At 73.3% G+C, this 56,624-nt stretch carries 52 protein-coding genes (2 of these 52 cut by a window edge); 31 read left to right on the forward strand and 21 right to left on the reverse strand.

Annotated elements, in window-relative coordinates; all coding sequences use genetic code 11:
- From O7612_RS12110 to O7612_RS12125, 4 genes are all read left to right on the forward strand, one after another.
- Positions 1 to 1,609, forward strand: the final stretch of a protein-coding gene (locus O7612_RS12110; RefSeq protein ID WP_348774284.1) for a type I polyketide synthase. Its footprint begins 9,449 nt before the window's first position; only the last 1,609 of its 11,058 coding nucleotides appear in the window; its start codon lies beyond the left edge, outside the window; its stop codon occupies positions 1,607 to 1,609.
- Between the two features lie 106 nt (positions 1,610 to 1,715).
- Complete coding sequence (locus tag O7612_RS12115; protein ID WP_282273155.1) at positions 1,716 to 1,943, forward strand: DUF5988 family protein; 228 nt, start codon at positions 1,716 to 1,718, stop codon at positions 1,941 to 1,943.
- 329 nt (positions 1,944 to 2,272) lie between these two features.
- Complete coding sequence (locus tag O7612_RS12120; RefSeq protein ID WP_282273157.1) at positions 2,273 to 3,574, forward strand: cation:proton antiporter; 1,302 nt, start codon at positions 2,273 to 2,275, stop codon at positions 3,572 to 3,574.
- Between the two features lie 7 nt (positions 3,575 to 3,581).
- A complete protein-coding gene (locus O7612_RS12125; RefSeq protein WP_282273158.1) occupies positions 3,582 to 3,953 on the forward strand; it encodes a hypothetical protein in 372 nt (123 codons plus the stop codon).
- On the opposite strand, the gene O7612_RS12130 is transcribed toward O7612_RS12125, so the two are convergent.
- On the reverse strand, positions 3,934 to 5,145 hold the full coding sequence (locus tag O7612_RS12130; RefSeq protein ID WP_282273160.1) for an ROK family transcriptional regulator: 1,212 nt from the start codon (positions 5,143 to 5,145) through the stop codon (positions 3,934 to 3,936). The two genes, O7612_RS12125 and O7612_RS12130, sit on opposite strands and share 20 nt — an antisense overlap.
- A 337-nt stretch (positions 5,146 to 5,482) precedes the next feature.
- On the opposite strand from O7612_RS12130, the gene O7612_RS12135 reads away from it, so the two are divergent.
- The 6 genes from O7612_RS12135 to O7612_RS12160 all read left to right on the forward strand — a co-directional run bounded on the left by O7612_RS12135 (position 5,483) and on the right by O7612_RS12160 (position 12,593).
- A complete protein-coding gene (locus O7612_RS12135) occupies positions 5,483 to 7,159 on the forward strand; it encodes an ABC transporter substrate-binding protein (protein ID WP_282273162.1) in 1,677 nt (558 codons plus the stop codon).
- A 37-nt stretch (positions 7,160 to 7,196) separates the two neighbouring features.
- Positions 7,197 to 8,186, forward strand: a complete 990-nt coding sequence (locus O7612_RS12140; protein ID WP_282273164.1) for an ABC transporter permease — start codon at positions 7,197 to 7,199, stop codon at positions 8,184 to 8,186.
- 14 nt (positions 8,187 to 8,200) lie between these two features.
- Entirely contained in the window at positions 8,201 to 9,253 is a 1,053-nt protein-coding gene (locus tag O7612_RS12145) for an ABC transporter permease (RefSeq protein WP_282273166.1), read from the forward strand.
- Positions 9,250 to 10,173, forward strand: coding sequence for an ABC transporter ATP-binding protein (locus tag O7612_RS12150; RefSeq protein ID WP_282273167.1), 924 nt, complete (start codon positions 9,250 to 9,252; stop codon positions 10,171 to 10,173). The genes O7612_RS12145 and O7612_RS12150 overlap by 4 nt, the downstream gene beginning before the upstream one ends.
- On the forward strand, positions 10,170 to 11,081 hold the full coding sequence (locus tag O7612_RS12155) for an ATP-binding cassette domain-containing protein (protein ID WP_282273168.1): 912 nt from the start codon (positions 10,170 to 10,172) through the stop codon (positions 11,079 to 11,081). Before O7612_RS12150 ends, O7612_RS12155 begins: the two co-directional genes overlap by 4 nt.
- Before the next feature lie 180 nt (positions 11,082 to 11,261).
- Complete coding sequence (locus O7612_RS12160) at positions 11,262 to 12,593, forward strand: AGE family epimerase/isomerase (protein ID WP_282273170.1); 1,332 nt, start codon at positions 11,262 to 11,264, stop codon at positions 12,591 to 12,593.
- Between the two features lie 55 nt (positions 12,594 to 12,648).
- Here the strand turns inward: O7612_RS12160 and O7612_RS12165 are convergent, their stop codons facing one another.
- Positions 12,649 to 15,114: a glycoside hydrolase family 2 protein gene (locus tag O7612_RS12165; RefSeq protein WP_282273172.1), complete on the reverse strand. Its 2,466-nt coding sequence runs from the start codon at positions 15,112 to 15,114 to the stop codon at positions 12,649 to 12,651.
- Positions 15,115 to 15,179: 65 nt separating this feature from the next.
- The gene (locus O7612_RS12170; protein ID WP_282273174.1) at positions 15,180 to 16,499 is read right to left on the reverse strand and encodes an ROK family transcriptional regulator; all 1,320 of its coding nucleotides are present in this window, start codon (positions 16,497 to 16,499) and stop codon (positions 15,180 to 15,182) included.
- Between the two features lie 176 nt (positions 16,500 to 16,675).
- Here O7612_RS12170 and O7612_RS12175 point away from each other — a divergent pair, with 176 nt between their 5' ends.
- Positions 16,676 to 18,223, forward strand: a complete 1,548-nt coding sequence (locus tag O7612_RS12175) for a cellulase family glycosylhydrolase (protein WP_282273176.1) — start codon at positions 16,676 to 16,678, stop codon at positions 18,221 to 18,223.
- 92 nt (positions 18,224 to 18,315) lie between these two features.
- Positions 18,316 to 19,371, forward strand: a complete 1,056-nt coding sequence (locus tag O7612_RS12180; protein WP_282273178.1) for an arabinan endo-1,5-alpha-L-arabinosidase — start codon at positions 18,316 to 18,318, stop codon at positions 19,369 to 19,371.
- A 39-nt stretch (positions 19,372 to 19,410) separates the two neighbouring features.
- Here the strand turns inward: O7612_RS12180 and yicI are convergent, their stop codons facing one another.
- The 6 genes from yicI to O7612_RS12210 all read right to left on the reverse strand — a co-directional run bounded on the left by yicI (position 19,411) and on the right by O7612_RS12210 (position 26,932).
- Positions 19,411 to 21,651 carry an alpha-xylosidase gene (yicI, locus tag O7612_RS12185; RefSeq protein WP_282273180.1) on the reverse strand — a complete coding sequence of 747 codons (2,241 nt, stop codon included), beginning with the start codon at positions 21,649 to 21,651 and terminating at the stop codon, positions 19,411 to 19,413.
- Positions 21,648 to 22,514: a carbohydrate ABC transporter permease gene (locus O7612_RS12190; RefSeq protein ID WP_348774285.1), complete on the reverse strand. Its 867-nt coding sequence runs from the start codon at positions 22,512 to 22,514 to the stop codon at positions 21,648 to 21,650. The genes yicI and O7612_RS12190 overlap by 4 nt, the downstream gene beginning before the upstream one ends.
- A 10-nt stretch (positions 22,515 to 22,524) precedes the next feature.
- The gene (locus tag O7612_RS12195; RefSeq protein WP_282273184.1) at positions 22,525 to 23,502 is read right to left on the reverse strand and encodes a sugar ABC transporter permease; all 978 of its coding nucleotides are present in this window, start codon (positions 23,500 to 23,502) and stop codon (positions 22,525 to 22,527) included.
- Positions 23,503 to 23,568: 66 nt separating this feature from the next.
- Positions 23,569 to 24,870: an extracellular solute-binding protein gene (locus tag O7612_RS12200; RefSeq protein ID WP_282273185.1), complete on the reverse strand. Its 1,302-nt coding sequence runs from the start codon at positions 24,868 to 24,870 to the stop codon at positions 23,569 to 23,571.
- A gap of 86 nt (positions 24,871 to 24,956) precedes the next feature.
- Positions 24,957 to 25,985, reverse strand: a complete 1,029-nt coding sequence (locus O7612_RS12205) for a LacI family DNA-binding transcriptional regulator (RefSeq protein ID WP_282273888.1) — start codon at positions 25,983 to 25,985, stop codon at positions 24,957 to 24,959.
- A gap of 212 nt (positions 25,986 to 26,197) precedes the next feature.
- Positions 26,198 to 26,932, reverse strand: a complete 735-nt coding sequence (locus tag O7612_RS12210; RefSeq protein ID WP_282273186.1) for a DUF2470 domain-containing protein — start codon at positions 26,930 to 26,932, stop codon at positions 26,198 to 26,200.
- 69 nt (positions 26,933 to 27,001) lie between these two features.
- Here O7612_RS12210 and rpsD point away from each other — a divergent pair, with 69 nt between their 5' ends.
- A complete protein-coding gene (gene rpsD, locus O7612_RS12215; RefSeq protein ID WP_282273187.1) occupies positions 27,002 to 27,610 on the forward strand; it encodes a 30S ribosomal protein S4 in 609 nt (202 codons plus the stop codon).
- Here the strand turns inward: rpsD and O7612_RS12220 are convergent.
- A complete protein-coding gene (locus O7612_RS12220) occupies positions 27,598 to 29,448 on the reverse strand; it encodes an ABC transporter ATP-binding protein (protein ID WP_282273189.1) in 1,851 nt (616 codons plus the stop codon). The genes rpsD and O7612_RS12220 overlap by 13 nt on opposite strands.
- On the reverse strand, positions 29,445 to 31,136 hold the full coding sequence (locus O7612_RS12225) for an ABC transporter ATP-binding protein (RefSeq protein WP_282273191.1): 1,692 nt from the start codon (positions 31,134 to 31,136) through the stop codon (positions 29,445 to 29,447). The genes O7612_RS12220 and O7612_RS12225 overlap by 4 nt, the downstream gene beginning before the upstream one ends.
- A 99-nt stretch (positions 31,137 to 31,235) precedes the next feature.
- Here O7612_RS12225 and O7612_RS12230 point away from each other — a divergent pair, with 99 nt between their 5' ends.
- From O7612_RS12230 to O7612_RS12265, 8 genes are all read left to right on the forward strand, one after another.
- Positions 31,236 to 32,273, forward strand: coding sequence for an iron-siderophore ABC transporter substrate-binding protein (locus O7612_RS12230; protein WP_282273193.1), 1,038 nt, complete (start codon positions 31,236 to 31,238; stop codon positions 32,271 to 32,273).
- A complete protein-coding gene (locus O7612_RS12235; protein WP_282273195.1) occupies positions 32,273 to 33,313 on the forward strand; it encodes an iron ABC transporter permease in 1,041 nt (346 codons plus the stop codon). Before O7612_RS12230 ends, O7612_RS12235 begins: the two co-directional genes overlap by 1 nt.
- Positions 33,310 to 34,344 (forward strand): iron chelate uptake ABC transporter family permease subunit, encoded by a 1,035-nt coding sequence (locus O7612_RS12240; protein WP_282273197.1) that lies wholly within the window; start codon positions 33,310 to 33,312, stop codon positions 34,342 to 34,344. The genes O7612_RS12235 and O7612_RS12240 overlap by 4 nt, the downstream gene beginning before the upstream one ends.
- Positions 34,341 to 35,153: an ABC transporter ATP-binding protein gene (locus O7612_RS12245; protein WP_282273198.1), complete on the forward strand. Its 813-nt coding sequence runs from the start codon at positions 34,341 to 34,343 to the stop codon at positions 35,151 to 35,153. The genes O7612_RS12240 and O7612_RS12245 overlap by 4 nt, the downstream gene beginning before the upstream one ends.
- 84 nt (positions 35,154 to 35,237) lie before the next feature.
- Positions 35,238 to 36,740, forward strand: coding sequence for an MFS transporter (locus O7612_RS12250; protein WP_282273200.1), 1,503 nt, complete (start codon positions 35,238 to 35,240; stop codon positions 36,738 to 36,740).
- A 211-nt stretch (positions 36,741 to 36,951) separates the two neighbouring features.
- Positions 36,952 to 37,626: a hypothetical protein gene (locus tag O7612_RS12255; protein WP_282273202.1), complete on the forward strand. Its 675-nt coding sequence runs from the start codon at positions 36,952 to 36,954 to the stop codon at positions 37,624 to 37,626.
- 414 nt (positions 37,627 to 38,040) lie between these two features.
- Positions 38,041 to 38,934 (forward strand): fructosamine kinase family protein, encoded by an 894-nt coding sequence (locus O7612_RS12260; protein ID WP_282273204.1) that lies wholly within the window; start codon positions 38,041 to 38,043, stop codon positions 38,932 to 38,934.
- A gap of 563 nt (positions 38,935 to 39,497) precedes the next feature.
- Positions 39,498 to 39,785, forward strand: a complete 288-nt coding sequence (locus tag O7612_RS12265) for a hypothetical protein (RefSeq protein WP_282273206.1) — start codon at positions 39,498 to 39,500, stop codon at positions 39,783 to 39,785.
- A gap of 275 nt (positions 39,786 to 40,060) precedes the next feature.
- Here the strand turns inward: O7612_RS12265 and O7612_RS12270 are convergent, their stop codons facing one another.
- From O7612_RS12270 to O7612_RS12285, 4 genes are read right to left on the reverse strand one after another with little or no spacing between them, the layout of a single operon-like run.
- A complete protein-coding gene (locus tag O7612_RS12270; protein ID WP_282273208.1) occupies positions 40,061 to 40,561 on the reverse strand; it encodes a hypothetical protein in 501 nt (166 codons plus the stop codon).
- Positions 40,558 to 41,148 (reverse strand): CDP-alcohol phosphatidyltransferase family protein, encoded by a 591-nt coding sequence (locus tag O7612_RS12275; protein WP_282273209.1) that lies wholly within the window; start codon positions 41,146 to 41,148, stop codon positions 40,558 to 40,560. Before O7612_RS12275 ends, O7612_RS12270 begins: the two co-directional genes overlap by 4 nt.
- Positions 41,145 to 41,369: a hypothetical protein gene (locus O7612_RS12280; protein WP_282273211.1), complete on the reverse strand. Its 225-nt coding sequence runs from the start codon at positions 41,367 to 41,369 to the stop codon at positions 41,145 to 41,147. The genes O7612_RS12275 and O7612_RS12280 overlap by 4 nt, the downstream gene beginning before the upstream one ends.
- Positions 41,370 to 41,714: a winged helix-turn-helix domain-containing protein gene (locus O7612_RS12285; protein ID WP_282273213.1), complete on the reverse strand. Its 345-nt coding sequence runs from the start codon at positions 41,712 to 41,714 to the stop codon at positions 41,370 to 41,372.
- 116 nt (positions 41,715 to 41,830) lie between these two features.
- On the opposite strand from O7612_RS12285, the gene O7612_RS12290 reads away from it, so the two are divergent.
- Positions 41,831 to 42,166, forward strand: a complete 336-nt coding sequence (locus O7612_RS12290) for a DUF952 domain-containing protein (protein WP_282273215.1) — start codon at positions 41,831 to 41,833, stop codon at positions 42,164 to 42,166.
- Between the two features lie 93 nt (positions 42,167 to 42,259).
- Here the strand turns inward: O7612_RS12290 and O7612_RS12295 are convergent, their stop codons facing one another.
- On the reverse strand, positions 42,260 to 42,769 hold the full coding sequence (locus O7612_RS12295; protein ID WP_282273216.1) for an O-acetyl-ADP-ribose deacetylase: 510 nt from the start codon (positions 42,767 to 42,769) through the stop codon (positions 42,260 to 42,262).
- Between the two features lie 113 nt (positions 42,770 to 42,882).
- Between O7612_RS12295 and O7612_RS12300 the strand changes: the two genes are divergently transcribed.
- Positions 42,883 to 44,256 (forward strand): PQQ-binding-like beta-propeller repeat protein, encoded by a 1,374-nt coding sequence (locus O7612_RS12300; RefSeq protein WP_282273218.1) that lies wholly within the window; start codon positions 42,883 to 42,885, stop codon positions 44,254 to 44,256.
- Positions 44,257 to 44,405: 149 nt separating this feature from the next.
- Here O7612_RS12300 and O7612_RS12305 read toward each other — a convergent pair whose 3' ends face one another.
- Positions 44,406 to 44,927: a PepSY domain-containing protein gene (locus tag O7612_RS12305; protein ID WP_282273220.1), complete on the reverse strand. Its 522-nt coding sequence runs from the start codon at positions 44,925 to 44,927 to the stop codon at positions 44,406 to 44,408.
- A gap of 75 nt (positions 44,928 to 45,002) precedes the next feature.
- A complete protein-coding gene (locus tag O7612_RS12310; protein ID WP_282273222.1) occupies positions 45,003 to 46,304 on the reverse strand; it encodes a HAMP domain-containing sensor histidine kinase in 1,302 nt (433 codons plus the stop codon).
- A 128-nt stretch (positions 46,305 to 46,432) separates the two neighbouring features.
- Between O7612_RS12310 and O7612_RS12315 the strand changes: the two genes are divergently transcribed.
- Positions 46,433 to 46,900: a septum formation initiator gene (locus O7612_RS12315; RefSeq protein ID WP_282273224.1), complete on the forward strand. Its 468-nt coding sequence runs from the start codon at positions 46,433 to 46,435 to the stop codon at positions 46,898 to 46,900.
- A gap of 67 nt (positions 46,901 to 46,967) precedes the next feature.
- Here the strand turns inward: O7612_RS12315 and O7612_RS12320 are convergent, their stop codons facing one another.
- Positions 46,968 to 48,080: an ATP-binding protein gene (locus O7612_RS12320; RefSeq protein ID WP_282273226.1), complete on the reverse strand. Its 1,113-nt coding sequence runs from the start codon at positions 48,078 to 48,080 to the stop codon at positions 46,968 to 46,970.
- Positions 48,077 to 48,736 carry a response regulator transcription factor gene (locus tag O7612_RS12325; protein WP_282273228.1) on the reverse strand — a complete coding sequence of 220 codons (660 nt, stop codon included), beginning with the start codon at positions 48,734 to 48,736 and terminating at the stop codon, positions 48,077 to 48,079. The genes O7612_RS12320 and O7612_RS12325 overlap by 4 nt, the downstream gene beginning before the upstream one ends.
- A gap of 181 nt (positions 48,737 to 48,917) precedes the next feature.
- On the opposite strand from O7612_RS12325, the gene O7612_RS12330 reads away from it, so the two are divergent.
- The 7 genes from O7612_RS12330 (at position 48,918) to O7612_RS12360 (ending at position 56,273) form a co-directional block, all read left to right on the forward strand.
- Positions 48,918 to 49,811, forward strand: coding sequence for a trypsin-like serine protease (locus tag O7612_RS12330; RefSeq protein ID WP_282273231.1), 894 nt, complete (start codon positions 48,918 to 48,920; stop codon positions 49,809 to 49,811).
- 54 nt (positions 49,812 to 49,865) lie between these two features.
- Positions 49,866 to 51,281 carry an FGGY-family carbohydrate kinase gene (locus O7612_RS12335; protein ID WP_282273233.1) on the forward strand — a complete coding sequence of 472 codons (1,416 nt, stop codon included), beginning with the start codon at positions 49,866 to 49,868 and terminating at the stop codon, positions 51,279 to 51,281.
- A 124-nt stretch (positions 51,282 to 51,405) separates the two neighbouring features.
- Complete coding sequence (locus tag O7612_RS12340; RefSeq protein ID WP_282273237.1) at positions 51,406 to 52,986, forward strand: phenylacetate--CoA ligase family protein; 1,581 nt, start codon at positions 51,406 to 51,408, stop codon at positions 52,984 to 52,986.
- A 2-nt stretch (positions 52,987 to 52,988) separates the two neighbouring features.
- Positions 52,989 to 53,429, forward strand: a complete 441-nt coding sequence (locus O7612_RS12345) for a DUF4188 domain-containing protein (RefSeq protein WP_282273238.1) — start codon at positions 52,989 to 52,991, stop codon at positions 53,427 to 53,429.
- Entirely contained in the window at positions 53,426 to 54,514 is a 1,089-nt protein-coding gene (locus O7612_RS12350; protein WP_282273240.1) for a GNAT family N-acetyltransferase, read from the forward strand. The genes O7612_RS12345 and O7612_RS12350 overlap by 4 nt, the downstream gene beginning before the upstream one ends.
- On the forward strand, positions 54,515 to 55,504 hold the full coding sequence (locus tag O7612_RS12355; protein ID WP_282273242.1) for a nitroreductase: 990 nt from the start codon (positions 54,515 to 54,517) through the stop codon (positions 55,502 to 55,504).
- Between the two features lie 118 nt (positions 55,505 to 55,622).
- Complete coding sequence (locus O7612_RS12360) at positions 55,623 to 56,273, forward strand: hypothetical protein (protein WP_282273244.1); 651 nt, start codon at positions 55,623 to 55,625, stop codon at positions 56,271 to 56,273.
- A 32-nt stretch (positions 56,274 to 56,305) separates the two neighbouring features.
- Here the strand turns inward: O7612_RS12360 and O7612_RS12365 are convergent, their stop codons facing one another.
- Positions 56,306 to 56,624 carry the final stretch of a class I SAM-dependent methyltransferase gene (locus O7612_RS12365; protein ID WP_282273246.1) on the reverse strand. The gene runs 380 nt beyond the window's last position, so the window shows 319 of its 699 coding nt (coding positions 381–699); its start codon lies beyond the right edge, outside the window; the stop codon is at positions 56,306 to 56,308.

The following is a 56,624-nucleotide window of genomic DNA, read 5'->3' on the forward strand; positions in this document are numbered from 1 at the left end:
GGGGGTGCTCGACGATGCCACGATCGCCAATCTCACGCCGGAGCGGTTGGAGACGGTCTTCGCCGCCAAGGCCCGCAGCGCGTACCTGCTGCACGAGCTGACCCGCGACCGGCAGCTCGACGCGTTCGTCCTCTTCTCCTCGGCCGCCGGTGTGTTCGGGTCGGCGGGTCAGGCCAACTACGCGGCGGCGAACGCCTACCTCGACGCCCTGGCCCGGCAACGGCGGGCACAGGGACTACCCGCGCAGTCACTCGCCTGGGGACTGTGGGAGACCAGGAGCGCCATGACCGCGGCGGTCGGCACCGTGCGGTCGGGCGTCGTCCCGCTCACCGAGCGGCACGCGCTCGCCCTGTTCGACGCGGCCCTCGACACCGGTGAACCCGTCCTGCTGCCGGTTCGCCTGCACCTCGACAGCGTGCCGCCGACTCCGCTGATCGAGAAGCTGAAGCCGACCCGTCGCAGTACCGTGGACGCCCGCCCGGCACCGCGTACCGAGGATGATTTTGTCGCCCTGGTCCGCACGGAGGCGGCCGCCGTCCTCGGTCACCGCTCTGGTGCCGACGTCGACCCGGACGGTCAGTTCACCGAACTCGGTTTCGACTCGCTGGCGGCCATCCGGCTGCGGAACCAACTCGGCGCGGCGACCGGCGTACGGCTGACCGCGACCGCGGTGTTCGACCATCCGACGGCCCGGGCGTTGGCAGCTCACCTGTACGCGACCGCCGGTGGCGCAGCGTCCCCAGGCGGGAGCGTGCCTCCGGTCGACCGCGAGGAAACGCTGGGCGCGCTGTTCCGGGACGCGGTCGCGGCCGGACGCCGGGACGACGGTTTCGCGTTGCTGTCGGCGGTCGCGCGGCTGCGTCCGGGGTTCCGTTCGCCCACGGAGCTGACCGAGATCGCGGCCCCGCTACGACTGGCCGAGGGACCGGCACGGCCTCGCCTGGTCTGTGTCCCGTCGCCGATGGGCCTGGGCGGAGCGCACCAGTACGCGCGGCTCGCCACGGCGTTGCGTGGCGTCCGCGAGGTGCACGCCCTTCCGATCCCGGGATTCCGGTCGTCCGAGGCACTGCCGGAGTCGCCCGGTGCGGTCGTCGAGTGGCTGGCCGCCAGCCTCGGCCAGGCCGTCGGTGACGAACCGTACGCGCTGGTCGGTTACTCGTCCGGTGGCCTGTTCGCGCACGGCCTGGCGGGGCTGCTCGAAGAGCGGGGCCGTCCCGCCGCCGGGCTGGTCCTGCTGGACACCTACCTACCGGACAGCGTCGCGATGGAAGGCTTCGCGACACCGATGCTGGCGGGACTGTTCGCCCGGGAGGAGTCCTTCGGGCCCTTCACCAGCGCCCGGCTCTCCGCGATGGGCCGCTACGTACGGCTGATCGCGGAGTGCGAGGTGCCGTCGGTCACCACACCCACCCTGTTCGTCCGTCCGACCGACCTGTTCCGGGCTGACGGCGCGGACCCCGACGTGGAACCGGAGTCGTCCTGGCGTGCGACATGGCCCTCGGCCACCGCCACGGCCGAGGTTGCCGGCAACCACTTCACGATGCTCGAGTCGGGGGCGGTCGACACCGCGCGGGTGATCGACGACTGGCTGGTGTCCAGGATTGGATAGGGGCCGCCCGCACCGGTTTAAGGGTGTGCCAGCGGATCGGTCGAGCCTACGTTCGACAGGTAGGCATCGCCCCGCCTCCGACCATTTTCCTGCGTGGAGGTCAGCCATGGACAGCCCTACCGCCAGCACCACGGGCACTGTCGACATCGTTCTCGAGGGTGGCCCCGCATCGCTGCCTGTCGAGGTTCGCCGTCAGCGGGTCGACAGCCTCACCGACACCGTCAAGATCTGCCATTACGGCGGTTACGAGCACTTCGGGAGAGTCGACGGGGAATCGCCGGTGGACGGTCCGGTCCTGTTCCGGTGGATCGGGCGTACCCGGGTCGCGGAATAGCGACGGACCCTCAGGTCCGGCCCACGGAATCCCCGGTTCGCCTTTTCGGCCCGGCCACCCGAGCGGAACCCGTCGCCGGACCGTCGGGCACTGCCGCCGGACCGCAGGGCACCGTCCCGCGTCCCGGCGCTCGGGTGCGGGTGGCCGACCGCGCCCTCACCGCGTCCGACGCCGCCTGTCGTGCGTCACCCGTGCAGCACCACCGCGCCGAGCCTCGAACCGACGACGCAGCAGGACGAACCGAGGAGAAGCGATGCTCCGACGCATGATCCGGGCCTGGGGCGGGGCCGTCGGCCCTGCCGTCCCCCCGTCGAAGGGCTGAGGCGTCCATGGATTCCCCGGCGAACCACGCCGAACTGCTGACCGCGACGGTGCTGCTCGACATCGCGCTGGTCCTGGCGGTCGGCACCCTGGTCGGGCGATGGGTGGGGCGGCTGCGTCAGCCGGCGGTCATCGGGGAGGTCCTCGCGGGGGTAGCCCTCGGGCCGAGCCTGCTCGGACTGCTGCCCGGCAACCCGACGGCGTGGCTCTTCCCGGCAGAGGCGCGGCCGTTCCTGTCCACCGTCGCGCAGATCGGCCTGGCGCTGTTCATGTTCCTGATCGGCTGGGAGTTCGACCCGGCCCGGCTGCGGAGCCACCGGGGTACCGCCGTGGCCGTGTCGATCGGCTCGATCGTGGTGTCGTTCGGCCTGGGGGTCGCGCTGGCGACGCTGTTGTACCAGCGACACGACACGGTGGGGGTCGACCGGGTCGGCTTCCCGGAGTTCGCGCTCTTCCTCGGCGTCGCCATGTCGATCACCGCCTTCCCGGTCCTGGCGCGCATCCTGGCCGAGCGGGGCCTCACCGGCACCCAGGTGGGCAGTATCGCCCTGGTCAGCGCGGCGATCGACGACGTGCTCGCCTGGTGCCTACTGGCGGTGGTGACAGCGATCGTCACCGCGAGCGGGCCGGTGGACCTGGTCCGCATGCTGCTGCTGTTGGTCGTCTTCCTGACGGTGCTACGGGTCGTGGTACGCCCGTTCCTGGTCTTCATGACCCGACGCTGGGCCGCGACGTACCTGCTGGTCACCGTGGTGGCGTTGGTGTTCCTGGCGTCATTCGCCACCACCTGGATCGGGTTGCACGCCATCTTCGGCGCGTTCTGTGTCGGCCTCGCGATGCCCCGCGAGCCGGCGGCGGAACTCCGTGAGCGGGTGTGCCGGCCCTTGGAGCACGTGAGCATGGTGCTGCTCCCGGTGTTCTTCATCGTCACCGGCCTCGGTGTCGACATCGGTGGACTGACCGCGGCGAACCTCCTGGAGCTGGCCGCGATCGTCCTGGTCGCCTGCGTGGGGAAGCTGACCGGCGCGATCGTGCCGGCCGTGTCGCTCGGCATGTCCTGGCGCGACGCCGGGATCCTGGGCATTCTGGTCAACACGCGGGGTCTGACCGAACTCGTGGTGCTGAGCGTCGGCCTGCAGCTCGGCGTGCTCGACGGGCAGATGTTCACGATGCTGGTGCTCATGGCCCTGATCACCACTGCGCTGGCCGGTCCGCTGATCCGTTCGGGCCGGACGCCGGCCACCCGACCCGGCGGGCCGGACGCCGCCGCCGTCGAGATGACCGACGCGCGTCACGGCGGTACCGGATAATCCACCCATGACCTCTACCGGTTCGTCACGGCTGTCGTTGTGGTCCACCGACTCGTTGTTGTCGATCGGGTCGCGGGGTTCGGTGCTGTCCATCGGCAGCGTCGGTTCGATCGCCTCGGTCGGCAGCGTCGGCTCCGCCGGGTCGATCCTGTCCATCGGCTCCGCGCTCTCGGTCGGTTCGACCCTGTCCTGGCGGTCCGCCTGGTCGTTGCTGGCGGACCGCTCCTCCGGCGTGGCGATGGGTTCCCGCCAGCGGGCCCGTCCGCTGGTCGGTCCGTCCGCGGCGGTGGCCGCCGTGGCGCTGACCGCCGGTGTCGGCTACCTCCTGGCGCGCAGGCGTCGATCGGACGCGGGGCGGGTCAGGCGGGCGTCGCGGTGACGTGCTCCACGGTGACGGTGCGCAGGACGTGGAGGGCACCACCGACGGCGGCGGCGGTGTCCACGTTGGCGGACAGCAGCACCCGGGGCCGGCTGAGCGCCCGGCTGAGCGCGTGCCGGGTCAGCTCCGTCTCGATGAACCGCTGGTAGAGCGGGCCGGCGTCGACGAGGGCGGGTCCGGCCAGCACGACGGTGTCGAGGTCGAAGAGATTCACCATGGTCACCGCGGCGCGGCCGATCCAGTGGGCGGAGCGTTGGAGGATCGCCGTCGCGTCCGGGTCGCCCGCCTGCCACGCGTGCACGACGCGCCCGAAGTCGGCGAGGGTGTCCTCCTCGTGGGCCGTGACGCCGAGGCGCCCGGCGAGTTCGGGTCGGGCGAGCACCTGCGCGACGACCGTACGCGGACCCGCCTCCGCCTCGGCGCAGCCATGGTTGCCGCAGACGCAGGCGGCGCTGGCGCCCATCAGCCCCACGTGCCCTATCTCGACGGCGTTCGAGGCGCGACCGCGGTAGGCGTTGCCGTCCGCCACGACGCTGCCGCCCAGGCCGGAGCCGAGGTAGATGAGCCCGAACGTGTCGGTCGGCACGGTGCCGGACCACTGCTCGCCGGTGGCCGCCGCCGTCGCGTCGTTCTCCAGCAGGACGGGTAGGCCGAGCCGACCCGACAGGCTCGACGTCAGGGGGTACTGGAGCCAGTCGGGCGTGGGATGGGCCATGAGGAGCATGCCGCGTTCGCGGTCCTGGGGTCCGTGGGTGACCAGACCGACGCCGAGCACCCGATCGCGCGGCACGCCCGTGCGGTGCACCAGGTCCTCGACGTGGTGGGCCAGGGTGGCGACGGCCGCGTCCGGCCCGCTGGTCCCGGTGCCCCGGAAGCCGGCGGTCGCGATCCGCCGGCCGGCGAAGTCGATCACGACGACCGTCGTCGTGGTGCGGTCGAACTGGACCCCGACGGCGTACCAGGCGTCCGCCTCCAGTTCCAGCAGCCGTCGGGGCTGGCCCCGGCTCTGCTGCTCACGGCCCACCTCGCGGACGAGGCCTCCGTCGATCAGGCGGCGGACCACGTGGGTGATCCTGGCCTGGGTACGGCCGGACAGCTCGGCGAGTTCGACCCGGCTGAGCGTGCCACGGGTGCGCAGCAGATCGAGCATCCGCCCGGCCGTGGTGACGCGGCCGTCGTCGTCGTGGAGCATGCCGCGAGCCCTCCTAGATCCGTCCGGGAGCCGGGCGGAGCGCTCCCGCTCCTATGTCTAGCCGATCGACCGGATCACGCAAGGGGCGGCGACGGTCGACGTCCTCGGTCCGGTCGGGCTGACCGGCGGGGTGGGCGCGGTCCGGTCGGGCTGACCGGCGGGGTGGGCGCGGTCCGGTCGGGCCGGGCCGCGGCGGTGCGGTGAGCGGCAAAAGAATTTTATCGAGATCAATTGAGCTTGCGCATTGACTGAGTAAATTTAGTCACTTAAGAATACATCTCTGGCCCTTCCTGGGCCATGGCGGGCGAGCATCGCCCCCGCTCGTGAAAGGACCACGATGTCTCTTCTCACCGGCATGTCGCGCCGCGCCGCGGCCCTCGCCGGCGCAGCCGCGCTCGGCCTCGTGCTGACCGGCTGCTCCGGCGGGACCTCGTCCGCCGGCTCGGCGGCCACGCTCGTGGCCTACACGGGTCAGTCGGGCGACTACCAGGTCAACTTCAACCCGTTCTCGCCGTCCCGGATCGGGGGCCTCGGCACGGTCTACGAGACCCTGTTCTTCGTCAACAAGGCCAAGGTGTCCGACCTCGTGCCGCTGCTCGGCACGCAGCACTCCTGGAACACCGACGGCACCGTCCTGTCGGTGACCCTGCGCGACGGGGTGACGTGGAGCGACGGTCAGCCCTTCACCGCGAAGGACGTCGCGTTCACCTTCGGCCTGCTGAAGAACAACGCGGCCATCAACAACATCGGGTTCGACGGCACCGCCACGGCGGTGGACGACACCCACGTGACCCTCACCTTCACGGCACCCGCCTTCGTCAAGGGGCCCGACCTGCTCGGTGGCGTGCCGATCGTCCCCGAGCACCTGTGGAAGACCACCAGCCCGACCGAGGACGTGGTCGAGAAGCCCGTCGGCACCGGCGCCTACCTGATCGGCGAGTTCAAGCCGCAGGCCTTCACCTATACGGCGAACCCCAGGTACTGGGGCGGCGAACCGAAGGTGAAGAAGATCCGCTTCGTCGCGCTGTCCGGCAACCAGGCCGGCGCCGACGGCATCGCGGCCGGCACCGTCGACTGGTTCACCGGACCGATCCCCGACCTCAAGAACACCAGGAAGAACTTCCCCAGGTACGACGCGTACACCCGGTGGCAGAACCAGATGGTGCTCGCCACCTGCTCCAGCGCGCAGATGGGGTGCAAGGGGCCGCAGACCGACCCTGCCGTCCGGCACGCCCTCTACTCCGCCCTCAACCGGACCCAGCTCAACAAGCTGGCGTTCCAGGACACCGCCAGCCCGATCTCCCCGGCCTTCACCCTCACCCCCGGCCAGGACGGCTTCACCGCCGCCGGCCTGGCGGAGAAGGTGGCCCCGATGACCGCCGAACCGCAGAAGAGCGCGCAGCTCCTGGAGCAGGCCGGCTGGACCAGGGGTTCCGACGGCATCTACGCCAAGGGCGGCCAACGGCTGTCGCTGACGGTCGAGGTGGTCACCGGATGGACCGACTACATCACCGCGATCGACACGATGGCCTCGCAGGCCAAGGCCGCCGGGATCGAGCTGCAGGCCGCCCAGTCCTCCTGGAACGAGTGGACGGAGAAGAAGGGATCCGGGAAGTTCCAGCTGGTCATCGACTCGCTGGGGCAGGGCCCCGCGCCGGACCCGTTCTATCTCTACACCTACTTCTTCGACTCCGGCACCGGGGCCAGGGTGGGCCAGGCCGCCGGCAACAACTACTCCCGCTACGCCAACCCGGAGGTCGACGCGGCGCTCGACGACCTGGCCGCGCTCCCGCTCGACGACCGGGCGGCCCGGCAGCCGTACTTCGACACCGTCCAACGGGCGATCGTGCGGGACATGCCGTACGTCCCGGTCCTGACCGCCGGCACGACGAGCGTGTGGAACACCGGGAAGTTCAGCGGCTGGCCCTCCGACGGGGACCTGTACGCCTTCCCGGCGGTGTGGTCGGCGCTCGACGCCGCAGAGATCTTCAAGCGGCTCACCCCGCAGAGCTGACCGCCCCCGCCGTCGCCCCCGAGAAAAGAGCGCCGCCGTGAGTTACTTCCTGCGCAAGCTGGGCTTCTACGTGGTGGCCCTCTGGGCCGCCCTGACCCTCAACTTCGCCATCCCACGCCTGCTGCCCGGTGATCCCGTCGACATCCTGCTGGCCAAGCTCCAGCAGCGGGGTGGCACGGTCAGTCCGGAGACGCGCGAGGCGTACACGCTCCTGCTCGGGGGCGACGACAGCGGACCCCTGTGGAACCAGTACCTGGACTATCTCGGGAACCTCGCGCGCGGGGACCTCGGGGTGTCGGTGAGCTACTACCCGGCCAAGGTCTCCGACGTGATCCTCGCGTCGCTGCCCTGGACCGTGGTGCTCGTCGGGGTCGCCACCCTCATCGCCGCGCTGCTCGGGGTGCTCCTCGGCGCGATCGTGGGGTGGCGACCCGGCACCTGGCTCGACTCACTGGTCCCGGCCACGACGCTGCTCGCCGCCATCCCGTACTTCTGGCTCGCCCTGCTCCTGAGCTACCTGCTGGCCCGGGTGCTCGGCTGGCTGCCGCTGCAGGGCGGCTACGACGTCGCGCTCACCCCCGGCTGGAACACGGCGTTCCTCCTCTCGGCGGTGCGGTACGCCACCCTGCCCGCCCTGACCATCGTGCTGGCCTCGATCGGCGGCTGGCTGCTCGGCATGCGGAACATGATGGTCTCCACCCTGTCCGAGGACTACGTGCTGACGGCGGAGGCCAAGGGGCTGTCGCCCGGGACGATCCGGCGCTCCTACGCGGCGCGCAACGCCGTGCTCCCCTCCGTGGCCGGGTTCGCCATCTCCCTCGGCTTCGTGGTCTCCGGCTCGGTCATCACGGAGCAGGTCTTCTCCTACCCCGGCATCGGCGGACGGCTGCTCGGCGCCGTGACCAACAACGACTACGCGCTGATGCAGGGGGTCTTCCTCTTCATCACGCTCGCCGTGCTCGGCGCCAACCTGATCGTCGACCTGCTCTACGGCCTGATCGACCCGCGCACCCGGGCCCGGCACTGACGGGGGAGACCACGATGACGAACCTCACCCCCGCCGGCACCCCGACGGTGGCCGACGCCGCCGACGCGCGCACCCCGGCCACCGGCCCGGTCGGCCGCTCCGCCCCGGCGGGCTGGCGCATGCTGCTGCCCTCGATGACGCCCTGGCTGGCCCTCGGCCTCGTGCTGGTCGTCGGGATCACGCTCTTCGGGCTCCTCGCCGTCCACGTGGTGGGCGACCCCCGGCAGATCCGGGACCAGGGGCTCACGCCGCCGTCGGCGCAGTTCCCGCTCGGCACCACCCAGACCGGGCAGGACGTGCTCGCGCAGCTCGCGTACGCCACCCGTGGCTCGTTGCAGATCGGCTTCCTCGTCGGCGTCCTCGCCACCGCCCTGTCGGCGTTCTTCGGCATCTACGGCGCCTACCGGGGCGGGCTCGTTGACGAGGCGTTCTCGTTGCTGTCGAACGTCTTCCTGGTGATCCCCGGCCTGCCGCTGGTCATCGTGATCTCGGGCTTCGTGCCACGGGAGAGCCGTGGCGTGTGGACCATCGTCGTGGTGCTCGCCCTGACGAGCTGGGCCGCGTCGGCGCGGGTGCTGCGGGCACAGACGCTGTCGGTGCGCAACCGCGACTACGTCGCCGCGGCGAAGGTCGCCGGTGAGAGACCGTGGCGGGTCATCGTCGTGGAGATCCTGCCGAACCTCCTGCCGGTCATCGCGTCGCAGTTCGTGTTCGCGGTCATCGCCGCGATCCTCGGCGAGGCCGGTCTGGCCTTCATCGGCCTCGGCGCGTCGAACTCGGCCACGTTGGGCACGATGCTCTTCTACGCCCAGAACGGGTACGCGCTGTCCCTCGGCGCGTGGTGGTGGTTCGTGCCGCCGGGCCTGGTCATCGCGCTCTTCGGCATGGGCCTGTCGCTGGTGAACTTCTCGATCGACGAGATCATCAACCCCAGGCTGAGGAACCTGCGCCGGTACCGCAGGCGGGCGCGGCGGGACGCCCGCACCCGGCGGCGACCGTCCCGCCCCGGGGTCGACGCCCCGGGCACCGGCTCCGCCCACCCGACCCCGGAGGTGACCCCGCGATGACCACCCCACCGCGGCACGACCACACCGCCGCCGACGGGTCGCGGGCCGCCGCCGTCCTGACGGTCGAGGACCTCACCGTCGTGTACGAGGCCGACACCCCGGTCACGGCGGTCCGGGACGCGAGCCTGACGCTGCACCGGGGGGAGATCCTCGGGCTGGCCGGCGAGTCCGGCTGCGGCAAGACCACCCTGGCGTACGCGATCAACCGCCTGCACCGACCGCCGGCCCGCATCGCGTCCGGCCGGGTGACGTTCCACGACCGGGCCGGCGGGGACGTCGACGTGCTCGCGCTGACCGACGTCGAGCTGCGCGCGTTCCGCTGGGAGAAGCTCTCCATGGTGTTCCAGGGGGCGATGAACGCCCTCAACCCCGTCACCACCGTGCGGGCGCAACTACGGGACACCCTGCTGGCCCACCGCCCCGGCCTGTCCCGGGCGCAGGTGCGCGAGCGGTCCGCGGAGGTGCTGCGACGGGTCGGGGTGGATCCCCGGCGACTGGGCTCCTTCGCGCACGAACTCTCCGGGGGGATGCGCCAACGGGTCATGATCGCGATGGCGATGCTGCTCGAACCACAGGTCATGATCATGGACGAGCCCACCACGGCCCTGGACGTCGTCGTCCAACGCGAGATCCTGGGCGAGATCGTGCGGCTCCGCGACGAGCTGGACTTCGCCGTCGTCTTCATCACCCACGACCTGCCGCTGCTGCTGGAGATCAGCGACCGGATCGCCGTCATGCTGGCGGGCGAGATCGTCGAACTCGGCGCGGCCGAACAGCTCTACCGCCACGCGCGGCATCCGTACACCCGTCGGCTCCTCGGCTCGTTCCCGAGCCTGTCCGGGGCGCGCGGCGCGTTCATCCGGTCCGGGGTCGACGAGACCGCCGGACCGGCCGACGGCGACACCGGGGAGCGGGCATGACCCTCGTCCACGTGACCGATCTCGTCAAGGACTACCGCATCCGGAGCGGTCTGCGCCGCAGCCGGCTGCGCGCCGTCGACCACGTCAGCTTCGACCTGGTCCCCGGCCGCACCGTCGCCCTGGTCGGGGAGTCGGGTTCGGGGAAGTCCACCATCGCCAGGATCCTCACCCGGATGGAGAGACCCACCTCCGGCCGGGTCGAGGTACGCCTCGACGACGGCACGCCGGTGCACGGGTCGCGGTACCGGCGGCACGTGCAGATGGTGTTCCAGGACCCGTTCGCCTCCCTCAACCCCTTCCACTCCGTCGCGCACCACATCGCCCGTCCGCTGCGGATCCACCGGCGCACCCGCACCGCCACCGAGACCCGCCGGCGGGTGCTGGAGATGCTCGAACGGGTCAACCTCACCCCGGCCGAGAGCATCGCGTCGCGTCGCCCGCACGAACTCTCCGGCGGCCAGCGGCAGCGGGTCGCGATCGCCCGCGCGCTGGCGCCGGGGGCACAGGTGCTCGTCGCGGACGAACCGGTGTCCATGTTGGACGTATCGATCCGCCTCGGGGTGCTCAACCTGATGGGCCGCCTGCAACGCGAGGACCGGCTCGCCGTGCTGTACATCACCCACGACCTGGCCACCGCCCGGCACTTCTCGGACGAGATCCTCGTGCTCTACCGGGGCCGCGTCGTCGAGCGCGGGCCGTCCGACGCGGTGATCCTCGATCCGCAGCACGACTACACCAGGTTGCTGGCGGGTTCGGCACCGGATCCCGAACGCCCGGGGCGGGTCACGGCGGCGGCCCGGGCGGACCGCGACACGATCGACGACAGCGTCTGCTACGACCACCGCACCCGCCGGTGGGAGCAGGCCGGGGTGCCGTCGGCCACGGCGACCGGGCCGGCCGGTCGGTGACCCGCCGGGCGGCACCGCCACCCGGTGACCGGCACGCCTTCGCCGCCACCCGGCGGCCCGTACAGCTTCGCCGCCACCCGGCGGCCCGTACGCCTTCGCCGCCGCCCGACGGCGGCCCGCACGCCTTCGCCGTCCGCGGCCCGCCCGCACCCCTGCGGACCCGGCAGAGAGGATCCCCACGTGACCGCCATCCCGGCCCGGCCCGTGCCCCGGCTCGCCCTGCCCGCCCACCACCTGTGGCTGGACGCCGAGTGCCGTCGGCTGCTCGCCTTCGGAGCCCGCTGCGCGCTGCCCGACGGTGGTGCCGCCTACCTGGACGTCGGTGGTGTGCCCGACCCCGGGCACGGCGTGCTCACCTGGATCACCGCCCGCACCACGCACGCGTACTCGCTCGGTGTGCTGCTCGGCGTGCCCGGCAGCGCCCCCGTCGCCGACGCCGCGCTGGCGGCCCTGACCGGCCGGCTGCGCGACGCCGGAGCCGGTGGGTGGTTCACCGCGCTCGGACCGGACGGCACTCCCGACCGGGCCGGCGGCAAGTCCTGCTACGACCACGCCTTCGTGCTGCTCGCGGCGTCGTCCGCGGCGCTCGCCGGCCGACCCGGCGGCGTCGGCCTGCTCGCCGACGCCGCCGACGTCTATCTCACCCGGTTCTGGGACGATCCGGCGGGCCGACCGCTGGACGGTTGGGACGCCGACTTCACCCGGCCCGACGACTACCGTGGCCTCAACGCCACGATGCACTCGGTCGAGGCGATGCTCGCCGTGGCCGACGCCGTCGAGGTGCTCGACGACCCGACCGGATCCGTCGTCGGCGGGGGAGCGGCCGCCTGGCGGGACCGGGCCGCGCGGGCGGCCCGGTTCGTCGTCGACCTCGCCGCCGCCCACGACGGGCGGCTGCCGGAACACTTCGGACCGGACTGGACGCCCGACCTCGACTTCCACCGCAGCCGACCGGACGACCCCTTCCGGCCCTACGGCGCCACCCCCGGGCACGGTCTGGAGTGGTCCCGGCTGCTGCTGACCGTCGAGGCCGCGGTGGGTGCCGACGCCGCCCTCACCGCGGCGGCGGTGCGGCTGTTCGACCGGGCCGTCGCCGACGGCTGGAACGCCGACGGCGCGGAGGGCTTCGTCTACACCACCGACTGGGACGGCACGCCGGTGGTGCGCCAGCGGATGCACTGGGTGGTGGCCGAGGCGATCGCCGCCGCCGCCGCGCTGCACCGGCGCACCGGCGAGCGGCGGTACGCCGACAGCTACGCCACCTGGTGGGACTACGCCGAACGCCGTCTGCTCGACCGTACGGGCGGCTCGTGGTGGCACGAACTCGACCCGCGGAACGTGCCGGCCACGACCGTGTGGCCCGGCAAACCCGACGTCTACCACGCGCTACAGGCCACCCTGCTGCCCCGGCTGCCGCTCGCGCCCACCCTCGCCCGCGCGCTGCGGGCGGGGCTGCTCGACCCGCCGCCGGCCGCCGCCGGTCGTCGGCCGCCGACCCGACCGGTCCGGTGACCGGGCGGCGAGGGCCGTCGTCGTCACGGTGTCCGGTCGGGGAGGGCCGCGGTCGTCACGGTGTCCGGTCGGGGAGCTGCCCGGCCCGCGCCGCCGCGTTGGCCGAACGCAGCACCCGGGGATGCCGCAGCGCGGCCGGGTCGGCCAGGGTCGCCGTGCTGGCCACGGTGAAGGTGTGGGTCTCACCCGCGAGCAGTGAGACGAGCATGTCGTCGACGACCGCGTCGGGGTCCACCTTGTCGACGAGCAGTGCGAGGTCCCGGACGTACGCCGTGGCCCGCACGTCCACCCGGTAGCCGCCGGTCACGGCCGTCACCTCGGCGGTGCAGGGGGCCGGGTCGTAGGCGAGGTCACGGTCCTCGACGAACTGGTGCAGGACCCGGACGCCGTCGACGGCGGCGACCAGCACCTCGCCGCCCGGATCGGTCGGGGTGAGCAGGTCGTCGGTCAGGTCGAGCAGGGCGACGGACCGGGGCGCGACCGTGAGCGGCAGCGCGGCGGCCGCCAGGACGTCGCCGGTGAGGCTCTGCCGGGTGCCGCGGACCGTGCCCGTCCACGGCTGGTCGTGATCGTTGACCGCGACCAGGGTGGGTCTTCCCCCGCGGGGCTGCACGGTCAGCAGCCGGGGCGCGAACGCGTGCCGGAGCGCGTAATAGAGGGGCTTGGGGCGTCCGTCGCCGTCCACCGCCGCCCACGAGGTGACCGGCCAGCAGTCGTTGAGCTGCCAGACGAGCGCGCCGGCCGTGTGGGGCCACCAGGAGCGGAAGTGCTCGACCCCGAACGCCACCGCCCGTGCCTGGTTGAGCTGCGTCGCCCAGTGCCACTGCTCGAAGTCGTCCGGGACGGGCAGGTGGGGGGCCAGGCCCCGGTCCAGCTTGCCGTTGCCGTCGTGGGCCTTCTGGTGCAGCAGGAACGCGGGTGCGGTGGGGGTCAGTGGCCGGTCGCGGATCCACCGGGTGAGGGTCGCCCAGGTGGGTGGACCCTGGAAGCCGAACTCGGCGCAGAACCGCGGGATCTCGTCGCGGTAGTGGGTGTAGTCGAGCATGTTCCACACGTCCCACTCGTGGCGGGTGCCGTGGCGGGCGTCGTTGGGCGGCAGGTCGCCGGGGCTGTAGGGGCTGCCGGGCGCGTACGGGCGGGTGGGGTCCAGGGCGGCGACGATGTCGGGCAGCAGCCCGGTGTAGTAGCCGAGCCCCCAGCTGCGGCCGTCGAGGCTCTCCCGCCAGCCTGCCCAGTCGGTGAAGGCGGGCAGGTTCTCGTTGTTGCCGTTCCAGAGCACCAGCGAGGGGCGGGCGACCAGCCGGGTGACGTTCTCCCGCGCCTCGGCCTCCACCTCGCCGCGCAGGGGCTCCTCCTCGGCGTAGAAGGCGCAGGCGAACGGGAAGTCCTGCCAGACCAGCACGCCCCGCTCGTCGCAGGCGTCGTAGAAGTCGTCGGTCTCGTAGATGCCGCCGCCCCAGACCCGCAGCATGTTCATGTTCGCCCCGACAGCCTGGTCGATCCGGCGGGCGAGCCGCTCGGGGGTGACCCGGGTGAGGAGGTGGTCGTCCGGAATCCAGTTGGCGCCCTTGGCGAAGACCCGGGTGCCGTTGACGACGAAGGTGAACGGCGTGCCGGCCCCGTCCGGCCGGGTGTCCACGGCGACGGTGCGGAAGCCGATCCGACGCCGGTCGACGTCCACCGGCTCGCCGTCGGCCAGGAGCGTGACGGTCAGCTCGTAGCGCGGCTGTCCACCGTAGCCGACCGGCCACCACAGCCGGGCGTCCGGCACGAGGACGGTGAGCCGGGCGGCGTCGCCGGGGACGGGCGTCCGTTCGGTGCGGTCGCCGACGGTCACCACCGCGGTGTAGTCGCGGTCCGTGGCGCGGTCGAGCGTGAGGTGCACGTCGACGCGGCCGGTCCCGTCGGCGTCGACGGTGACGAGCGGGCGTACCCCGGTCAGCCGCGCGGTGTCCCAGCGTTCCAACCGCACCGGCTTCCAGATGCCGGCGGTCTGCAGGTCAGGTCCCCAGTCCCAGCCGAAGGAGCAGGCCATCTTGCGGATCGCGTTGTACGGGTGCGGGTAGGCGCGCTGACGCCAGCCGAGCCGGGCCTCCGTCCGCTCGGCGTGAGCGAGGGCGGAGTCCAGCGTCACGGTCAGCTCGTTGCGGCCCTCCCGCAGCGACCCGCGTACGTCGAACCGGTGGCTGCGGTGCATGTTGGCGGTCCCGCCGAGCAGGTGGCCGTTCAACGTGACGGTCCCGATCGTGTCGATGCCGTCGAAGACCAGCTCCACCCGTTCCCCGGCCCCGGGTCCGGCCGCCCGGAACTCCGTGGCGTACCGCCAGTCGACGCGGTGCATCCAGGTCAGGTCGGCCTCGTTGCGGTCCAGGTACGGGTCGGCGATGAGGCCGGCGGCCAGCAGGTCCAGGTGGGTGCTGCCGGGCACCCGGGCGGGGACGTCCCGGTCGACGAGGACGTCCGGTACCGGGCCGCCGACGGCGCGCAGGCGCCAGCCCTCGTGCAGGGTCGAGCGCGTCATGGGGTCCTCTTCGTCGTCGGCGACAGGGGCCGCAGCTGCGGAGGATCCTTACGCAGGCAACCTAACTAAGTCAACGAGCCGGTCGGGACGACCGCTGCCCCGGGGCGTCTGTCCTGGTAGGACCCTCGGTGCAGACCGCCCGGGCCGACCGGGGTCGGGCGTGCCCCGTCGTCCGGGCGGGGGCGGCCGAGGGTCAGTTCGCTCTGGAGCACGAGGACCGCACCGCCGATCGCCGCCGCGTCCGACCCGTTGACCGAGGGCACGATCCGCACCGGGTGCGCCCGCCGCGCGAACATCCGACGGTCCACCTCCCGCTGGATCAGCGTCTGGTAGATCGAGCCGGCCACCGCGAAGCTCGGCCCGGCCAGGACGATCGCGTCGACATCGAACAGGCAGGCCATGGTGACGGCCGCACCACCCAGATAGCGGGCCGACCGCTCGACGATGCCCCGGGCGTCGGCGTCCCCGGCGTTCGCCGCGGCCGCGATCCGGGCGAACTCGGTGAGGAAGTCGGCGGCGGCCGGGTCCAGGGCCAGCCGTCGGGTGAGTTGCGGGCTCGCCGTGGCCTGCCGGACCATGGCCGACGGACCCGCGTAGTTCTCCAGGCAGCCCACGTTGCCGCAGGGACACTCGTCGCCGTCGGCGTCCATCGAGATGTGGCCGATCTCCACGCTGTTGGAGGAGCTGCCCCGGTACACCTCACCGGCGACCACGACCCCGCCGCCGATCCCGGTGGCCATGTAGATGCAGCCGTAGGTGCTGCCCGGGTCCATCGCACCCATCCAGTACTCGCCGATCGCCGCCGCCGCCGCGTCGTTCTCGAGCAGGACCGGTAACCCGAGGGTCTCCGCCAGCAGTCGGGCGACCGGGTAGTCGAGCCACTCCCGGGTCGGCTGCGGGGTCAACAGCACCCCCGCGCGCCGGTCCTGCGGCCCGTAGCTGACCAGACCGACCCCCAGCACCCGGTCGCGGTGCACGGCCGCCGTGTCCAGCAGCGCCTCCACCTGCGAAGCCACCAGCGGCAGCGCCTGCTGCGGCGGCATCGTCGCGACGCCCTGGAACGACGTCCGGGCGACCTGTCGGCCGGCCAGGTCGACGACCACGATGACGCAGGTGTTGCGTTCGATCTGCACCCCGACGCCGTAGCGGGCCAGCGGATTGAGCTGCACCATGGTGCGGGGCTTGCCGCCCGTCGGCCCACCCCGGCCGGCCTCGACCACCAGACCGTCGTCCATCAGCTCCCGGACGACCGCGGAGATCGTCGCGCCGGTCAGGCCCGTCGCCGCCGCGAGCTCGACCCGGCTGATGCTGCGCGCCGCCCTGATGACGTCCAGCACCAGGCCGCGGGTCCTCGGTCGGCTGGCCCAGATCGGGCTGCTCGCCACGGTCCCCCCTCGATGTTCGCCCCGTCGCCAGGCTACGTCACCGGCCGCGACCGCGGTCATCCCCGATCACGACCGCCCCGGGAGTGTTCCCTCGCAGCATATTGACTTTCGTAACGAATCTAACTAAGGATGTCCCCCAGCGCTCCCATCGATCTCTCACTATTCCAGGAGATCACATGAAACATCGTCGTGCCCTGCTCGCCGCCAGCGTCACCGGCGCGCTGATGCTGGGCGGCGTGGTGACGGCCGGGATCCCCGCCGCCGCGGCGGCCACCGGCTGCTCGGTCAGCTACACCGTGCAGAGCCAGTGGCCGGGCGGGTTCACCGCCGCCGTCGCCGTCACCAACCTCGGTGACCCGCTGTCCAACTGGACGCTGACCTTCGACTTCCCCGAGCCGGACCAGCAGGTCAGCCACGGCTGGGGGGCCACCTGGACCCAGACCGGCACCCGGGCGTCGGCCGCCAGCATGAGCTGGAACGCCGCCCTGGGCACCGGAGCCATGACCTCGATCGGGTTCAACGGGTCGTGGAGCGGCACGAACCCGGTACCCCGGTCGTTCGCGCTGAACGGAACCACCTGCAACGGGCCGGTGACCACCCCGACGGCGACCCCGCCGCCCACCACGCCGCCGCCGACCACGCCGCCGCCCACCACGCCGCCGCCGACCACGCCGCCGCCGACCACGCCACCGCCCACCGGCCCGGCGCCGGAGCTGCACGTGTCCGGCAACAGGATTCTCACCGCGGACGGCGACGCGTACCGGCTGCTGGGCGTGAGCCGGTCCGGCGCGGAGTTCGCCTGCGTGCAGGGCAAGGGCCTGTGGGACTCCGGTCCCGTCGACCAGGCCTCCGTCAACGCGATGAAGACCTGGAACATCCATGCCGTACGCCTGCCGCTGAACGAGGAGTGCTGGCTCGGCCTCAACGGCTCGCCCGGCGGCGCCGCCTACCAACAGGGCGTCAAGGACTACGTGAACCTGCTCGTCGCCAACGGGATCAACGTGATCCTCGACCTGCACTGGACCTGGGGCGGCTATCCCGACAGCCCGGAATGGCACTGCAAGGACGAGCACGCCACCTGCCAGAAGCCGATGCCGGACGCGCGCTACGCCCCCCAGTTCTGGACCGGCGTCGCCAACACCTTCAAGGGCAACGACGCGGTCGTGTTCGACCTGTTCAACGAGCCGTACCCGGACATGCCGGCGGAATGGAACAAGACCCTGGGCTGGCAGTGTCTCCGTGACGGCGGCACCTGCGCCGGCCTGCCCTACGAGGTCGCCGGCATGCAGGACCTCGTCGACGCGGTCCGTGCCACCGGTGCCACCAACCTGCTCATGATCGGCGGCCTGGAATGGGCCAACGACATGCGGGAGTGGCTGACCTACCGGCCGGACGACCCGCTGGACAACCTGGCCGCGTCGTGGCACGCGTACAGCTTCAACGCCTGCGCCAGCGAGTCCTGCTGGGACAGCCAGATCGCCCCGCTGGCGCAGCAGGTGCCGGTGGTGATCGGCGAGTTCGGCCAGGACGACTGCGGCTTCGACTACATGCGGCGACTGGTGGCCTGGGCCGACACCCACGACCTGGGCTACCTCGCCTGGACCTGGAGCCCGTGGGGCTGCACCGGCGGCGCCGTGCTCATCAAGGACTGGGCCGGCACCCCGGAGCCCGGCGTCGGCGAGGGCTACAAGGCCCACCTGCTGACCCAGGACCCCTACCTCTGAGCAGTCCGCGCGGCCGGCCGGCGCTCGCAGCGCCGGCCGGCCGCCGACCGGGCCGACACCGGCCGGTCCGGCACCCGTCCCCAGGAGCTGTCGTGACGATCTCGGTCCCGTCCGTACGGGAAACACCAACCCTCCGCCGGCTGGCGGTGCTGTCGCTGGCCGTCGCCGTCCTGGCCACCGCCGGGGCGACGGCGACACGATCCCCGTCGGCCGCCGCCCGGACCACCACACCCCGGGCGGCGGCGACGCCCACCACGCCGCCGGCCGCCTACCCGAACCCGGGCCGGGTCACCGGGGACACCGGCGTGCACGATCCGACCGTCGTGCTCCGCCCCGGTGGCGGTTACCTGCTGGCGCACACCGGCGACAACATCGCGCTCAAGACCTCGGGCGACCGGATCGCGTTCCGCAACGCGGGGACGGTGTTCCCCAACGGTGCGCCCTGGACCACGACGTACACCGGTGGCAGCCGCAACCTGTGGGCGCCGGACCTGTCCTACCGCGACGGCCGGTACTGGCTGTACTACTCCGCCTCGACGTTCGGCTCGAACCGGTCGGCGATCTTCCTGGCCACCAGCACCACCGGCGCCTCCGGCAGCTGGACCGACCAGGGACTGGTGATCGAGTCCCGGACGTCGGACACCTTCAACGCCATCGACCCGAACCTGGTGGTCGACGCCGCCGGCAGGTGGTGGCTCAGCTTCGGCTCGTTCTGGTCCGGCATCAAGATGGTGGCGCTGAACCCGGCCACCGGCAAGCGCTCCGACACGACCCTGCGCGGCATCGCCGGCCGCAACGGGGGTGCCATCGAGGCCCCGGTGATCGCGCGGCACGGCAACTACTACTACCTGTGGGTGTCGTTCGACCGCTGCTGCCAGGGCGCCGCCAGCACGTACCGGGTCATGGTGGGCAGGTCGACCTCGGTCACCGGGCCGTACGTCGACCGCAACGGTGTGCCGATGACCGCGGGCGGCGGCACCCAGGTGCTCGCCGGGCACGACCGCATCCACGGCCCCGGTCACCAGGCGGTGTTCACCGACACCGACGCCGAGGTGCTCACCTACCATTACTACGCCGACAACGGGACCTCGCTGCTGGGCATCAACCTGCTCGGGTACGACAACGCCGGCTGGCCGTTCGTCTACTGACCAGCCGGGATCTCCGACGACGTGCGGGTCGGCCCGGGATCAACCCGCCGGTGTTCCCGGGCCGACCACCACGCAGCGGTACGCCGACGACCGGCCCGTCACCAGCTCGGCGGTCGCCGCCCTGTCGCGGAAGACCACCTCGAACTGCGCGCCCGGCCCTCCCCCGGGGGCCGGGATGCGCACCCGCTGCCGCTGCCCCTCCACCGGGGCGTAGAGCCGCAGCTCCACCCCGTCGGCCCAGTCGTAGTCGGGCCGGTCCGTGCGCGCCCCGAACCCGATGACCGCGCCGGGCCGGGCGAGCACCGGCAGGCTGTCGTACCCGTGCTTCTCGGTCACCCACGCCGGCCCGGTGAGCTGCGCGCCGGTGACCAGGTGGGTCCAGGTGCCGGCGGGCACGTAGAAGGTGACCTGCCCGTCGGCGCTGAGCACCGGCGCGACCAGCACGTCGGGGCCGAGCATGTACTGCCGGTCGAGGTGTGCCACCGCCGGGTCGTCCGGGAACTCCACGATCATCGGACGCATCATCGGGATCCCGTCGCGGTGCGCCTCCTCGGCCGTCGCCGCCAGGTACGGCATGAGCCTGAGCTTGAGCCGGGTGAAGTGCCGCAGCACGTCCACGGCCTGGTCGTCGTACGCCCACGGCACCCGGTACGAACCGGAGCCGTGCAGCCGCGAGTGCGAGGAGAGCAGGCCGAACGCGATCCACCGCTTGAACACCGCCGGGTCGGGGGTGCCCTCGAACCCGCCGATGTCGTGACTCCAGTAGCCGAAGCCGGACGACGCCAGCGACAACCCGCCGCGCAGCGACTCGGCCATCGCGACGAACGTCGACTCGCAGTCACCACCCCAGTGCACCGGGAACTGCTGGCCGCCGGTGGTGGCCGAGCGGGCGAACACCACCGCCTCGCCCTCGCCCCGCTCGGCCTCCAGCAGCTCGAAGACCGTCCTGTTGTAGAGGTAGGAGTAGTAGTTGTGCATGCGCTGCGGATCCGACCCGTCGTGCCACACCACGTCGGTCGGGATGCGCTCGCCGAAGTCGGTCTTGAAGCAGTCGACGCCCATGTCCAGCAGCGCCCGGAGCTTGTCGGCGAACCAGGCCGCCGCGTCGGGGTTGGTGAAGTCGACCAGCGCCATGCCGGCCTGCCACTTGTCCCACTGCCACACCGACCCGTCCGGGTTGCGCACCAGGTGACCGGCCTGGCGGCCCTCCTCGAACAGGTAGGAGCGCTGCGCGATGTACGGGTTGATCCACACGCACACCTTCAGGCCCCGCTCGTGCAGCCGCCGCAGCATCCCCTCCGGGTCGGGGAAGGTCGCCGGATCCCACACGAAGTCGACCCAGTGGAACTGGCGCATCCAGAAGCAGTCGAAGTGGAACACCGACAGCGGCAGGCCCCGTTCGGCCATCCCGTCGACGAACTCGGTCACCGTCTTCTCGTCGTACGACGTGGTGAACGACGTGGACAACCACAGCCCGTACGACCAGGCGGGCACCCGGGCCGGACGGCCGGTCAGCGCGGTGTAGCGGCGCAGCACGTCCTTCGGGGTGGGGCCGTCGACGACGTGGTAGGTCAGCGACTGGCCCTCGACGCTGAACTGGGTCTGCGCGACGACCTCCGAGCCGACCTCGAACGACACGTGCTCCGGGTGGTCCACGAACACCCCGTAGCCGGCGCTGCTCAGATAGAACGGGACGTTCTTGTACGCCTGCTCGCTGGCGGTGCCGCCGTCGGCGTTCCAGACGTCGACCGTCTGCCCGTTCTTCACGAACGGGCCGAACCGCTCGCCCAACCCGTACACCGTCTCGCCGACGCCGAGCGCCAGCCGCTCGTGCACGTACCGGCGGCCCTCGCCGTCGGTCACGATCCCGATGCTGCGGGCGGTGGACTCGGTGACCACCCGGTCGCCGTGCCGGAACTCGACCCGCCAGTCCTCGATCAGCGCGACCCGGACGGTCAGCTCGCCGGTGGTCAGCGACGCGCTGATCCCGGTGATGTCGACGGTGACCGGGTGGGTGTCGTCGGTGCGCAGCCCGAAGCGGGGTTCGCGGGGCAGCCCGCCGCTGTGGTGGCCGATGGTCACGCCGACCACGCCGGGGGCGGGGGAGAAGAAACGGACGGTGACGACCGGCCGGTTGAGGGTGTCGCCCCGGCCGTTGATCCGACCGGCCGGGGCGAAGACGGTGAAGCCGCGGTCGTCCGGCTCGACCGATTCCACCGTGCCGGGGCGCAGCACGCTGACCCCCGGACGCAGTTGCCAGTACCCGTCGGTGAACTTCACTTCTCGGCTCCTGCCGTGATGCCGCGCGCCAGGGTGCGCTGGAAGATGAGGAAGAACAGGATGGCCGGCACCAGGCTGATCAGTGCGCCGGCATTGGTCGTCGGGGCGTCCATCAGCCGGTCGCCCTGCAACGACGCGAGGGCGACCGGGACGGTCTGGGTCTGGTTGTCGATCAGCATGACCAGTGGGATGAGGAACTCGTTCCAGGTCCAGATGAAGAAGAAGACCAGCAGGACGGCGAGGGTGGGCCGCAGGTGGGGCAGGACCACCCGCCACAGCACCGTCCACGTGCCGGCCCCGTCCAGCGCCGCCGCCTCCAACAACGCGCGGGGGAACGTGCCGAGCACCGAGGCGAGCAGGTAGGTGCCGAAGGCGCTCTGGACGACGGTGAAGATGATGATCACCGACAGTCGGGTGTTGTAGAGGCCGACCTCCTTGGCGACGTGGTACAGCGGATAGACCAACGCCTCCTGCGGCAGCATGTTGGCCAGCAGGAACACCCCGACGATCCACAGCCGGCCACGGACCCGGCCGATGCCCAGCGCGTACGCGTTGAACAGCGACACGACGACGCCGAGCACCGCCACCGACCCGGCGATGAGCGTCGAGTTCCACAGCTTGAGCGGGAAGTTCACCGTGGACCAGTATGTCCGCAGGCCCGTGGTGTAGAACTCCGTCGGCCAGCTCAGCGGGCCGCCCGACGAGTAGTCGCCCGGTGACTTGAACGCGTTGAGCAGCATGAACACGAACGGGACCAGCATGACGAGCGCGCCCACGGTCACCCCGGCGAGCACCACCCAACGGCTGGCACCCCGGTGGTGCCGGTCGCGCACCTTCCGGCGGACCGGGACCTTGGCGATCATGACGGCCATCTCAGACCCCCCGGTCCCGGCGCTCACTGCGGGCCTGCACCCCGATGAAGACCACGGCCACCACCACGATGATCACCGTGAGCACGGTGGAGATCGCGGAACCGTACCCGACCTGGAGCTTCTTGAAGAACGTGTAGTAGGCGAAGTAGGACGGCACGTTGGTGGCGTTCTCCGGGCCGCCCCGGGTCAGCGCGAAGATCGGTCCGAACACCTTCAACGCGGCGACGGTGCAGGTCAGGGCCACCACGAAGGTCTCCGGCCGGATCTGCGGCACGGTGATCGCCCGGAACCGGTGCCGCCAGCCCGCCCCGTCGACCTCGGCCGCCTCGTACAGCTCCGGGTCGACCCGCTGCAACGCCGCCATGAACACCACCACCGGGTAGCCGATCTGCACCCAGATCATCACCGCCATCACCGCCGGCAGCGCAGTGTCCGGGTCGCCCAGCCAGTCGTGGCGCAGCGCCCCGAGACCGACCGCGTCGAGCACGCTGTTGAACGCGCCGTCGGGGCGCAGGATCCAGCCCCAGACGATGCCGGCCACCACCACCGGCAGCACCTGCGGCAGGTAGAACGCGGCCCGCAGGGCCGCCGCCGTCCGGGGCCGGAACCGACGCCCGACGACGTCGAAGAGCACCGAGGCGAGCAGCAGCCCGAGCAGCGTCGGCACCACCACCATCGCGACGATCATCGCCACCGTGTTGCGGAACGACGCCCAGAACACCTCGTCGTCCAGCAACTGCCGGTAGTTGGCCAGCCCGACGAAGGTGGGGTCGCCTACTCCCGACCACCGGGTCAGCGACAGGTAACCGGTGCCCACCAGGGGCACGCCGATGACCAGGACGAACAGCACCGCCCCGGGGAGCAGGTAGAGCCAGTAGGCCGCATTGCGGCCGCGCGGCCGACGGCGGGGCTGGCGGGCGGGTGAGCGGGTGCGGGTCGATGCCGCCGGGGTGCCGGCGACGGTGTCGGAGACTGCCATGGCGGATCCTTCCCGGCGGGGCGGGCGGGTCACCGGTCGTACCGGACGCGCCCGCCGCCCACCGTGTCACTTGCCGGTGATCTCCTTGACGCCGTCGGCGTACGGCTTGGCGATCGTGTCGAGCACCTGGTCGGGGGACTTGGATCCGTTGATCAGCGCCTGGAAGCCGCCGACCAGGACGTCGTAGTAGCCGGGCACCGGCCAGTCCGGGTAGAAGGCCAGACCGTCCTGTCCGCTGACCGTGTTGAAGTCCTCGATCAGCTTGCGGTCCTTCGGATCGGTGATCTTCGTGGGGTCACCGGCGACCGGGATGCCGCCGTTGTTGCCGATCAGGTCCTGGATCTCCGGCCGCAGGGTGATGTCGATGAAGTCGTACGCCAGGCTCTTGGCCCTGCTGTTCGTCGGGACGACCCAGAGGTTGCCGGACGAGCCGGCGTTGAGGGTGTTGCCCGGGAACAGGAAGGTGTCCCAGGTGGCCTTCATCTCGGCCTTGAACCGGCCGTACCACCAGCTGCCGGAGACGATCATCGGGGTCCTGCCCGCGATGAACGCGGTGCCCATGTCCTCGGCCTTGAGGCTCGCCGAGTCCTTGGCGACGTAGCCCTTGCGCACCCAGTCGGCGAAGGTGTCCGCGCCGTACTTCAGCGGGTCGGCACGGAAGTCGACCGGGTTCCGGTAGAGCTGGTAGTCGTCGACGAACCGTCGGTCGGCCTTCGACAGGGCCAGCTGGTAGAACAACTGCCCGGCCGGGTACTCGGCGCCGGCCATGCCCAGCGGGGTGACGCCCTTGCCGACGAAGGTGTCCATCGCGGCGGTCAGCTCCGCCATGGTGGTGGGCACCGCGACGCCGTGCCGGTCGAACAGGTCCCTGTTGTAGTAGACCGTGACGTACTCCCCGTAGTTCGGCACGCCGAACCACCTGCCCGACCCCATCACGCCCCTGTCGCTGTACCGCGCGGTGGTCTGGAGGCTGGGGCTGAGCCTGTCGGCCCAGCCGCGCTTCGCGGCCTCGTCGCTGAGGTCGGTGAGCAGGCCCTGGGAGGACAGCAGGCCGGCGGTCGCGTTGCCCTTGTTGTACTCCATGATGTCCGGACCCTCGGACGAGTTGACGATCATGCCGGCGTTCTGCTGGATCTGCTCGAACGCCTTGCGCTCGAAGCGCACCTCGACGCCGGGGTGCTCGGCCTTGAAGATCTCGATGGCCCGGTTCCAGCCGATCCCCATCGCGCTGGTCTCGCCCTCGTAGTGCCAGAGCTTGAGGATCCTCGCCCCGCTGTCGTCACCGCTGTCGTCGCCGCACGCGGCCACGGTGGTCGTCGCGGTCGCCGCCAGGGCGATCGCCGCGACGATCCGGCGGAATCGCTGCATCGCTATCCTCCTCGTCGAGTGTCGAGCCCGGTACTGCACGGGGTCCGTCGTCGCGTCGCCGCGCGGCGACGGGCCGTTTCGGCTGTTCAACCCCCATCGGGGTGGCGGCTCCGGGGTGCCGCGGTCGATCCCCGGATCTCCAGGGCGCACGGCAGCAGCTGCTGGTGGCACTCGGCGCCGGCCCCGTCGAGCTGGCGCACCAGCGCCTGGATGGCGATCCGGCCCAGCGTCGACCCGGGCGACGTCATCGCGGTCAGCGCCGGGGTGGCCAGCCCGGCGACCTGCGGCGAGGTGACCATCGAGACGACCGAGACGTCCCCGGGCACGGACCGCCCCCGCGCGGTCAGCTCGCCGAGGATGCCGAAGATCGCCGTCTCGTTCATGGCCAGCACGGCCGTCAGGTCCGGCGTCCGGGTCAGGGCGGCGGCCAGCGCCGCCCGGCCCCCGGCGGCGCTGTCCTCGGCCGGGATCATGACCGGTTCCAGACCGTGGCCGGTCATCGCGGTGACGAAGGCGTCCCGGGTACGCAGCGCCGGCCCGTAGCCGCTGGCCAGGGTTCCGGCCGAGTGGTTGACGTAGACGATCCGCCGGTGCCCCAGGCCGACCAGGTGCGCCACCGCCTCCCGTACGGTCTGCGCGAAGTCGATGTCGACGTAGGAAAGCCCGTCGGTGTCCCCGGTCCGTCCGATCAGCACCAACGGCACACCGGCCTGCTGGAGCGTGCCGACCCGCTCGTCGGCGAGCTGCACCTCCATCAGCACGACGCCGTCGAACATCCGTTGGCTGGCCAGCCGGCGCAGCCCGGCGAGGTCACCGCCCCCGCCGACGGGGGACAGGACCAGGTGGTAGCCGACGGCGCTGGCCGCGGCGGCGGCCCCGGTGACGAACGCCGTCTCGGTCGCGCCGAGGCCGCGCTCGTCCATCGGCAGCAGCAGGCCCAGGATCCGGCTGCGCCGGCTGGCCAGGCCACGGGCCATGGCGTTGGGCTGGTAGTCGAGCGCGGTCATGGCGGCGAGCACCTTGGCCCGGGTCGCCGGGGAGATCGGCCGGGCGCCGGTGAGCGCGTAGGACACGGTGCTGACCGAGACCTGTGCCAGGCGGGCGACGTCCTGCATGGTGGCCACGGCGCACCTCCTCCGGACAGGCGCGGGACCGTATCCGAGCGATCATCGAAGCGGTTCGACAGACGCTAGACCGCTGTTACGGCAACGTCAATAGTCGATGTCCCACGATGCCCCGTCGGTGCTCTCCCGCCCGCCGGGGCGTGCCCGCCACCCGGGGTCGGGCCGGCGACGCCTGGCCTGTCCCCGACGCGTCGCGGCCGGGCTCAGGCGGCTGCCTGCCGGGGGCAGACCATCGGGTGCAGCACCCGGGACAGCTCGGCGACATCGGCGACGGGACGGGCGAAGCCCACCCGGGTCCGTCGCGTCGCACCGGGCCGTCCGTGGGCGACCAGCAGCCCGTACCGGTCGATCCGGACCACCCGGGGCGCTTCGGCGGCGGAGAGCCTGAGCTGCCGGCACAGGTAGCCCGCGACCTGCTCGGCGTGGTGGTCGGCGAGGTCGGCCAGCAGGTCCGCCTCGGCCGGGTGCAGCGGGTCGGGCTCGGCCCGCGCGTAGGCCTGCGGATCGATCCGGCGGGTCGCGCCGGCCCGTCCCCAGCGGGCTTCGGCCACCGCGAACCGGTGCAGCCGGAACCGGCTGCCCACGTCGAGCAGGTCGCCCGTCGGTCGGGTGGCGGCGAAGTCCATCGCGGCCCGCCGTGCCTCGTCGCCGTCGAGGCGTTCGGCCCAACCGGAGAGCCAGGCCCGGCCGAGTGAGGGGGCGCCGGCGGTGGGCGGCAGGTCGAGCACGTCGAGGACGGCGGCGACGTCGGTGTCCCCTTCCGGCGGCGTGAGCGCCGTGGCGAGGTCGCCGGCTGCCGGCGTCAGTAGCAGCACCCGGCCGTCCGGGTCGACGGCGTGCCGGGTCTGGAGTGGACCGGTGGACCCGGGCAGGTGGACGAGAGCGGGCAGCCGGCCCGCGACGAGGGTCCGCACGATTTCCGCCGGGCTGGGGCGCATGATCCCGATCTCCTCAATGTAGGTTAGCCTTACCTAACCGCATTAGATCATGTGATCGGAGCCGTCGACATGAACCACCCCCGCCCCAAGGCCAAGCTCTCCCGCGCGCTCGGCATCCCGTTGACCCGCAAGTGCGTGCGGTACTTCGAGCGGCGTCCCTATCCGCCGGGCGTACACGGCCGTAACCGGCGCAAGACCTCCGACTACCAGGTGCGGCTGCTGGAGAAGCAGCGACTGCGCCACCAGTACAACGTCAGCGAGTCGCAGCTGCGCCGGGCGTTCGACGAGGCCGCCCGGGGCGCGGGCAAGACCGGCGAGTCGCTGGTCGCGCTCCTGGAACGGCGGCTCGACGCGGTGGTGCTCCGGGCCGGGCTGGCCCGCAGCGTCTACCAGGCCCGCCAGCTCGTCGGCCACGGCCACTTCACCGTCGACGGGCGCAAGGTCGACCGGCCCTCCTACCGGCTGCGGCCGGGTCAGGTGGTCGCGGTGCGCGAACGCAGCCGGACCCTGCCACCGTTCCAGCTCGCCGCCACCGGGGCGCACGCCGACGAGCGACCCCGGCCCTATCTGTCGGTGGAACTGACCGGGCTGCGCGCCACGCTGCTGCGCGAGCCCGCCCGACACGAGGTGCCGGTGATCTGCGACGAGCAACTCGTGGTGGAGTTCTACTCCCGCTGAGCGGTCAGCGGCGGGCCGGCCCGCCGCCGGTGCGGCACCGGCGGCGGGCCGTCACCCCCGGTGGACCCCGGTCCGACGCCGGTCCGGGCGGCCGCCGGGCCGGTGGTGGCGCGGGCCGTCCACGCCGCCCACAACCGGGCGTAGCTTCCGCCCGCGCCGACCAGTTCGGCGTGCCGGCCACTCTCGACGATCCGGCCCCGCTCCAGGACGATGACGTGGTCCGCGGCCACGGCCTGGGTGAGGCGGTGGGCGACGACCAGGGCGGTGCGTCCCTCCAGCGCCGCGGCGGCGGCCTGTTCGAGGTCGCGCGCACCCGCGCTGCCGGCTTCCGCGGTCGCCTCGTCCAGCACCACGACCGCGGGGTCGAGCAGCACCACCCGGGCGAGCGCCACCTGCTGTGCCTGCGCCGGGGTGAGCGGGTGGCCGCCCTCACCGACCACGGTGTCCAGTCCGTCGGGCAGGGCGAGCGCCCAGTCCAGGGCGCCGACCCGGGCCAGGGCCGCGGTGAGGTCGTCCGGGGTGGCCCGCGGCCGGGCCAGCAGCAGGTCCTCGCGCAGCGGACCGGCGAACACGTGGGTCTCCTGGCTGACCAGGGCGATCGTCCCGGCGGGCAGCTCGGTGACCGGGACGCCGCCCAGGGTGGCCGCGCCGTGCCCGGGGCGCAGCACCCCGGCGGCGATCGACGCGACGGTGGTCTTCCCGGCGCCGGTGGACCCGACCAACGCGACCAGCCGGCCCGGTCCGACCCGCAGGGAGACGTCGCGCAGCACGGGCGCGGCCCCGTCGTAGCTGAAACCGACGCCGGTCAGCACCAGGTCGTGCGCCGACGGCGCGGTGCCGCCCGCGCGGCGTCCGGGATCGGCGCGGAGCACACCGACGAGGCGGGCCAGGCTCGCCCCCGCGTCCTGGGCCTTGTCGAAGGTGACCATCAGCTGGAGGACCGGGCCGAACAGGCGGTGCAACAGCAGCGCGGCCGCCGAGACCTCGCCGAGGGTGACGCTGCCCTGGCGGACGAGCAGGAACCCCACCACCAGCACCGAGCCGAGCCCGACCAGCTCCGCCCCGTTGATGCGGCCCACGAAACGGGTGTAGAGGGCGAAGACGGTCGTCGAGATGTCCCGGGCGCGGGCGGAGGCCGCCGTGATGCCGGCGAGGTGCCGATCCTCCAACCGGTAGGCGTGCACCGTACGGATGCCCTGCGCGCTCTCGACGAACCGCTGGGACCGCTGCGCGATGGCGACCCGCTCGGCCGCGTAGGCCGGCGCGGCCCGGGGGAGGTACCACCGCGCCCCGAGCACGTAGAGCGGGACGGCGACCGCGCCGGCCAACCCGAGCCGCCAGTCGATGCCGATCATCGTGCCGAGGCTGAGCGCCGCCAGCAGCAGCGCCGAGATCAGGGTGGGCAGCACCTCGGAGACGGCCCGGTCGATGGCGCCGACGTCCGCGCCGACCCGCGAGACCAGGTCGCCCCGGCCCGCCCGGTCGAGCACCGCCACGGGCAGCCGCAGCGCGACGTCGAGGGCACGTTCGCGCAGGTCGGCGAGAATCCGCGCGCCCAGCCGGCGGATCAGGTGGGCGCCGACGCCGGTGGCCAGGCCGCCCACCACCGCGGCGGCCACGATGACCACGGCGACCGGGACGAGCGTGTCGGTGCCGCCGCCGGCCCGGACCCGGTCGACCAGCAGGCCGAGGGCGTAGGCGGGGACGACCGCGGTGGCCGCGGCGAGCAGCCCGACCGCCAGGGCGGCGCCGGTCGCCCCCGCGCGGGCGCGTAGCTGCGCGCCCAGCCACGCCCTGCTCTCGCGCGGGCCGGCCACGGGCAGGATCGGGGGCGTCACCGCAGCACCGTCCGGCGGTAGTCGTCGTGGCCGACGAGTTCGGTGTGGGCGCCCTCGGCGACGACCGTGCCGTCCCCGATGAACACCACCCGGTCGGTGGCGGCCAGCAGCGTCGGGCTGCTGGTGATGACGAGGGTGCCGTAGCCGGCGTCCGGCCCGTGCCGCAGCGCGCGGATGCCCTCGGCGATGGCCCGTTCGGTGACCGCGTCGACGGCGGTGGTCGGGTCGTGCAGGACCAGCAGCGGCGGCCCGGCGAGCAACGCACGGGCGAGCGCGACACGTTGCCGCTGGCCGCCGGAGAGGTTCGCGCCGCGTTCGGTGACCGGCATGTCCAGGCCGTCCGGATGCAGGTGCGCCACCTCGTCGGCGGCGGCGGCACGCAGCGCACCGGTGAGCCGTTCGCCGTCGTCGTCGGCCAGGGCGATGTTGGAGGCGAGGCTGCCGGTGAACAGGTCGGTGCGGTGCGGCTCGCTGTGCAGCACCCGCCGCGCCCGGTCGCGGTCCACCGCCTCCAGTCGTTCGCCGTCGAGCAGGACGTCGCCCGCGTAGGCGTCGGGCACCGCCAGCAGCCGGGCCAGCGCTTCGGCGTCCGCCGGCCGCCGGGCCACCACACCGACGAACTCTCCGCTGCGGACGTGCAGGCGCAGGCCGGTCAGCGGGCCGTACGTCACGTCGGTCAGGCGCAACTCGTTCCCGCCGCTGGCGGGCGCGGCGGCCCCCGGTGGCAGCACCACCCCGGCATGGACGACCGCGGCGACCCGGTCCGCGGCCGCGCGGGCGGCGGCGGTCCAACTGGGGACGACCGCGAGCACGCCGAACGGCTCGACCAGGAACTGCGCGGAGCCGATCACCGTGACGAACTGGCCGACGGTGATCCGCCCGGTGAGGGCGAACCAGCCCGCCACCAGCGCGATGCCCCCGGCCAGCAGGGTGCTCAGCATCGTGGCCGCGCCCAGGTACGCGTTCTGGGTCCGGGAGGCGCGCACCGTCGCCGCCAGGGCATGGCGGCTCACCCGGCGGTACCGCTCGCCGCCGGCGTCCTGCGCGCCGATGCCCCGCAACGGGCGCAGCCCGGTCACCAGGTCCGTGGCGAGCGCGGTGGCCCGACCGGCCTGGTCCTGCTGGTCGGCGACCCGCCGGGCGATCAGCGGTGCGGTGCGGTTGAGGATCGCCAGCACGGTCGGGATGGCGACCAGCACGGTCAACCCCAGCGGTGCCGAGATCAGCAGCAGCGCGACCGCGCTGACCGTGACCGCCACCAGGGCGCTGGTGATCCGGGGGATGTGGTCGAGCAGGTAGGAGGTGTACTCGGCGTCGGTGGTGGTGACCGCGAGCAGGTCGCCGGTGTGCCGTCCGGCCCGGTGCACGCGCGGATCCAGGATCCGCGCCGCCAGCTCCACCCGGAGCAGGTGGCCCTCCTCGGCGATGGCCCGTTGCAGGTGCCGCGCGCCGAAGCGGTAGGTCACCACCAGGACGAGGTAGACCGCCGCCAGGGTGGTGATCCAGCGGAGCAGTGCGGTCAGGTCGCCGGTGGCGACACCCCGGTCGACGATGACGCCGATGAGGATCGGCACCAGGGCCGCGCAGAGCTGGTAGACGCCGGCCAGGGCCGTCCCGGTCCAGAGGCGTCGCCCGTTGCGGGCGACCGCCCGACGTAACAGGAGGCTACCGGCACTGATCGTGCTCACTACGACGAACCCCCTGGTCAACGGCTCAGGAACGAGGAGTACTTTACCGATCAAGTTTTAGGTAAGCCTGTCCTTACTATGTGAGTTGGAGTACTCCGCATGCGCCCCTCCCGGCTGCTCACCGGAATCGTCGCGGTCGCCACCACGTTCGCCCTCGCCGCCTGCGGCGGGTCGTCCGCCACCGACGACAAGCCCGCCGCGTCCGGGAACGCGGCGACGACGTTCCCGCTGACCGTCACCCACGCCCTGGGCACCACCACGATCGAGAAGAAGCCCGAACGGGTCGCCACCGTCAACTGGGCCAACCACGAGGTGCCCCTCGCCCTGGGCGTCGTCCCGGTCGGCTACGCCAAGGCCAACTTCGGCGACCAGGACGGCGACGGGCTGCTGCCCTGGGACGCCGCGCGGCTCAAGGAACTCGGCGCGGCGACCCCGGTGCTGTTCGACGAGACCGACGGCATCGACTTCGAGGCCGTGGCGAACACCAGGCCGGACGTCATCCTGGCCGCCTACTCCGGGTTGACCAAGCAGGACTACGACACCCTCACGAAGATCGCGCCGGTCGTCGCGTACCCGCAGGCGCCCTGGGCCACCTCGTGGCGCGACAGCATCAAGCTGGAGAGCAAGGCCCTGGGCCTGGCCACCGAGGGTGACGCGCTGATCGCGAAGATCGAGAAGCAGATGAAGGACGAGGCGGCCCGCTACCCGAAGCTCGCCGGCCGGTCGGCGATGTTCCTGACCCACCTCGACCCGACGGACCTCAGCAAGGTCAGCTTCTACACCACGCACGACACCCGGGCGCAGTTCTTCACCGACCTCGGCATGACCCACCCGGAGAGCATCGCGAAGGCCTCCGCGGCGACCAAGGAGTTCAGCCTCACCCAGAGCGCCGAGCAGGTGCAGAACCTCAGCGACGTGGACATCATCGTGACCTACGGCGACGCCGAGGGCACCACCCTGGCCACCCTCCAGAAGGACCCGCTGCTGTCCAAGATCCCGGCGGTCAAGCGCGGCTCCTTCGTCTCGCTGCCCGGCAGCACCCCGGTCGCCACCGCCGCCAACCCGACGCCGCTCGGTGTCTCGTTCGTCCTCAAGGACTACGTCGACCTGCTCGGCAAAGCCGCCGACAAGCTCTGATGACCACTCTGACCACATCCGGGCCGGACGTCGCCCTGCGGCGACGCCCGGCCCGGACGCGGCTGGCCTGGCTGCTGGTCGTCCTCGCCGCACTCGTCCTGGCCCTGGTCGCGTCGGTCGCCTTCGGCTCCCGGATCGTCGGCTGGGCCGACATCACCGCCGCCCTCGGCGGCACCGACGACACCCTCGACCAGGCGGCCGTGGTCAAACGCCTGCCCCGCACGGTGCTCGCGGCCCTGGTCGGCGCGGCGCTGGCCCTGTCCGGCACCGTGATGCAGGGCGTCACCCGCAATCCGCTGGCCGACCCGGGCATCCTCGGGGTGAACATGGGCGCGATGCTGGCGATCGCCGTCGCCATGACCACCGTCGGTCTGTACACCGCCACCGCGTACATCTGGGTCGCCATCGCCGGTGCGGCGCTGTCCGCGCTGTTCGTCTACGCGGTCGGCTCGCTCGGTCGCGGCGGCGCCACCCCGCTCAAGATCGCCCTGGCCGGGGCGGCCACCTCCGCCGCCCTCGCGTCGCTGGTGGTCGCGGTCGTGCTGCCGCGCGGCGACGTCGCCGAGAACTTCCAGTCCTGGCAGGTCGGCGGCGTCGGCGGAGCGAGCTGGGACAGCATCGGCCAGGTCCTGCCGTTCCTGCTGGCCGGGCTGGTCATCTGCCTGCTCTGCGCCCGGGCGTTGAACTCCCTCGCGCTCGGCGACGACCTCGCCGCCGGCCTCGGCGAACGCGTCGCCCTGGTCCGTGGGGTCGCCGCCGCCGGCGCGGTGGTGCTCTGCGGCGCGGCCACCGCGGTCGCCGGACCGATCGCCTTCGTCGGCCTGGTCGTCCCGCACCTGTGCCGGCTGCTCGTCGGCCTCGACCACCGCTGGCTGCTGCCGTTCGCGACCCTGGTCGGTGCGGTGCTGCTCACCGTCGCGGACGTCGCCGGCCGGGTGGTGAACCGTCCCGACGAGATCGCCGCCGGCATCGTCACCGCCCTGGTCGGCGCTCCGTTCTTCATCTACGTCGTCCGGCGGCAGAAGGCGCGCGAACGGTGAGCACCACGACCCTCGACGCCGTCACCCGGGGCCGGGTCCGGCGCAGCCGACGACGGTACGCCGTGCTGGCCGCCCTCACCGCAGCGGTGGCCGGCATGGTCGTCGTCTCGCTGATGGTCGGGCAGACCTTCTACCCGGCCGGCGACGTGCTGCGGGTGATCCTCGGCGAGACCGTGCCCGGTGCCTCGTTCACCGTCGGTGAGCTCCGGCTGCCCCGGACCGTGCTGGCCCTGGTGGCCGGACTCTGCTTCGGCATGGGCGGCGTCACCTTCCAGACCATGCTGCGCAACCCGCTGGCCAGCCCCGACATCATCGGTATCAGCTCGGCGGCGAGCGCCGCCGCGGCGTTCGCCATCATCGTGCTCGGCCTCGGCGAGACGGGGGTCTCGGTCTTCGCCATCGTCGCCGCGCTCGGCGTCGCCGTGCTCATCTACCTGCTGTCGTTCACCGACGGGGTGACCGGCACCCGGCTCGTGCTGATCGGCATCGGCATCGCCGCCATGCTCAACAGCGTCACGGCGTACGTCCTCGACCAGGCCGGCCAGTGGGACCTGCAGGCGGCGACCCGCTGGCTCAACGGCAGCCTCAACGGATCCACCTGGGACGAGACCGTGCCGGTGCTGGTCGCGCTGGCCGTGTGCGGCCCGCTGCTGCTGAGCCAGGCCCGGAGCCTGACCATGCTGCAACTCGGTGACGACACCGCCGCAGCACTCGGCACCCGGCGGGAACGCACCCGGCTGGTCTCGATCGTCGCCGCTGTCGGCCTGATCGCGTTCGCCACCTCGGCGACCGGGCCGATCGCGTTCGTCGCCTTCCTGTCCGGGCCGATCGCGGCCCGGCTGGTCAGGTCCGGCGGCTCGCCGCTGCTGCCGTCGGCGCTGGTGGGCGCGCTGCTGGTGCTGGTCGCCGACTTCCTCGGCCAGTTCGCCTTCGACGTCCGCTTCCCGGTGGGGGTGATCACCGGGGTGCTCGGTGCCCCGTACCTCATCCACCTGCTCGTCCGCACGAACCGCGCCGGAGGCTCGCTGTGACCACCGACCACGCCCTGACGACCGAGAAACTGACCGTCGGGTACGGCGACCGGGTCGTCATCGACTCGCTCGACCTGCTCGTCCCACCCGGCCGGATCACCGCCATCGTCGGGGCCAACGCGTGCGGGAAGTCGACGCTGCTGCGGTCGATGTCGCGGCTGCTCGCCCCGAACACCGGGCACGTCCTGCTGGACGGCCGGGCGGTGCACCGGATGCCGGCCAAGGAACTGGCCCGCACCCTCGGCCTGCTGCCCCAGTCGCCGATCGCACCGGAGGGCATCACCGTCGCCGACCTGGTCGGCCGCGGCCGCAACCCGCACCAGCGCCTGCTGTCCCGCTGGAGCAGGGACGACGACCGTGCGGTGGCCGCCGCCCTCGACGCCACCCACACCGCCGACCTGGCCGACCGCTCGGTCGACGAACTCTCCGGCGGGCAGCGGCAGCGGGTGTGGATCGCGATGGCCCTGGCCCAGCAGACCGACCTGCTGCTGCTCGACGAGCCGACCACCTTCCTCGACGTCAGCCACCAGGTCGAGGTGCTGGACCTGCTGACCGACCTGAACGCCACCCGCGGCACCACGATCGTGATGGTGCTGCACGACCTGAACATGGCGGCCCGGTACGCGGGCCACCTCATCGCGCTGGCCGCCGGTGGTCTGCACGCGGCCGGACCGCCGACCGAAGTGCTGACCGAGGGGTGCGTACGCGCCGTCTTCGGCCTGGACAGCCAGGTCATCGTCGATCCGGTCTCCGGCCGGCCGCTGATGCTGCCGATCGGCCGTCATCATGTCCAGGCCGCCCGCCGGTAGCCGCCGGTCGGGGTGCGGCCCGGCCGGCGCGCACACCCCGCCGTTCCGCGCAGGTCCGTACCGCCCGGTCGGTACAGTTTCGCCATGATCCCCTCCTCGGCCGCCGGGCCGGCCCTGTCGACCCGCCGGCGGTGGGCAGCACTGGCGGTGCTGGCGGCGGCGGTGCTGCTGCTCGCGGTCGACGGGACGGTGCTCTCGCTGGCGGTGCCCGCGTTGACCGCGAGCCTGGCACCGACCGCGGAGGAGGTCCTCTGGATCGGCGACGTCTACTCGCTGACGCTGGCCGGTCTGCTGGTGCTGATGGGCAACCTGGCCGACCGGTTCGGACGCAAGCGGGTCCTGCTGGTCGGCTCGGTGGCGTTCGGCGCGGCGTCGCTGCTGGCCGCGTTCGCCCCCAGCGCCCCGGCGCTGATCGGGGCGCGGCTGCTGCTCGGGGTGGCGGGCGCGACGCTGATGCCGTCCACGCTGTCCCTGATCCGCAACATCTTCACCGACAGCGCCGAACGGACCCGGGCGATCGCCGTCTGGTCCACCGCCTTCGGGGCGGGCTCGGCGGTCGGGCCGCTCGTGGGCGGGTTCCTGCTGGAGCACTTCTGGTGGGGCTCGGTGTTCCTGATCAACGTGCCGGTGATGGTCCTGGTGGTGGTCTCCGGCCTGCTGCTGCTGCCGGAATCCCGGGATCCGCGACCGGGCCGCTTCGACGTGGCCTCCGCCGTGCTTTCCATGGCGGCGGTCGTCCCCCTGGTGTACGCCGTCAAGCACGTGGTCGGGGCCGGCGTCGACGGCGTGACCGTCGGATGCCTGCTGGCCGGCCTGGTCGCCGGGGTGCTGTTCGTCCGGCGTCAGCGGCGGCTGGAACAGCCCATGCTCGACGTCGAACTGTTCCGCGACGCGGCCTTCTTCGGGGCGGTGGTCGCCAACGTCATCGCCATCTTCGCGTTGGTCGGGCTGCTCTTCTTCTTCTCGCAGTACCTGCAGTTCGCCCGCGGGTTCAGCCCCCTGCAGGCGGGCCTGGCCGAGCTGCCGGCGACGCTGGCCTCGATCGTGGTCATCGTGATCATCGCGGGGACCGTGGCCCGGTTCGGCCGTGGCCGGGCCATCGCGCTCGGCCTGGGCCTGGCCGCGGCAGGGCTGGCCGGGGTGACCGCGGCCGCCCACGCGCCGTACCTGTGGCTCGCTCTGGCGCTCGTGCCGGTCGGACTCGGGATCGGGCTGGCGATGACGCTGACCGGCGATGCGATCATCTCGGCCGCGCCACCGCGCAAGGCGGGCTCCGTCTCGGCGATCACCGAGACCGCCAACGAACTCGGGGTGGTGCTGGGCATCGCGGTGCTGGGCTCCCTGCTGTCGCTGGTGTACCGGCACCAGGTGCGGGTGCCGGCCGGGCTGTCCGCCGGGGACGCGGCGCGGGTCCGCGACTCGCTGGGCTCGGCGCTGCAGGTGCTGCCGCCGCAGTCCGCCGGGGGTGCGCGGGACGCGTTCGTCACCGGTGTCCAGGTCACCTCGTCGGTCGCGGCGGCGCTGACGCTCGCCGCGGCGGTGCTGGCCTGGGCGCTGATCCCGTCGCCGCGTACGCCGCGGTCGTAGCCGCCCGGGCGCGGGTGCCCGGGTGACGGTGCACGCAGTCCGTCGCGAGCCAGGGCCGGCACCGCCGCGCGGGTGCCCGGGTGCCGGCCCGACCCGGGTCGGGGGAGTCGCCGGCAGCGTCCCACGCCTGACGGTCGGAGACGATATCCTGATCAACTCCCGTCGATCGACGGGTCGGTCCCGTACCGCCCCCACACCCTCCGGAGGCACCATGACGTCCCGCTTCGCCCGCACGCTCGGCGCGCTCGCGCTGGTCCTGGGCGCAATCGCCGTACCGGCGACCCCGGCCGCCGCCCACGCGACGGCCGACCCGATCGGGATCTACCCGCCGATCCAGGGATCGTCCATCTGGGACAAGTTCGGCAGCACCCCTCCGGCGAGCCATCACATCGTGTTCGGGAACTGGGGCTACACCAACGACTGGGCGGTCGACATCTACCGCAACCCGGGGGCCACGGTCGTGTCCCCCTTCGGCAGCAAGACGGCGGCCGGGCACCCGGTCGCGGTGACCGTGGTGACGGTCCGGGCCGGCTGCGCGACCGGTAACCTCGCCGACGGCGGCTACCGGATCGGGCTCGAGGCCCGGGACACCACGACCGGCGAGGTCATCGCCCGGGCGGACGTGATGCACGTGAACAACAAGCCCGGCGGCATCGTCGTCGGCGCCTCGGTCGGCCCGTGGACCAAGCTCGGCGAGACGGGCCGGTTCCGGTACTCGAGCTGCTACCAGGTCAACGGGGACAGCGGCGCGCACATCCACCTCGAGGTGATCAACCAGCACCGCTACTCCTGCTACGTGAAGCGCGCCGCCGGGACGTCGCTGACCGACGAGACCGTGGTCGGCCGGGTCGGCACCCACTACTCCGGCCAACGCGCGGCCTGCTGACCGCGGATCCGCCCGGCCGGACCGGAAGGCTGCGCGACGGTGCCGGCCGCCCGGGTGGGTGAGCCCGACGGGCGCTCACCCGCCCTGGGGGATCGGCCACCGTCGAGGCATCTGCCGACCTTTGTCCTAGGACGCTTTGGGGGTGTGTGTGCCATCCCGCTCGCCGCCTGGCAAGGAGCAGCCGGCCCACGGTGGCCTGCTGCCGGGCATGGACAGCCGAACGGCCGCGGCCGGCTGCCGGGCATGGACAGCCCGACCTCGGCTGCCGGGCTGCCGGGCTGCCGGGCTGCCGGGCTGCCGGGCTGCCGGGCTGCCGGGCTGCCGGGCTGCCGGGCTGCCGGGCTGCCGGGCTAGGATCGCCGGTGGGTGGCCGGGGCCGGCGCGTTCCGGGTACGCCAGGGCTGGAGGAGGTCGATGTCGGTGCCGTCGTCGGCCCTGCTGGGGCAGCGGTTGGCGCGGGCGGGGATCCGTGACGTGGTGACCGTGACGCCGGTCGACGGTGGACTCGCCGCGTTGGCCGGGGTGGCCGACCGTGGGGACGCGCCGTCGGTGTTCGTCAAGACGCTCGTCGGAGCGGGCGACGGTGGCGATGACGTCTTCGTCGCCGAGGCCGAGGGGCTGACGGCCCTGCGGGACCTCGGCGGGATGGTGACCCCCGAGGTGATCGCGGCGAACCACGAGGTGCTGGTGTTGTCGCTGTTGCGGCCGCGGCCGTCCGACGAGGTCTTCTGGGAGCGGTTCGCCCACCGCCTCGCGCACCTGCACACGAGCACCGGCTGGCACCGGTTCGGCTGGCACCGCGACAACTGGCTGGGGCGACGCCGGCAGGTCAACACCTGGTCCGACGACGGCTTCGCCTTCTTCGCCGAGCACCGGTTGCTCCGCTGGCTGTCCGAGCCCCGCGTCGAGGCGGCGCTCACCCCCGCCGACCGGATCGCGCTGGAGCGGCTGTGCGCGCGGCTGCCCGAACTGTTGCCCCGGCGCCCGGCCTGCCTGACCCATGGCGACCTGTGGGCGCAGAACGTGCTGTCCACCCGGGACGGGCGGCCGGCGCTGATCGACCCGGCGGTGTCGTACCTGTGGGCCGAGGTCGACCTGGCGCACCTGTGGACCACCGCGCCGCCGCCGGAGTCCCGCCGCTTCTTCGAGGTCTATGCCGAGTTGACCGGTCTCGATGACGGGTGGCCGGACCGCATGCCGATCGTCCAACTGCGACAGCACCTGGCGGTGGTGGCCCAGTTCGACGACGACTGGGGTGCCGCCGAGACGATCCGTGCCACGTTGACGCCGTTCCGGGCGCGCGGCTGACCGGGCGGTCGAGGGCACGACCAGGCGGTCCGACGGGACGACCGGGCGGTCGGCCGTGGCACGGGCCGCGCCGACACGGGCCGCCCCGGGGTCACCGACGGTGTCCGGTGCGTCGCCGGGCGGGCGCGCGGGCCTGGGTGGCGGCCGGTCCGATTGACGACAATGGTCGGGCCGCCCGCGTCGGTGTCGGCGCGTCGGTCGCCCGCCGCTGCCGCCGATCCGGGTCACGGCGGTCCGCCCGGTAACGGAGCCGATCCCTGTGGGAATTGCATGTATAAGGATTGCCGTCGGTGGGCTGCGACCAGCGATGGGAACTCTCGACCATCCATCATGGAGCACGCTGGATGCCCCCGGCCCGGCGTGCACCGGTGCACCGGTGGCCCCCCGATACGCCCTCACCGGGGGATGCACCCGGGTAGGCGCGGCGATCGGTGCGTGCGCCCCGCAGTCGGATTGTGGACGGACCCTGCCGGCTGTTTCCCGGCTTAGCATCTGGCGCAATATTCATCGACGGATGCCCACGGCCCGGACCCCGGGTCCGGGCACGTGGAAGGGGAACCTTGATGGGCAAACGATCGCTGCGGCAGCGGGTGGCCGGGACGATGGTGGCGGTCACCCTGGTGGCCGGCGGGGTGGGCACGACGGCCGGCGCGGCCCAGGCCGCACCCGTTCCCGCGGCCAACCCGGTGGTGAACGCGGCACCGCTCAGCGCCGCCACGGCGGGTGGCTGGGGGCTCCAGGGGGTGTTCCCCGACCCGGTCACCTGCCACATCGCCGGAATCGCCTCCGGCCGGGAGTACGTCTGCGTCTGGTACGTCCTCGCCTGGGCACTGAACGTCTGGCAGGACTAGTCCCGGTGTCGAGGTCGTCGACCGGGCGTGAGCCGCCGGTGTGACGATCTCTGCGGGTCGGAGGCGGGGTCTCCGGTGGCTGGTTCGGCGACCAGGCGGAACCGGAAGCCGGGGACCTCGTGGACACCCCGGCGGTGCAGCGGCGGTTGGAACTGACCGACAGGTGACGTCGCAGCCGTCGCCGCCGGCCCCGGGGCGGCCGGGTCGACCACCGTCATGGAGTGGGCGGACGTGGATCGACGGAAGCCGGTGCCGGACCGGGGGTTCGTCGGTGTTCAGTAGCCGACGAGTCGGGGCGTCAGTGCTATCGCGACGAAGCGGATCGTACGGCCCAGCAGGCACGTCGCCGCGAACGCGACCGGGCGCAGGGGCGTGCGCGCCAGGTAGACGCTGGCGGCCAGCAGGGGTGGGAATCCGGTGACCGCGCTGACCAGCAGCACACCGAAGGTCTGGCGGGGACGTTCCAGCACCGCCACGAGTCGTCCGCCGGCCGCCTTCGGGCGCGCGAGGGCCGTCCCCCACCGGCCCGCTGGTGTCGGTCCGGTCGGGGTGTGCCCGGTGAGCCGGCGTCGCAGCCAGGGGGAGCGGATCGCGCCGCGTGCGCCGAGGAAGATCAGGACCTTGCCGGCGGTCTGACCGGCGGCGGCGGCGATGCCCAGCGCCACCGGTGGTGTGCCGGTGGTCGCCACGGCCGTCACCAGATACGGCTCGGCGGGGGTGAACGGCAGGAACGCCGACAGGAGCCCGACGACCGCAGCCGTCAGTACGGCGATCATGGCTGGGTGGGCGGCGGGTCGACCGGCAACCTGGCGGCGGACACCAGCGAGACGACCTTCACCGCGGCGACTCCGAGGGCGAAGGTGACGGCGGCGGCGGTCGGCGCGACGATCGCCAGGAGCACCACCGCCGCGGTGTTCAGGGCTTTCGCCGGCGGAGACCAGTTCCACCGGTAGATGCGGCGGTCCACGTTGGCGAAGTGGTTCGGGCTCAGCAGTGGCCAGCGCAGGAACATCAGGCTCAACAGCTGGTCGACGACCATGAACTGGACGAGGAACACCGCGATCGGCAGCGCGGTCCCGGGTCGGAGCACGAGGAGTGCCGCGGCGCAGGCCGAGGCGCAGGCCCGGTCGGCGACGATGTCGAAGACCGCGCCGGTGCGTGTCTCCTGGCCCAGGGCGCGGGCGGCGGCACCGTCGAGGATGTCGCCGATCCAGTAGACCAGGTACGCGGCGACGAGCAGGTGGGCGTCGCGGTGGGTCAGCGCCGCCACCGCGAGCGCGAAGGAGCCGGCCGTGCGTACGGCGGTGACGGTGTTGGGGACGTTGAGGAGCGTGACCGGTGGGGAGAGCCCGAGTGCGGTCATTCGGCGTCCTTGAGGATGCGTTGCATGTCGGCGGTACGCCGCTGCAACTCGGTCAGCTGCGCGTTCATCTCGGTGAGCAGCCGAGACGTCTCGGCTGCCTGTTCGGCGTACTGCCGTTGCAGGTCGCCCGACACCTCGGTGCGCTTGCGGACCCCCGCATACCAGACGACCGAGATGAGCACGGCGGCGACGACGATCAGGAAGACCGAGGCGGCGTCCATCTAACTGGTTCCCTTCTTCGGTGGGGCGTCGCCGTCTCCGGCGGGGCTCAGGGTCGCGGCGGCAGCCGCCACCACGTCGGGCGTGAGCTGTAGCGAGAACGGTGCGACCTCGTAGTACTTGAGCGCCTTGCCGTCCCCGGACAACTCCAGATGGGCGGTGACCAGGCCGGCGCGTTCCAACTTCTTGAGGTGCACCTGCAGGAGCGCACGGCTGATGCCCAGGTCGCGGGCGAGCTGGGAGACGTAGGTGCGTCCGCCGGTCAACGCGGCGAGCACGCGGAGTCGGTGCGGGCTGGCCAACGTGGCGAGAACCTCGACCAGCCGGTCGCCGCTCATCCCACCCATAGCTTGCCTTGGCTCATGCCAACTATTATTTGCATGAGCCAAGGTGGCTGTCAACTTCGGGTGGCGCCGGTGGGTACGGTGGCTGCGGACCGGTCGGCCGTCTGCCACCCTGGGGCGTGCTCATTTACAAGATCCTCCTGCCCGCCGAGTGGGCCGAGTTCGAGGCCGCCGGCCGCTTCGACGGCTCGCCGTTCGACCACACCAGCGGTTTCGTCCACTGCTCCTCCCGCGAGCAGGTGGGAGCGACCGCCCTGCGGTACTTCGTGCAGGAGCCGGCGCTCGTGGTCGCCGCTCTCGACACCCGGCTTCTCGGCGCGGCGGTGCGCTGGGAGGACGCCACCGACGGCGGTTCCTTCCCGCACGTCTACGCGGCGCTGCCGCTGGACGCTGTCGTCGCGGTGCACCGGGTCTCCGGGGCGTCGTCGGTGGACGACGCGCTACCACAGGGCTGAGCCGGCACCGTCGGCCGGCGGGAGCAGGGTTCATGGCGCGGGTACGGCGTTTCGACCACGTCGGCGTCACGTGGCGGACCCGCCCCGGGTCGGTCAGCCGGCCGCTGCCAGCGCGGCGGCCAGGTACGCGCGGGTCTCCTCGTCGAAGGCGACGAGTCGCACCCGGTCGACGTTCGTCGGGGTCGACCTGATCGTCGCGACGGCGATCCCGGCGGCCTGCTCGGGCGGGTAGCCGTACACGCCGGTGGCGATGGCGGGGAAGGCGACGGTACGGGCGCCGAGGGTGTCGGCGACCTCCAGGCTCCGGCGGTAGCAGGAGGCGAGCACCTCGGCCTCACCGTGGCCGCCGCCCTCCCAGACCGGTCCGACGGTGTGGATGACGTGCCGCACGGGCGGGTCGAGATCAAAGGCCGGGGTCGGCATCGCGTCGCCCGGAGCGCAGGGACCGATCGCCCCGCCGGCCCGGGCCAACCGTGGCCCGGCCGCGCGGTGGATCGCGCCGTCGACACCGCCGCCGCCCAGCAGGGACTCGTTCGCGGCGTTGACGATGGCGTCCACGTTCTCCCGGGTGATGTCACCGGTGACGACCTCGATCGCTGGCACGCCCAGCATCCTGACACACCGGGCGGTGCCGTGCCGGGCGTGGGAACCGACGGGCCGGCGGTGCGCGTGGACCCTAGGGTGGCGGTGCCGACCGCCGATCGAGGGAGAGACCGTTGTCGCCGTCGCACCGACCCGCCCGTGGGCGTACCGTCGCCGTCGCCCTGAGTCTGGTCCTCGGGCTGTGCGGCTGCGCCGTGCCCCGCGCGGAACGGACGGAGCGACCGCCGCCCGCGCCGGTCGAGCCGACCCAGGAGAACCTGCGCGACGGCACCGCGCCGGCCGGCCCGCAAGGCCCGCGCCCGGCCTGGTCGACGCCGGTCGGCCGGCTCGACCAGGAGGTGGGCGAGTCCGGTCCGCTCATCATCCTCCCCGACCAGCGGGAGCTGCGGGCGGTGGACCGCGCCACGGGGCAGGACCGGTGGCGTCACCCGTTCACCACGGGCTACCGGTACGTGATCGCCGGTGGGTCGATCGTGGCGGGCGGCGAGGACGGCGTCGTGGAGGTGCTCGACACCGCCACCGGGGCCACCCGGTGGCGGGCGGCCGGCAGTCAGGACGTCGTCGTCGACCGGCAGGGCGTCTACGCCAGGGAGTGCACGGGGGACGGCGACGCGGCGACCTGCGCGATCGTCGGGCGGGACGTGCAGAGCGGTCGCCGCCTGTGGAAGATCCCCACCGACCGGTTCGCCCGGGTGAGCGACGTGAGTCTCGGTGCGCGCAGGCCGTACGCGGCGGCCCCCGGCCGGTACGTCGTGGTGCGGCTCAGTGCGGCCGGCCGACCGGCCACCTACGCCCCGGTCGCCCCGACCACCGGGCGGACCGGCGCCGGTCGGTTGCCGAACCGGGCCTGGTACGGCTTCCTCGCCGGTGACCTGCTGGTGAGCACCGACAACGATCCGCCGGAGGGGGACCGGCGCTGCACGGTGAGCGTGACCAGCGTCGACGCGGCCACCGGCGGCAGGGGCTGGTCCGGCGCGGTCTACAGCGGGCGTCGGGAGAACGGCGAGTGCGCCAAGCGGTTGGCCGACCAGCGCAGCGGGCAGACCCTGATCGGCAGCGGCACCCGGCTCGTCGCGGTCACCGCCGACGAGCGGCCGCAGCTGGTCGACCTGCGTACCGGCGGGACGGTCTGGCGGGGGTCCGCCGCGGGCGTGCCGGTCGACGGGGACGACCGGTCGGTGCTGGTGCGCGGCACGGCCGACGCGGGGGAGCTGGCACTGCTCGACCTGGCCACCGGCGTACCCCGGTGGACCGCGCCGGATCCGGGGCTGGCCGGGACGTCGGCGAGCTGGCGGTCGACGGTGACCGAGGGCCTGGTGGCGGTCAGCGGGGCCGAGGACGACCGGCCGCAGGTGCTCGTCTACGACGTGCCCACCGGCCGGCAGCTCGGCCGATACCCGGGTTGGCTCGCCGGAGCCGGGCGGGACTGGGTGGCGGTCAGCCGGTCCGGTGCCGGCGGCCTCGCGGTGGAGCTGCACACCTTCTGAGCGGTCCGCCTGTGTCGAGCTGAGCGGTCCGCCGCGTCGAGCTCAGCAGTCCGCCCGCGTCGAGGTCGGACGGCGACGTGCCCCGGCGGATTCCGCCGGGGCAGCTGTCACCACACCGCGGGGTCGCGGCCCGCGCGGTCGGGGGACCGTCAGTCGTCGTCCCCGTCGTCGGAGTCGTCCCGGTCGTCATCCTGGTCGTCGTCCTGGTCGTCGGCGTCGTCGTCCCGGTCGTCCGCGTCCGCCTTCTCCTGCTCGGACTTGACCACCGCGCCGCTGTCCCGGTCGACCTCGACCTCGTGCTCGGTGTCCCCGTCGACGATCTCCACGCTCCAGACCGGGCGGCCCGCCTCCCGCTCCCGCTCGATCTCGGTGATCTGGCCGCCACCGACCTTGGCCAGGGCGATCTCGCCGGCCCGCTGCTGGCTGACGGCGTCGGCGGTGGCCGGGGCGGTGCTGCCACCGGGGGTCGGCGCACCGGTCGTCGGCGCACCGGTCGGGGCACTGGACGACGGGGTGGCGGTGCCGGGGTCGACCGGCGTGGGCGCGGTCGTCCCGGCGACGGGGGTGGGGACCGGGGCCCGTTCCGCGGCGGACACGCCGAGCGCCGTGCCGGTGACGGCGAGGACGGCGGCACCGCCGGCAGCCGCCAGCAGCAGTGATGTGCGCTTCATGATGCGTACCTCCGGAGTTCTCGGTTGTTGTCCCGAGAGTGCCCCGGTGGGGGATAGCGGCGCGCTGTGCGGACGCTAAGCCCCGGTTAAGGATGACCGCGGTGGCCCGAGCCGGAGGGTCACCACCGCGCCGCCCTCGACGCCGGCACCCAGGTCGAGCCGGCCGCCGCTGGCCTGCGCGGCGCGGCGGGCGATGTCCAGACCGAGCCCGGTCGAGCCGGCCCGGCTGGCACCCCGCTCGATCAGACCGGCCGGTATCCCCGGCCCCGCGTCGCGGACGGTCAACGCGACGTCGGCCGCCTCCCGGGCCAGCCGGACGGTGAACGGGGTGCCCTCCGGGGTGTGCGCGAAGACGTTGCCCAGCAGGGCGTCCACCGCCGCGGCCAGTTCGTCGGCGGGCACCCCGACCGGCAGCGGCCCGGAGGCCAGGTCGAGGGTGACCGTGCGGCCGGTGTCCTCGGCGAGCACCGACCAGAAGGCGACCCGTTCGCCCACGATCGCGGCGGCGTCGGCGGTGACCCCACCGGGGCCGGCGTCGGGCGGGTCGCTGCGCCAGCGCGCCTGCCGGATCAGGCCGGTGACCGCCCGCTCCAGCGCGTCCACGGCCGATGCCACCCGGGCCGCGTCGTCCGGATCGGGCAGCGACTCGGCCTCCAGCCGTAACGCGGTCAGCGGCGTGCGCAGTCGGTGCGACAGGTCCGCCACCTGTTCCCGTTCCTCGCGCAGCAGCACCTGGATCCGGGCGGCCAGGTGGTTGAGCGCGGCGGCGACCTCGCGGAGTTCGGGTGGACCGGCCGGCTCGGCGCGGGCGGTCAGCTCGGCGTTGGCCAGCCGGTGCGAGACGGAGGAGAGTTCGGTGATGGGCCGGACCAGGGTGCGGGCCAGCCGGTCGGCGACGGCGAGGCTGAGCAGCACGAGCACGATGCCGAGCGCGGCCAGCACCAGCCAGGAGCGGGCCACCCCGGCGGTGATGTCGGCCCGGGGGACCACGGTACGGATCACGCCGGTGCCGTCGGCCCGGCCCTGCACGGCGATCACGATCTCCCGACCGCCGTCCAGCTCCGCGGTGAGGCTGCGGCCCCGGGCGGCGAGGGCCACCGCGGCGGTACGCGGTTCCTGCGCGCCGAGCACCGTGCCGTCGGGCAGGAAGACGCTGACCGGCCGGCCCGACTCGGCGGTGAGCTGTTCCACGGTCAGCCGGATCGTGGTGGTGTCGGCGGTGCCCACCACCGGCACCAGCCCCTGCACGTCGGCGGTCGCCCGGACGGTGGCCCGGTCCTCGGCGACCGTCCGCACCAGCAGGGCCAGCGGCACCAGGAAGGCGACCAGGGTCAGGCAGGTGGTCGCCACGACCAGCAGCGCCAACCGCCGTCTCATCCGTCGTCCCCGATCAGGAGCAGGGTTCTTGCCCAGCTGGCAGGTTAACCGGTCGGACCGGCGGCCGGGCCACCGCTCGATCCGGCTCGTCGGCGGCGGTACGGCGGCCGGTCGGGCATAGTCGGGGCATGGGTCGCCGTACGCTCCTCGCCACCGCCGGCTGGCTGGCTGCCGCCGTGCTCGCCACCCTGATCGGGGTGGCCGCGATCCGGCTGGTCGGGGAGAGCATCACCGGCACGCCCGGCGGGGTGCGCAGCCAGGCGGAGGTCGAGCGGGCGCTGGCGGATCCGGAGCCGACGCCGGTGACGGCGGGACCGGGGCTCTCCGCGTCGTCGTCCCCGCCGGCCGGCCCCTCCGCGTCGCCGGGCCTGCGCCGTAGTTTCTCCACCGTCGGCGGTACGGCGGTGGCCGAGTGCGTGGGGGCCGACGTCCGGCTGGTCTCCTGGGCGCCGGCGCAGGACTACCGGGTCAAGGACGTGGACCGGGGACCGGACGACGACGCGGAGGTGACCTTCGCCGGTCCGGCGGGGGAGTTCGAGGTGAAGGTCGGCTGCATCGGCGGCGAGCCGGTGGCCCGCCCCGGTGACGGCGACTGAGCGCCGCCGGTCGGACGCTGCCGCCGGTCGGCGGCGGTGACAACGGTGGCGTGGGCTGTGCGGCGGATCAGCCGTCGGCCCCGGTGGCGGGGGCGTCGGCCACCGGCGGGAAGGTGACCTGGACCCGCAGCCCGTCCCGGCCGGTGGAGGAGGCGGCGATGACGCCCTCGTGCGCCCGGGTGATCGACCGGGCGATCGCCAGTCCGAGGCCCGCGCCGCCGCTGTGGTCGATACGCCTGCCGGACCGGCGGCGGAACGGCTCGAACAGGGCGGCCACCTCGTCCGGGGGGACGTCGTCGCCGGTGTTCGCGACGACCAGCGCCGGGTCGACGCCGACCCGCACCTCCAGGGTGCCCCCGGGCCGGTTGTACTTGAGACCGTTCTGCACCAGGTTGACCACCAGCCGTTCCAGCAACACCTGCTCCCCGGCGACCAGCCGGGGATCCAGCCGGGTGACGATCGTGACGCCGGCCTCCTCGGCCCGGGCGCGGTGGGCGTCGAGCACCGTCGCGACGATCCGGTCGAGCCGCAGCGGGGTACGGGTCAGCAGGCCACGGTCGCTCTCGCTGAGCACCAGCAGCCCCTCGATGAGGCGCTCGTTGCGCTCGTTGGTCTCCAGCAGCTGTGCGGCGAGCAGGGCGAGCTGGTCGTCGTTGAGGGTGCGGGCCAGGCCCACCTCGATCAGGGTGCGTTGGACAGCCAGCGGGGTCCGCAACTCGTGGGAGGCGTCCGCGGCGAACCGCCGCTGGGCCTCGTAGCCCACGGCTATCCGGTCCATCATCTCGTCGATGGTGCGGCCCAGGACGGCCAGTTCGTCGCGGCCGGGGCCGGGCTTGAGCCGGTGGCCGAGGTTCTGCGGCCCGACGTTGGCGATCACCGGGACGAGGTCCCGCAGCGGGCGCAGGCACCAGCGGACGGCCGGGTAGCCGGCGGCCAGCAGCGCCAACAGCACGACCGTGACGGCGACGGCCAGCGGGATGCGCGGTCGCCGGAACACCTGGACGCAGAAGAAGGAGGCATCGTCGCCCGGGGCCCGCAACTCCGGCGTGGCGCACCAGGACGGGCCGAACTCCCGCCACAGCGCGAGCAGCAGCTCGGCGGCCGACGTCACGAACGGGGCGACGAGCAGGAGCGCCCCGAGGACCAGCAACATCCGTCGGGCCGGCGAGGGGAAACTCATGCCCCGAGCCGGTAGCCGACGCGGGGCAGGGTGTGGATCACCGGCGGATCGCCGAGCTTGCGGCGCAGGGTCATCACCGTGGTCCGTACCGTGTTGGTGAACGGGTCGGCGTGTTCGTCCCAGGCCTGTTCCAGGAGGTCCTCGGCGCTGACCACCCGGCCACCGGCGCGCATCAGCACGTGCAGCACGGCGTACTCCTTCGGCGACAACGACAGGGCCAGCCCGTCGCGGGAGGCCGTGTGCCGGGTGACGTCCAGCACGATGCCGTCCTGCTCCAGCACCGGGGGCAACGCCGGGGTGGAGCGCCGGGACAGCGCCTGCAACCGGGCGACCAGCTCGGCGAAGGCGAACGGTTTGGTCAGGTAGTCGTCCGCGCCCAGGCCGAGACCCTCGACACGTTGCCGGATGCCGGCCGCGGCGGTCAGCAGCAGCACCCGGGTTCCGGTGTCGGAGTCGGCGATCCACCGGCACACCTCGTCGCCGGTCTGGCCGGGCATGTCCCGGTCGAGGACGGCCACGTCGTAGCGGTTGACCGCGAGTCGTTGCAGGGCGCTGTCGCCGTCGTAGACCACGTCGACCGCCATGGACAACCGGCGCAGTCCTTCGGCCACCATGTCGGCCAGCACCCGCTCGTCGTCGGCCATCAGCACCCGCACCGCGTCCCCTTCCGTTGTGTCGCCCGCCCGGGACCACCCGCAAGGCTGGCAGCCGCCGGATAAAGAACCGATAAGGGCGCCCCTGACGCTCCGTGAACGACCGGGGCCGCAGCATCGGTGCGTCCCCGTCCCCGCGTACAGGCTGGTGAAACCCGTGCTCCGACTCGCCACACAGTGTGTCATGGTCGCCCTGACGGCCCTGGCGGTTGCCGTCGCTCCGGTCGCGGTGCGGCCGGCGTCGGCGATCGCCCACGGGGAGGACGCGGCCGACGGCGCGTACGGGTTCTCGGCCCGGCTGACCATGACCGGACTGCCCGCGCCGGGCGGCGGCCGCCGGGACAGCTGGTGCTCGGGCGCGCTGATCGCCCCGCGGTGGGTGATCACCGCCGGTCACTGCTTCCGTACCCCTGACGACCGGCGGGTCGGCCGGCTGGTGGCCGACCGGACCAGGGTCACGGTCGGCCGCACCGACCTGGGCGGCCGGGCCGGGTACGAGGCCGACGCCGTCGCGGTCCACCAGGCGGACGCCGTCGACGTGGCGCTGGTCGAACTCGACACCGCGATCACCGGCGTGACGCCGGTGCGGCTCGGCGACGGGCCGCCGGTGGTGGGGGAGGTCCTCCGGCTGACCGGGTACGGCCTGACCACCGCCGACGGACCCGCGCCGACGGACCGGCTCCAGACCGGCCGGTTCACCGTCGGCCGGGTCGGCGACGTCGTCGTCGAGACGACCGGCTGGCGGCCCCGCGCGGACACCAGTCCGTGCCCGCACGACTCCGGTGGTCCCTACTTCCGGGAGCGGTCGGACGGTACGGCCGTCCTGGTGGCGGTCGTCAGCACCGGCCCGGGATGTCCGCACCCGGGCCCCGACTTCAGCGCCCGTACCGACATCCTGGCCGACTGGATCGCCGACACGACCGGTCCGGCCGCCGGTCGGGCACGCTGGCTGTCGGCCGGCGTGGGCGCGGGGGTGGTGCTGGTGCTGCTGCCGGTGGTCCTGGCGGTGCGCCGCCGTCGAGGGCGGGCCTTGACAGCGCCCCGGCCCCACCAAATAATTCATCCATTGAACAAATAGGTGGCCGAGCACTCCGGCCCCCGCCTCCCACCCCGCCGACCCCAGGGAGGACCGGTGCCGCTCGTCGCCGGCGTCGACTCGTCGACCCAGTCGTGCAAGGTCGTCGTCCGGGACGCCGAGACCGGGACGCTGGTACGCGAGGGCCGCGCCCCGCACCCCGACGGCACCGCCGTGCCGCCCGCCGCGTGGGAGGCCGCCCTGGCCGAGGCGGTGACCCGGGCCGGCGGACTGGACGACGTGGCGGCCCTGTCGGTCGCCGGCCAGCAGCAGGGCATGGTGTGCCTGGACGCCGACGGCGCGGTGGTCCGGGACGCCCTGCTGTGGAACGACACCCGTTCGGCCGGCGCCGCCGCCGACCTGATCGCGGATCTCGGCGGCGGTGACACCGGGCGGCGGGCCTGGGCGGCGGCGGTCGGTCTGGTGCCGGTGGCCAGCTTCACCGTCAGCAAGCTGCGCTGGCTGGCCACCGCCGAACCGGACAACGCGCGCCGGACCGCCGCCGTGTGCCTGCCGCACGACTGGCTCACCTGGCGGCTGGCCGGCGCACCGGGGCTCGACGCCCTGCGCACCGACCGCAGCGAGGCCAGCGGGACCGGCTACTGGTCGGCGGCGACCGGGGCGTACCGCCGGGACCTGGTCGGATTGGCCCTCGGCCGGGAGGACGTGCTGCTGCCGCGGGTGCTCGGCCCGACCGACCGGGCCGGGCAGTCGCGCACCGGCGCGTCGCTGGGGCCGGGGGCCGGTGACTGCGCGGCGGCGGCCCTGGGCGTCGGCGCGGAACCGGGCGACATGATCGTCTCGATCGGCACCTCGGGGATCGTGTCCACGGTGTCCGACGTGCCGGCCGCCGATCCGACCGGGATCGTGGCCGGCTTCGCCGACACGACCGGCCGCTTCCTGCCGCTGGTGTGCACCCTCAACGCCGCCCGGGTGCTGGACGCGACCGCCGCCGTACTGGGGGTGGACCACGCCGGGCTGTCCACGCTGGCGCTGTCCGCGCCGCCGGGCGCGGACGGGCTGGTCATGGTGCCCTATCTGGAGGGGGAGCGCACCCCGGACCGGCCGCACGCCACCGGCGCGGTGCACGGCCTGACCCCGCGTACCTGCACCCCAGCGCACCTGGCCCGCGCGGCCGTGGAGGGGATGCTCTGTGCGCTCGCGGACGGGCTGGACGCCATGGTCGCGCAGGGCACGACGGTCGACCGGGTGATCCTGGTCGGCGGTGGCGCCCGCTCCGAGGCGGTGCGCCGGATCGCCCCCACCGTCTTCGGCCGCCCCGTGCTCGTGCCACCACCGGGGGAGTACGTCGCCGACGGCGCGGCCCGTCAGGCGGCCTGGGTACTGTCGGGGCGCAGGCGACCCCCACCGTGGACGACCGGTACCGTGCGCACGCACGAGGCGGACCCGGCACCCGTGCTCCGCGACCGGTACGCCGCCGCCCGGACGAGCGTCCTCGACCGCGCCGGCTGACCCGGGGAACCCCGGCACCGCCGACGCCCGGCCACCCCGGCCGCCGCGACCGAGTAGGGATACTCAGTACCGCACCGCATCCGGCCTCAGGACCCGACGCGGCGGCCCGGACAGGATGCTTGGCATGGCCGAGCTACCACACCGCCCCGTCGCCCTGCGTACCGTCGAATCGCCGTTGCCGGCCCTGGTGGCGCACGGCCGGTCGGTCGGGACGGGTGCCCTCGGCCGGGCGGTCGCCGCGCTGAGCCGGCTCGTCGGTCGTCACCCGGCCGGCTGGCGCTGGGTGGCCCGGCGGCACCATCCGGCGCTGGACGGGCTGGCCGCCGCGCACGCCCGGGCGGTCTGTGCCCGCGCCGCCCGGCAGGTCCCCGCCTACCGGGACTTCCTGCGCGCCCGCCCGGCCGCCGCCCGCCGCCGGCTCACCGACTTCCCGGAAACCGACAAGCACAGCTACGTGGTGGCCCACGACGCCGCCGCCCGTTGCCGGCACGGACGGCTGCCCACCCGGGGCGTGGTCGTCGACGAGTCGGCCGGGTCGGCCGGGCGGCCGTTCAACTGGCCCCGCGGCGAGCGGGAACTGCGCGGCGTGCACCGGGACATCGCCGGCTACACCGGACTGGTCTTCCCGATGCGCCGGCCGTTCGTCATCAACGCCTACTCGATGGGGGCCTGGGCGACCGGGACGACGACCGGCGCGGCGATGGCCCGGATCGCGGTGGTGAAGAACACCGGTCCCGACCTCGGGAAGATCATCGACACGCTGCGGGAGTTCGGCCCGGACTTCGACTACCTGGTGACCGCCTACCCGCCGTTCCTCAAGCACCTGCGCGACCGGCTCGACGCCGAGGACTTCCCCTGGTCCCGGTACCGGATCTCGGCCAGCTGCGGCGGTGAGGGGATGACCGAGGCGCTGCGCGACTACCTGGAGCAACGCTTCGACCTGGTCCGGTCGGCGTACGGCGCGTCCGACCTGAGCATCGGCATCGGCGCGGAGACCCGGTTCACGGTGTGGCTGCGTCGCCGGCTGCAGACCGACCGGGGACTGCGCGACGCCCTGCTCGGCGCGGGTGAGCAACGGCTGCCGATGGTGTTCCAGTACAACCCGTTCGCCACCTTCCTGGAGACCAACGAGCGGCGGGAGCTGCTCTGCACGGTCACCGGCGGTGACGTGCTCCAGCCCCGGCTGCGGTACAACGTCGGGGACGAGGCGCTGCTCGTGTCGTACCGGCGGGTCGTCGACCTGGTGGACGCCGACCCGGTGCGCCGGGCCGAACTGCGCACCGCGCTCGCCGCCGAACGGATGACCCTGCCGCTGCTGCTGCTCTTCGGCCGCAGCGACTCCACGGTCTCCTACCTCGGCGCGAACCTCTACCCGCAGGACGTCGAGTACGGCCTGTACGCCGGCAACCCGTCCGCCGCCGAGATCAGCCGGTTCTGCCTGGCCCTGGTCGAGGACGCGACGCTGGAGACCCGGCCGGTGATCCACCTCGAACTGCGCCGGCCGCTGACCGCCCCGCAACGCGCCGCCCTCGCCGACGCGTGCCGCCAGGGGGTACGCCGGCACCTGGCCACCGTGTCGCGGGACTTCGCCCAGTCCCTGGTGGAGGACTCGACCGCCGGGGACCTGCGGATCGAGCTGCACGAACCCGGCACCGGCCCGTTCGCCGGCCAACAGAAGATCAAGAACAGCTACCTGGTGAGGTGACCATGCGTACCCGTGACTTCTCCCGAGCCCCCGCGCAGGCCCGCGCCGGCGCCATGTTCATCGGCGGCACCCGTTACAGCAGTCCGTTGGTGCTGCTGCGGCTGGCCCCGTCCTGGTTCCGGATGCTGCGCGACATGCGCCGGATGAACGGCTACTGCTGGCACACCGTCTACTGGCAGTTCCCGCTGACCCTCGGCACCATCGCGTTCTTCACCGACCGCGACGCGATGCTGCGCTTCGCCCGGACCCGGCACCACCGCCGGCTGATGGTCTGGCTGACCGACGGCACCCGCAACGCCACCGCCGGCTTCATCCGGCTCTACACCGCCGCGCCGGACGGCTACTCCAACGGCACCTGGCGGGCCGAGGGCGCCGAGATGGGGCACATCGACACCTTCACCCCGCTGGGCGCGGAGACGACCGGGCCGGCGGTGCGCCGATGAGCCCCGCCCGGCACCGGTTCGAGCGGGTCGCCGACCGCCGCGACCTGCGGCGGTTCCTGGCCTTCGGCGACCGGCTGTACGCCGGCGAACCCCGCCACGTGCCGGTGCCCCGACAGCAGATCCGACGCTGGTGGCGCGACGGCGTGCCGCTGTACCTGCTGCGCGACGCCGGCGGCACGGTGGTCGGCCGGACCACCCTGCACACCGACGCCGCCTTCGACGCCAAGCTCGGCCGCCGGTGCCAGCTCTTCGGGCTCACCGAGTTCACCGAGCCGGCCGCGGGACCGCTGTTCGACGCGATCGCCGGACACGCCGGCGCCGACCGGGAACTGCTGTTCGGCCCGGTGGCCCTGCTGCCCAACCAGGCCGGCGGGGTGATCACCTCCGGGCACGCCGAACGGGGCTTCGTCGACAGCGCCTGGAACCCGCCGTGGTACGCCACCGCCTACGAGGCGTACGGGTTCAGCCGCCGGTTCGAGTCCGACACCTGGATCTGCCCGGTGCCCGCCCCGCCGGAGCCGGCCCCGCCGGTGCACGTCGACCGGGACGGCGCGCGGATCGCGTTGCACCGGGGCGACGTACGCCGCCTCGACGAGCAGCTCGACCTGCTGCGCGGGATGCTCAACGCCTCCTTCGCCCAGCTCGGCTACTACACGCCGATCTCCGCCGCGCAGTTGCGGCGGCAGACCGACGGGCTGGCGTACCTGCTGGACGAGGCGCTGCTGCTCTACCTGACCCGCGACGGCGAGCCGGTGGCCTTCGTGCTCTGCGTACCCGACATCAGCGAGTTCCTGATCGCCGTCCGGGGTGACCTGCACCTGGTCAACCAGGCCCGGCTGCTGGCCGCCCGCCGCCGCTACCGCCGGGAGGCGGTGCTGATCGTCAAGGGGGTGCTCCCGCAGCACCAGGGCCGGGGCTACCAACGGCTGCTCGCCGCGCACCTGCACCGCAACCTGCACACCGGCGGCTACACCACGCTGCGCAGCACGTACGTCGGGCGGGACAACCCCGCCTCGGCCGCCCAGTACCGCCGGCTCGGCGGTCGCCCGCTGCACGGCTACACCTTCTACGCCAAGGAGCGGTAGGTGGACCTCGACGCGTTCCGGGCGCTCGAACCGTGGTGCTGGCGGGCACCGAGCGCCCACAACACCCAGCCCTGGCGGCTGCGGTACGAAGCCGACGCGATCCGGATCGGCTGGAACCCCGCCCACACCCTGCCCGCCGCCGACCCCACCGGCCGGGACCTGCGGCTGTCCCTCGGCGCGTTCGTCGAGACCTGCCTGATCGTCGCGGCCGATGCCGGCCTGCGGCTGGAGTACACGGCCGACCACGACGAACGGCACCGCCGGGTGGGGTGGCTGCGGCCCGCTGCCGACCGCTACCCGACCCCCTTCCGCACCACGGACGTGTGGGAACGCCAGACCCACCGGGGCGGCCTCGCCGGGGGTGTGGAGCGGGACACGCTCGCCGCGGTGGACGCGGTCGCCCGGCAGGCCGGCGGTGCGGTCCGGAGCGTGCCGCGCGCCGGCCGGCTCGGCACCCTGCTGCGCGCCGCCGACCGGCGGCTCTACGCGGACCCGACGGTCGTCGCCGAGCTACGCCGCTGGCTGCGGCTGGATCCCGCACACCCGGACTACCACGCCGACGGGCTCACCGACCGGTGCCTCGCGCTGTCGCGGCCCGCCGCCACCGGGCTGCGGGCGGCGCTGGCCGGGTACCCGGTGCTGCGTCCGCTGGGACTGCCGCGGCTGCTCGCCGTTGCCGCCGGCGACCCGCTCGCCCACGGCGGCACCGTCCTGGTCCTGCTCGCCCCGGAACACCTCGACCGGCCCGGCGAGGTGGAGTTCGGCCGGGTGCTGCTGCGCAACTGGTTGCTCCTGCACACGGCGGGACTGGCCGCCCATCCACTCAGCCAGCTCATCGACGTCCCCGCCACCCGGACCGCACTCGGCGCGTTGCTCGACGTCGCGCCGCACCGGCTGCTGCACGTCATCCGGGTGGGGCGGCCCCTGTTCCCCGCGCCCCGGTCGGCCCGCCGGACCACCGACCGCGCGGGACCGGTCCCGGTGCCCTGACGACGCCCACCGGCGCGGGCCCGACCCGGTGGGTGGGCGGCGGTGGCCGCCGGGTATCGACCGTTCCCGGTCGGGGAGGCTAGGCTGCCGGGAAGCTCCAGCCAGGCAGGGGGACAGCGTGTCACGCCGTACCGGTAGGCCGTCTTACCAGCTGTCCACGCCCGACTCGGGCCGGCGTCGGCGGCTCGCCGTCATGGTGGCGGTCGGGCTCGTCATCGCTCTGCTCGGCGGTGCCGTGGGGTACGCGGCCGGTCGCCCGGACGAGGTCGAGTCGACCGTCGCCGACATCCGTCGGGCCGAGGCGCAGCGGGACAGCGCGCAGATCGTCGAGCTGACGGCGACCGCCCGCCGCCTCCGGGAGGAGATCTCGCCCGTGCTCGACGCGCTGCGGGCGGACCCGCCCGTCGACCGGCAACCCGGCCCGGAGCAGGCCCGTCAGTGGCGCGAGACCCTGCGGCGGGCGGTGGAGGTGTTCGCCAACCCGCCGTCGGGTGCGACCGCCACCAACGTGGCGCGCGGCGGGTTGCGTAGCGCCGTGGAGCAGACCTCCCTGGCCGTCGAGTCGTACCTCCTGGCGGTCACCGGGCCGCCCGGCCAGCGTGCCGCGCTGACGGAGCTGGCGAAACGGCAGGCGGTCCAGGCCGCCACCGCCTGGTCCGTCGCCGCCACCCAGCTCGATCAGATCAACGTCGACGGTGGTCAGGGCCATCAGCACGTCTACCTGGAGGGGGACCACCACGACGGGGCCGAGGAGGGCTCCGGCGGGTGACCGGCCTGCCGGCCCGACGGGGTCGGTGCGGGTCAGACCGTGAACGCCGGGCCGGGGCGGCCGATGCCGATCCGACCACTGGTGAGGCGGCGCTCGAACGTGACGCCGAGCTCCTGTTCCCACCGCGCCATGATGTCCTGTTCACCGGGGCGGTCGATGTCGTCGAGGACCACGGCGTACGCCTCGGCGAGCAGCGGGGCGAAGAAGGGGCCGGCCGGGTACCGGGCGTGTGCGGTCTCGGCCCGGTAGGCGGGCGGCCCGTCCACGACGAGCAGGTCGACGGGCCGGCCGGCGGTCATCTCCTTGAGGATGCTCTGCTCGTACCAGGCCGTCTCCTCGTCGGGCCAGGGG

Source organism: Micromonospora sp. WMMD987, from assembly GCF_029581435.1.
GTDB classification, from domain to species: Bacteria; Actinomycetota; Actinomycetes; order Mycobacteriales; family Micromonosporaceae; genus Micromonospora; species Micromonospora rifamycinica.

What these genes read in the sequence shown, in the direction of transcription:
- O7612_RS12115 (WP_282273155.1), top strand. Translation starts at nt 1,716, where the DNA reads ATGGACAGCCCTACCGCCAGCACCACGGGCACTGTCGACATCGTTCTC.
- O7612_RS12120 (WP_282273157.1), top strand. Translation starts at nt 2,273, where the DNA reads ATGGATTCCCCGGCGAACCACGCCGAACTGCTGACCGCGACGGTGCTG.
- O7612_RS12125 (WP_282273158.1), top strand. Translation starts at nt 3,582, where the DNA reads ATGACCTCTACCGGTTCGTCACGGCTGTCGTTGTGGTCCACCGACTCG.
- O7612_RS12130 (WP_282273160.1), bottom strand. Translation starts at nt 5,145, where the DNA reads ATGCTCCACGACGACGACGGCCGCGTCACCACGGCCGGGCGGATGCTC.
- O7612_RS12135 (WP_282273162.1), top strand. Translation starts at nt 5,483, where the DNA reads ATGTCTCTTCTCACCGGCATGTCGCGCCGCGCCGCGGCCCTCGCCGGC.
- O7612_RS12145 (WP_282273166.1), top strand. Translation starts at nt 8,201, where the DNA reads ATGACGAACCTCACCCCCGCCGGCACCCCGACGGTGGCCGACGCCGCC.
- O7612_RS12150 (WP_282273167.1), top strand. Translation starts at nt 9,250, where the DNA reads ATGACCACCCCACCGCGGCACGACCACACCGCCGCCGACGGGTCGCGG.
- O7612_RS12155 (WP_282273168.1), top strand. Translation starts at nt 10,170, where the DNA reads ATGACCCTCGTCCACGTGACCGATCTCGTCAAGGACTACCGCATCCGG.
- O7612_RS12165 (WP_282273172.1), bottom strand. Translation starts at nt 15,114, where the DNA reads ATGACGCGCTCGACCCTGCACGAGGGCTGGCGCCTGCGCGCCGTCGGC.
- O7612_RS12175 (WP_282273176.1), top strand. Translation starts at nt 16,676, where the DNA reads ATGAAACATCGTCGTGCCCTGCTCGCCGCCAGCGTCACCGGCGCGCTG.
- O7612_RS12190 (WP_348774285.1), bottom strand. Translation starts at nt 22,514, where the DNA reads ATGATCGCCAAGGTCCCGGTCCGCCGGAAGGTGCGCGACCGGCACCAC.
- O7612_RS12195 (WP_282273184.1), bottom strand. Translation starts at nt 23,502, where the DNA reads ATGGCAGTCTCCGACACCGTCGCCGGCACCCCGGCGGCATCGACCCGC.
- O7612_RS12200 (WP_282273185.1), bottom strand. Translation starts at nt 24,870, where the DNA reads ATGCAGCGATTCCGCCGGATCGTCGCGGCGATCGCCCTGGCGGCGACC.
- O7612_RS12205 (WP_282273888.1), bottom strand. Translation starts at nt 25,985, where the DNA reads ATGCAGGACGTCGCCCGCCTGGCACAGGTCTCGGTCAGCACCGTGTCC.
- O7612_RS12210 (WP_282273186.1), bottom strand. Translation starts at nt 26,932, where the DNA reads ATGCGCCCCAGCCCGGCGGAAATCGTGCGGACCCTCGTCGCGGGCCGG.
- rpsD (WP_282273187.1), top strand. Translation starts at nt 27,002, where the DNA reads ATGAACCACCCCCGCCCCAAGGCCAAGCTCTCCCGCGCGCTCGGCATC.
- O7612_RS12230 (WP_282273193.1), top strand. Translation starts at nt 31,236, where the DNA reads ATGCGCCCCTCCCGGCTGCTCACCGGAATCGTCGCGGTCGCCACCACG.
- O7612_RS12235 (WP_282273195.1), top strand. Translation starts at nt 32,273, where the DNA reads ATGACCACTCTGACCACATCCGGGCCGGACGTCGCCCTGCGGCGACGC.
- O7612_RS12250 (WP_282273200.1), top strand. Translation starts at nt 35,238, where the DNA reads ATGATCCCCTCCTCGGCCGCCGGGCCGGCCCTGTCGACCCGCCGGCGG.
- O7612_RS12255 (WP_282273202.1), top strand. Translation starts at nt 36,952, where the DNA reads ATGACGTCCCGCTTCGCCCGCACGCTCGGCGCGCTCGCGCTGGTCCTG.
- O7612_RS12260 (WP_282273204.1), top strand. Translation starts at nt 38,041, where the DNA reads ATGTCGGTGCCGTCGTCGGCCCTGCTGGGGCAGCGGTTGGCGCGGGCG.
- O7612_RS12265 (WP_282273206.1), top strand. Translation starts at nt 39,498, where the DNA reads ATGGGCAAACGATCGCTGCGGCAGCGGGTGGCCGGGACGATGGTGGCG.
- O7612_RS12270 (WP_282273208.1), bottom strand. Translation starts at nt 40,561, where the DNA reads ATGATCGCCGTACTGACGGCTGCGGTCGTCGGGCTCCTGTCGGCGTTC.
- O7612_RS12275 (WP_282273209.1), bottom strand. Translation starts at nt 41,148, where the DNA reads ATGACCGCACTCGGGCTCTCCCCACCGGTCACGCTCCTCAACGTCCCC.
- O7612_RS12280 (WP_282273211.1), bottom strand. Translation starts at nt 41,369, where the DNA reads ATGGACGCCGCCTCGGTCTTCCTGATCGTCGTCGCCGCCGTGCTCATC.
- O7612_RS12285 (WP_282273213.1), bottom strand. Translation starts at nt 41,714, where the DNA reads ATGGGTGGGATGAGCGGCGACCGGCTGGTCGAGGTTCTCGCCACGTTG.
- O7612_RS12305 (WP_282273220.1), bottom strand. Translation starts at nt 44,927, where the DNA reads ATGAAGCGCACATCACTGCTGCTGGCGGCTGCCGGCGGTGCCGCCGTC.
- O7612_RS12310 (WP_282273222.1), bottom strand. Translation starts at nt 46,304, where the DNA reads ATGAGACGGCGGTTGGCGCTGCTGGTCGTGGCGACCACCTGCCTGACC.
- O7612_RS12315 (WP_282273224.1), top strand. Translation starts at nt 46,433, where the DNA reads ATGGGTCGCCGTACGCTCCTCGCCACCGCCGGCTGGCTGGCTGCCGCC.
- O7612_RS12320 (WP_282273226.1), bottom strand. Translation starts at nt 48,080, where the DNA reads ATGAGTTTCCCCTCGCCGGCCCGACGGATGTTGCTGGTCCTCGGGGCG.
- O7612_RS12330 (WP_282273231.1), top strand. Translation starts at nt 48,918, where the DNA reads ATGGTCGCCCTGACGGCCCTGGCGGTTGCCGTCGCTCCGGTCGCGGTG.
- O7612_RS12340 (WP_282273237.1), top strand. Translation starts at nt 51,406, where the DNA reads ATGGCCGAGCTACCACACCGCCCCGTCGCCCTGCGTACCGTCGAATCG.
- O7612_RS12345 (WP_282273238.1), top strand. Translation starts at nt 52,989, where the DNA reads ATGCGTACCCGTGACTTCTCCCGAGCCCCCGCGCAGGCCCGCGCCGGC.
- O7612_RS12350 (WP_282273240.1), top strand. Translation starts at nt 53,426, where the DNA reads ATGAGCCCCGCCCGGCACCGGTTCGAGCGGGTCGCCGACCGCCGCGAC.